Annotated in this window: 42 protein-coding genes, 1 tRNA gene and 1 pseudogene; 26 read left to right on the top strand and 18 right to left on the bottom strand. The window is 70.4% G+C overall.

Translation table 11 applies throughout. From position 1 onward, the window contains the following. Positions 1-151: 151 nt before the first annotated feature. Positions 152-2,899 carry a pyruvate dehydrogenase (acetyl-transferring), homodimeric type gene (gene aceE, locus ACFYR3_RS12725; protein ID WP_355857044.1) on the bottom strand — a complete coding sequence of 916 codons (2,748 nt, stop codon included), beginning with the start codon at positions 2,897-2,899 and terminating at the stop codon, positions 152-154. 466 nt (positions 2,900-3,365) lie between these two features. Between aceE and ACFYR3_RS12720 the strand changes: the two genes are divergently transcribed. The 6 genes from ACFYR3_RS12720 (at position 3,366) to ACFYR3_RS12695 (ending at position 7,979) form a co-directional block, all read left to right on the top strand. Next, positions 3,366-3,794, top strand: coding sequence for a DUF3052 domain-containing protein (locus ACFYR3_RS12720; protein WP_081217087.1), 429 nt, complete (start codon positions 3,366-3,368; stop codon positions 3,792-3,794). A gap of 239 nt (positions 3,795-4,033) precedes the next feature. Further along, positions 4,034-4,492: a peroxiredoxin gene (locus ACFYR3_RS12715; RefSeq protein ID WP_355857041.1), complete on the top strand. Its 459-nt coding sequence runs from the start codon at positions 4,034-4,036 to the stop codon at positions 4,490-4,492. Between the two features lie 114 nt (positions 4,493-4,606). Beyond that, positions 4,607-5,182, top strand: coding sequence for a TerD family protein (locus ACFYR3_RS12710; RefSeq protein ID WP_261702495.1), 576 nt, complete (start codon positions 4,607-4,609; stop codon positions 5,180-5,182). Between the two features lie 103 nt (positions 5,183-5,285). Continuing rightward, positions 5,286-5,861 (top strand): TerD family protein, encoded by a 576-nt coding sequence (locus ACFYR3_RS12705; protein WP_328555764.1) that lies wholly within the window; start codon positions 5,286-5,288, stop codon positions 5,859-5,861. Between the two features lie 135 nt (positions 5,862-5,996). After that, entirely contained in the window at positions 5,997-7,145 is a 1,149-nt protein-coding gene (locus ACFYR3_RS12700) for a DUF475 domain-containing protein (RefSeq protein ID WP_389282769.1), read from the top strand. Between the two features lie 96 nt (positions 7,146-7,241). Then, positions 7,242-7,979, top strand: coding sequence for a Tellurium resistance (locus ACFYR3_RS12695; protein ID WP_355857034.1), 738 nt, complete (start codon positions 7,242-7,244; stop codon positions 7,977-7,979). A 46-nt stretch (positions 7,980-8,025) separates the two neighbouring features. On the opposite strand, the gene ACFYR3_RS12690 is transcribed toward ACFYR3_RS12695, so the two are convergent. After that, positions 8,026-8,934 (bottom strand): TerD family protein, encoded by a 909-nt coding sequence (locus tag ACFYR3_RS12690; protein ID WP_389282767.1) that lies wholly within the window; start codon positions 8,932-8,934, stop codon positions 8,026-8,028. A 180-nt stretch (positions 8,935-9,114) separates the two neighbouring features. Between ACFYR3_RS12690 and ACFYR3_RS12685 the strand changes: the two genes are divergently transcribed. From ACFYR3_RS12685 to ACFYR3_RS12675, 3 genes are read left to right on the top strand one after another with little or no spacing between them, the layout of a single operon-like run. Next, a complete protein-coding gene (locus tag ACFYR3_RS12685) occupies positions 9,115-10,284 on the top strand; it encodes an HpcH/HpaI aldolase/citrate lyase family protein (RefSeq protein WP_355857028.1) in 1,170 nt (389 codons plus the stop codon). A gap of 44 nt (positions 10,285-10,328) precedes the next feature. Next, a complete protein-coding gene (locus ACFYR3_RS12680) occupies positions 10,329-12,830 on the top strand; it encodes a phosphoribosyltransferase (protein WP_355857025.1) in 2,502 nt (833 codons plus the stop codon). Beyond that, on the top strand, positions 12,830-13,657 hold the full coding sequence (locus ACFYR3_RS12675; protein ID WP_355857022.1) for an HAD family hydrolase: 828 nt from the start codon (positions 12,830-12,832) through the stop codon (positions 13,655-13,657). Before ACFYR3_RS12680 ends, ACFYR3_RS12675 begins: the two co-directional genes overlap by 1 nt. A gap of 381 nt (positions 13,658-14,038) precedes the next feature. Here ACFYR3_RS12675 and ACFYR3_RS12670 read toward each other — a convergent pair whose 3' ends face one another. Beyond that, on the bottom strand, positions 14,039-14,266 hold the full coding sequence (locus ACFYR3_RS12670) for a zinc ribbon domain-containing protein (protein WP_355857019.1): 228 nt from the start codon (positions 14,264-14,266) through the stop codon (positions 14,039-14,041). A 320-nt stretch (positions 14,267-14,586) separates the two neighbouring features. On the opposite strand from ACFYR3_RS12670, the gene ACFYR3_RS12665 reads away from it, so the two are divergent. The 3 genes from ACFYR3_RS12665 to ACFYR3_RS12655 all read left to right on the top strand — a co-directional run bounded on the left by ACFYR3_RS12665 (position 14,587) and on the right by ACFYR3_RS12655 (position 19,366). Then, complete coding sequence (locus ACFYR3_RS12665) at positions 14,587-16,668, top strand: transglycosylase domain-containing protein (protein ID WP_389282764.1); 2,082 nt, start codon at positions 14,587-14,589, stop codon at positions 16,666-16,668. Positions 16,669-16,761: 93 nt separating this feature from the next. Then, positions 16,762-18,060, top strand: a complete 1,299-nt coding sequence (locus ACFYR3_RS12660; RefSeq protein ID WP_389282762.1) for a hypothetical protein — start codon at positions 16,762-16,764, stop codon at positions 18,058-18,060. 172 nt (positions 18,061-18,232) lie between these two features. Next, positions 18,233-19,366, top strand: a complete 1,134-nt coding sequence (locus tag ACFYR3_RS12655) for an amidase domain-containing protein (protein WP_355857016.1) — start codon at positions 18,233-18,235, stop codon at positions 19,364-19,366. A gap of 252 nt (positions 19,367-19,618) precedes the next feature. Here the strand turns inward: ACFYR3_RS12655 and ACFYR3_RS12650 are convergent, their stop codons facing one another. Together ACFYR3_RS12650 and ACFYR3_RS12645 are read right to left on the bottom strand one after the other, a co-directional pair. Continuing rightward, the gene (locus tag ACFYR3_RS12650) at positions 19,619-21,061 is read right to left on the bottom strand and encodes a hypothetical protein (RefSeq protein ID WP_389282760.1); all 1,443 of its coding nucleotides are present in this window, start codon (positions 21,059-21,061) and stop codon (positions 19,619-19,621) included. Positions 21,062-21,136: 75 nt separating this feature from the next. Next, positions 21,137-21,961 carry a DUF4097 family beta strand repeat-containing protein gene (locus tag ACFYR3_RS12645; protein ID WP_389282758.1) on the bottom strand — a complete coding sequence of 275 codons (825 nt, stop codon included), beginning with the start codon at positions 21,959-21,961 and terminating at the stop codon, positions 21,137-21,139. Between the two features lie 264 nt (positions 21,962-22,225). Here ACFYR3_RS12645 and ACFYR3_RS12640 point away from each other — a divergent pair. Continuing rightward, positions 22,226-22,300, top strand: a tRNA-Val gene (locus tag ACFYR3_RS12640). 883 nt (positions 22,301-23,183) lie between these two features. Here ACFYR3_RS12640 and ACFYR3_RS12635 read toward each other — a convergent pair. Both ACFYR3_RS12635 and ACFYR3_RS12630 read right to left on the bottom strand, forming a co-directional pair. Continuing rightward, positions 23,184-23,600, bottom strand: coding sequence for a hypothetical protein (locus tag ACFYR3_RS12635; protein ID WP_355857008.1), 417 nt, complete (start codon positions 23,598-23,600; stop codon positions 23,184-23,186). Between the two features lie 555 nt (positions 23,601-24,155). After that, entirely contained in the window at positions 24,156-24,740 is a 585-nt protein-coding gene (locus ACFYR3_RS12630; RefSeq protein WP_389282756.1) for a TetR/AcrR family transcriptional regulator, read from the bottom strand. A gap of 103 nt (positions 24,741-24,843) precedes the next feature. On the opposite strand from ACFYR3_RS12630, the pseudogene ACFYR3_RS12625 reads away from it, so the two are divergent. Both ACFYR3_RS12625 and ACFYR3_RS12620 read left to right on the top strand, forming a co-directional pair. Continuing rightward, positions 24,844-25,286 (top strand): annotated as a pseudogene (locus tag ACFYR3_RS12625) (4-oxalocrotonate tautomerase family protein). 125 nt (positions 25,287-25,411) lie between these two features. Next, positions 25,412-26,083 carry an enoyl-CoA hydratase-related protein gene (locus tag ACFYR3_RS12620; protein WP_389282754.1) on the top strand — a complete coding sequence of 224 codons (672 nt, stop codon included), beginning with the start codon at positions 25,412-25,414 and terminating at the stop codon, positions 26,081-26,083. A 485-nt stretch (positions 26,084-26,568) separates the two neighbouring features. Here the strand turns inward: ACFYR3_RS12620 and ACFYR3_RS12615 are convergent, their stop codons facing one another. Then, positions 26,569-26,901 carry a hypothetical protein gene (locus ACFYR3_RS12615; RefSeq protein ID WP_355856997.1) on the bottom strand — a complete coding sequence of 111 codons (333 nt, stop codon included), beginning with the start codon at positions 26,899-26,901 and terminating at the stop codon, positions 26,569-26,571. 246 nt (positions 26,902-27,147) lie between these two features. Between ACFYR3_RS12615 and ACFYR3_RS12610 the strand changes: the two genes are divergently transcribed. From ACFYR3_RS12610 to ACFYR3_RS12595, 4 genes are read left to right on the top strand one after another with little or no spacing between them, the layout of a single operon-like run. Beyond that, positions 27,148-27,612 carry a MarR family transcriptional regulator gene (locus tag ACFYR3_RS12610; protein ID WP_355856994.1) on the top strand — a complete coding sequence of 155 codons (465 nt, stop codon included), beginning with the start codon at positions 27,148-27,150 and terminating at the stop codon, positions 27,610-27,612. Continuing rightward, positions 27,612-29,156 carry an MFS transporter gene (locus ACFYR3_RS12605; protein WP_389282994.1) on the top strand — a complete coding sequence of 515 codons (1,545 nt, stop codon included), beginning with the start codon at positions 27,612-27,614 and terminating at the stop codon, positions 29,154-29,156. Before ACFYR3_RS12610 ends, ACFYR3_RS12605 begins: the two co-directional genes overlap by 1 nt. Before the next feature lie 2 nt (positions 29,157-29,158). After that, a complete protein-coding gene (locus ACFYR3_RS12600) occupies positions 29,159-29,746 on the top strand; it encodes a hydrolase (protein ID WP_355856989.1) in 588 nt (195 codons plus the stop codon). Positions 29,747-29,784: 38 nt separating this feature from the next. Continuing rightward, positions 29,785-30,714, top strand: a complete 930-nt coding sequence (locus ACFYR3_RS12595) for a LysR family transcriptional regulator (RefSeq protein ID WP_389282751.1) — start codon at positions 29,785-29,787, stop codon at positions 30,712-30,714. Between the two features lie 202 nt (positions 30,715-30,916). Here the strand turns inward: ACFYR3_RS12595 and ACFYR3_RS12590 are convergent, their stop codons facing one another. Together ACFYR3_RS12590 and ACFYR3_RS12585 are read right to left on the bottom strand one after the other, a co-directional pair. Next, the gene (locus tag ACFYR3_RS12590; protein WP_389282749.1) at positions 30,917-31,831 is read right to left on the bottom strand and encodes a ketopantoate reductase family protein; all 915 of its coding nucleotides are present in this window, start codon (positions 31,829-31,831) and stop codon (positions 30,917-30,919) included. A 143-nt stretch (positions 31,832-31,974) separates the two neighbouring features. Then, a complete protein-coding gene (locus ACFYR3_RS12585) occupies positions 31,975-32,748 on the bottom strand; it encodes an MBL fold metallo-hydrolase (protein ID WP_389282747.1) in 774 nt (257 codons plus the stop codon). Positions 32,749-32,872: 124 nt separating this feature from the next. On the opposite strand from ACFYR3_RS12585, the gene ACFYR3_RS12580 reads away from it, so the two are divergent. Next, on the top strand, positions 32,873-33,103 hold the full coding sequence (locus ACFYR3_RS12580; protein WP_355856977.1) for a DUF2277 domain-containing protein: 231 nt from the start codon (positions 32,873-32,875) through the stop codon (positions 33,101-33,103). Positions 33,104-33,463: 360 nt separating this feature from the next. Here ACFYR3_RS12580 and ACFYR3_RS12575 read toward each other — a convergent pair whose 3' ends face one another. From ACFYR3_RS12575 to ACFYR3_RS12560, 4 genes are all read right to left on the bottom strand, one after another. Next, on the bottom strand, positions 33,464-34,096 hold the full coding sequence (locus ACFYR3_RS12575; RefSeq protein ID WP_355848426.1) for a VTT domain-containing protein: 633 nt from the start codon (positions 34,094-34,096) through the stop codon (positions 33,464-33,466). Between the two features lie 320 nt (positions 34,097-34,416). Continuing rightward, a complete protein-coding gene (locus ACFYR3_RS12570; RefSeq protein ID WP_355848429.1) occupies positions 34,417-34,872 on the bottom strand; it encodes a DoxX family protein in 456 nt (151 codons plus the stop codon). A gap of 352 nt (positions 34,873-35,224) precedes the next feature. Further along, on the bottom strand, positions 35,225-36,907 hold the full coding sequence (locus tag ACFYR3_RS12565) for an alkaline phosphatase D family protein (protein ID WP_355848432.1): 1,683 nt from the start codon (positions 36,905-36,907) through the stop codon (positions 35,225-35,227). Between the two features lie 144 nt (positions 36,908-37,051). After that, a complete protein-coding gene (locus ACFYR3_RS12560) occupies positions 37,052-37,696 on the bottom strand; it encodes an HNH endonuclease family protein (protein ID WP_355848435.1) in 645 nt (214 codons plus the stop codon). Positions 37,697-38,177: 481 nt separating this feature from the next. Here ACFYR3_RS12560 and ACFYR3_RS12555 point away from each other — a divergent pair, with 481 nt between their 5' ends. Both ACFYR3_RS12555 and ACFYR3_RS12550 read left to right on the top strand, forming a co-directional pair. Beyond that, positions 38,178-38,759 carry a TMEM165/GDT1 family protein gene (locus ACFYR3_RS12555; protein ID WP_355848438.1) on the top strand — a complete coding sequence of 194 codons (582 nt, stop codon included), beginning with the start codon at positions 38,178-38,180 and terminating at the stop codon, positions 38,757-38,759. Between the two features lie 417 nt (positions 38,760-39,176). Continuing rightward, the gene (locus ACFYR3_RS12550) at positions 39,177-39,845 is read left to right on the top strand and encodes an HAD-IA family hydrolase (protein ID WP_389282743.1); all 669 of its coding nucleotides are present in this window, start codon (positions 39,177-39,179) and stop codon (positions 39,843-39,845) included. Positions 39,846-39,963: 118 nt separating this feature from the next. Here the strand turns inward: ACFYR3_RS12550 and ACFYR3_RS12545 are convergent, their stop codons facing one another. Then, the gene (locus ACFYR3_RS12545) at positions 39,964-41,445 is read right to left on the bottom strand and encodes a peptidoglycan-binding domain-containing protein (protein WP_355848443.1); all 1,482 of its coding nucleotides are present in this window, start codon (positions 41,443-41,445) and stop codon (positions 39,964-39,966) included. 166 nt (positions 41,446-41,611) lie between these two features. On the opposite strand from ACFYR3_RS12545, the gene ACFYR3_RS12540 reads away from it, so the two are divergent. Further along, entirely contained in the window at positions 41,612-43,789 is a 2,178-nt protein-coding gene (locus ACFYR3_RS12540) for an MDR family MFS transporter (protein WP_389282741.1), read from the top strand. A gap of 3 nt (positions 43,790-43,792) precedes the next feature. Here the strand turns inward: ACFYR3_RS12540 and ACFYR3_RS12535 are convergent, their stop codons facing one another. Beyond that, a complete protein-coding gene (locus ACFYR3_RS12535; RefSeq protein ID WP_389282739.1) occupies positions 43,793-44,323 on the bottom strand; it encodes a GNAT family N-acetyltransferase in 531 nt (176 codons plus the stop codon). A 241-nt stretch (positions 44,324-44,564) separates the two neighbouring features. Between ACFYR3_RS12535 and ACFYR3_RS12530 the strand changes: the two genes are divergently transcribed. Then, entirely contained in the window at positions 44,565-45,395 is an 831-nt protein-coding gene (locus ACFYR3_RS12530) for a hypothetical protein (protein WP_389282737.1), read from the top strand. 77 nt (positions 45,396-45,472) lie between these two features. Further along, the gene (locus ACFYR3_RS12525; RefSeq protein ID WP_389282735.1) at positions 45,473-46,213 is read left to right on the top strand and encodes a hypothetical protein; all 741 of its coding nucleotides are present in this window, start codon (positions 45,473-45,475) and stop codon (positions 46,211-46,213) included. Between the two features lie 245 nt (positions 46,214-46,458). On the opposite strand, the gene ACFYR3_RS12520 is transcribed toward ACFYR3_RS12525, so the two are convergent. After that, entirely contained in the window at positions 46,459-46,887 is a 429-nt protein-coding gene (locus ACFYR3_RS12520) for a DUF1992 domain-containing protein (protein WP_389282733.1), read from the bottom strand. 119 nt (positions 46,888-47,006) lie between these two features. Between ACFYR3_RS12520 and ACFYR3_RS12515 the strand changes: the two genes are divergently transcribed. Beyond that, the gene (locus tag ACFYR3_RS12515; RefSeq protein ID WP_389282731.1) at positions 47,007-47,402 is read left to right on the top strand and encodes a hypothetical protein; all 396 of its coding nucleotides are present in this window, start codon (positions 47,007-47,009) and stop codon (positions 47,400-47,402) included. A 62-nt stretch (positions 47,403-47,464) separates the two neighbouring features. Here the strand turns inward: ACFYR3_RS12515 and ACFYR3_RS12510 are convergent, their stop codons facing one another. After that, positions 47,465-48,136 carry an O-methyltransferase gene (locus tag ACFYR3_RS12510; protein ID WP_389282729.1) on the bottom strand — a complete coding sequence of 224 codons (672 nt, stop codon included), beginning with the start codon at positions 48,134-48,136 and terminating at the stop codon, positions 47,465-47,467. Positions 48,137-48,338 lie beyond the last annotated feature (202 nt).

Genomic DNA, 48,338 nt, shown 5'->3' with positions numbered 1-48,338 from the left:
AACCGCCCCCGGGTGGCGGCGGGGGGGGGGGTGGTTGCCCCCCACCCCGGGGGGGTGCGCTTTTTTTTTTTTCGGGCGCTCATCGAAAAAATAAACCGGGGGGGGGGGGGGGCCCCCCCCCCCCCCCGCCCCTCATCCGTCGTACCAGTGGCTACGCGTCGCCACCCGCCGCGCCCGGGTCGGCCGCCGCCACGTCGAGCAGCTGATAGCGGTCGACCGCCTGCTTCAGCACCGACCGGTCGACCCTGCCCTCACGGGCCAGCTCGGTCAGCACGGCGACCACGATCGACTGCGCGTCGATGTGGAAGAAACGCCGGGCCGCGCCGCGCGTGTCCGCGAAGCCGAAGCCGTCCGCGCCGAGGGACTGGTAGGTGCCGGGCACCCAGCGGGCGATCTGGTCCGGAACCGATCGCATCCAGTCGGAGACGGCCACGAACGGACCCTGGGCGGCGGACAGCTTCCGCGTCACGTACGGGACGCGCTGCTCCTCCTCGGGGTGCAGCAGATTGTGCCGCTCCACGTCGACGGCCTCGCGCCGCAGCTCGTTCCAGGACGTCGCCGACCAGACGTCGGCCCTGACGTTCCACTCCTCGGCCAGGATCCGCTGCGCCTCCAGGGCCCACGGAACGGCGACACCGGAGGCCATGATCTGTGCGGGGATGGTGCCCGAGGTGCCCTCGCTGAAGCGGTGGAGGCCCTTCAGGATGCCTTCGGCGTCCACGTTCTCCGGCTCGGCCGGGTGCCGGAGCGGCTCGTTGTAGACGGTGAGGTAGTAGAAGACGTCCTCGCCGTGCGGGTGTTCCTCGGACGAGCCGTACATGCGGCGCAGACCGTCCTGGACGATGTGCGCGATCTCGAAGCCGAACGCCGGGTCGTAGGCGACGCAGCCCGGGTTCGTCGAGGCGAGCAGCTGAGAGTGGCCGTCCGCGTGCTGGAGGCCCTCACCGGTCAGCGTCGTACGTCCGGCGGTCGCGCCCAGGACGAAACCGCGCGCCAACTGGTCGGCCATCTGCCAGAACTGGTCACCCGTTCGCTGGAAACCGAACATCGAGTAGAAGACGTAGACCGGGATGAGCGGCTCGCCGTGGGTGGCGTACGCGGAGCCCGCCGCGATCAGCGAGGCCGTGCAGCCCGCCTCCGAGATGCCGTCGTGCAGCATCTGGCCGGTCGGCGACTCCTTGTAGGCGAGCAGCAGTTCGCGGTCCACCGACTCGTACTGCTGGCCGAGCGGGTTGTAGATCTTCGCACTCGGGAAGAACGAGTCCATGCCGAACGTGCGGTACTCGTCGGGCGCGATCAGTACGAAACGCCTGCCGATCTCCTTGTCCCGCATGAGGTCCTTGAGCAGCCGAACAAAGGCCATGGTCGTGGCGATGGACTGCTGACCCGAGCCCTTCTTCACGCTCGCGTACGTCTTGTCCTCGGGCAGGACCAGCGGCTTCGACCGCACGACACGCGTCGGGACGTACCCGCCGAGCCCCTTGCGGCGGTCGTGCATGTACTGGATCTCCTCCGAGTTCCGGCCCGGGTGGTAGTACGGCGGCGCGCCGTCCTCCAGCTCCCGGTCGGTGATCGGCAGGTGCAGCCGGTCGCGGAAGCCCTTGAGGTCGGCGACCGTCAGCTTCTTCATCTGGTGCGTGGCGTTGCGGCCCTCGAAGTTCGGGCCGAGCGTCCAGCCCTTGACCGTCTGCGCCAGGATCACCGTCGGCTGGCCCTTGTGCTCCTTGGCCGCCGAGAACGCCGCGAAGATCTTCTTGTGGTCGTGACCGCCGCGCCCGAGGTGCAGGATCTGGTCGTCGGTCATGCCATCGACCATCGCGCGCAGCCGGTGGTCGTCGCCGAAGAAGTGCTGGCGGATGTACGCGCCCGTCTCCGTGGCATACGTCTGGAACTGGCCGTCCGGCGTGGTGTTCAGCCGGTTGACCAGCACCCCGTCGCGGTCCTGCGCGAGCAGCGGGTCCCAGGTGCGGTCCCAGACCAGCTTGATGACGTTCCAGCCGGCGCCCCGGAACTGCGACTCCAGCTCTTGGATGATCTTGCCGTTGCCGCGCACCGGGCCGTCGAGGCGCTGGAGGTTGCAGTTCACGACGAAGGTCAGGTTGTCCAGGCCCTCGCGGGCGGCGATCGACAGCTGGCCGAGCGACTCCGGCTCGTCCATCTCGCCGTCGCCGAGGAACGCCCAGACGTGGGACTTGGAGGTGTCCGCGATCTCGCGCGCCTCCATGTAGCGGTTCATCCGCGCCTGGAAGATCGCGCCGAGCGGGCCGAGGCCCATCGACACGGTCGGGAACTCCCAGAAGTCCGGCATCAGCCGCGGGTGCGGGTACGAGGACAGCCCGTAGGGCGCCTTCGACTTCTCCTGGCGGAACGCGTCGAGCTGCTGCTCGGAGAGCCGGTCGAGGAGGAACGCGCGGGCGTAGATGCCCGGCGAGGCGTGCCCCTGGAAGAAGATCTGGTCGCCGCCGTCGCCCTCGTCCTTGCCGCGGAAGAAGTGGTTGAAGCCGACGTCGTAGAGCGAGGCGGAGGAGGCGAAGGTCGCGATGTGGCCGCCCACGCCGATGCCGGGGCGCTGCGCCCTGGAGACCATCACGGCGGCGTTCCAGCGGGTCGCGTTGAGGACCTTGCGCTCGATCTCCTCGTTGCCCGGGAAGAACGGCTCGTCCTTGGTGGCGATCGTGTTGACGTAGTCCGTGCTGCGCATCTCGGGCACGGCCACGCGCTTCTCGCGGGCCCGCTCGATCAGCCGCAGCATCAGATAGCGGGCCCGCTCGCGGCCGCGCTGGTCGACGGCGGCGTCAAGGGAGTCGAGCCACTCCTGAGTCTCCTCAGGGTCGAAGTCCGGGACCTGGCTGGGAAGGCCGCCAATGATGATCGGGTTGCGATCGGATCCGGAAGCCACGCTGTTCCTTCGCTGTCAGAGGGCTGTCTACGGTGGGTTTTCCCTGCATCTGCACCGATCACCATCGTGTACCTCGGGAACGCGTACGTCATCTCTACTAGGGGGTAACCGAGACGTCCGTGCAGACCGTTGGGACGGGCCCGACCAAAACGTAACGATACGCTCAGGGCGTGACGCGTTCCGCAAAGCCGTTCGGCTCTCGTACGCTCCAAGGGTTCCGAATGGAATAAATGGGGCAGAAGAGTGTGGTGCCCGTCACGTGGCGTCATGACGGCCCGCCGGGAGTTGCGTCGGCAGTGCCAGGATCGTCACCGTTTCGGCGGTCTCGACGGCCGGGTACTTGCGCGATCCGCTCCGCCCGTGTGGACTACGGCCAACGCTTCGCGCACGCGCGTGGCTGAGACTCCCCCGACTCTGGACGAGCAGGGGGAGACCCCAATCCCGAAACATGATCAGGAGGCAAGCCGTGAGCGCGACCGCGGACCACGCGGAGGAGCGGACCAACCCGGCCGCCAGGCTGGGGTTCGAGCCCGGACAGGTGGTCCAGGAGATCGGCTTCGACGACGACGTTGACCACGAGCTCCGTGAAGGCATCGAATCGCTGATCGGCCAGGATCTGGTCGACGAGGACTACGACGACGTCGCTGACGTGGTGCTGTTGTGGTTCCGGGACGAGGACGGCGATCTCACGGACGCACTGGTGGACGTCATCGGTCTCCTTGAGGACGGCGGCATGATCTGGCTGCTGACCCCGAAGACCGGCAGGGACGGTTACGTCGAGCCCAGCGACATCAGTGATGCCGCACAGACAGCCGGCCTCTCCCAGACGAAGAGCATCTCCGTCGGCAAGGAATGGTCGGGCACCCGCCTGGCCACTCCCAAGTCGAAGCGCTGAGCTGCAGCCCCGTCTGCAAGCAGAGCATCTGTGAGGCCCCCGCCGAGCCACCTCGGCGGGGGCCTCACGCATACCCCGGACCGGCCCGGCGGGGGCCTCACGCAGGCCTGTGAGCCGGCCCGGCGGGGCCTCACGCACACGCCCGGGCGACCCAGCGGGGGTCGCGCCGCGGCCGGGAGTCGATCACTGCGTACGCTGGTCGTCACCCGAACAGACCTTTGGAAGGGAAGCGAGTGAATATGGCCATCGAGGTCGGCACCAAGGCCCCGGACTTCGAGCTGAAGGACAACCACGGCGCCACCGTGAAACTGTCCGACTTCCGTGGCGAGAAGAACGTCGTACTGCTCTTCTACCCCTTCGCTTTCACCGGCGTGTGCACCGGCGAGCTGTGCTCCCTGCGCGACAACCTGCCGCAGTTCGCCGACCGCGACACCCAGCTCCTCGCGGTCTCCAACGACTCCATCCACACCCTGCGCGTCTTCGCCGAGCAGGAGGGCCTGGAGTACCCGCTTCTCTCCGACTTCTGGCCGCACGGCAACATTTCGCGCGCGTACGGCGTCTTCGACGAGGACAAGGGCTGCGCCGTGCGCGGCACGTTCATCATCGACAAGGAAGGCGTCGTCCGCTGGACGGTCGTCAACGCGCTGCCGGACGCGCGTGACCTGAACGAGTACGTCAAGGCGCTCGACACCCTGTGATTCTTCGGTTCCAAGCCCTGCAAGGCACGGGAACCCGTCACTAGGATCGAACCGTTGATCCGATACCAACGCACCTACGGGGCTCCCCGCCCCTGAACACCATTGGGAGGACTCGTGGGAGTCAGCCTCAGCAAGGGCGGCAACGTATCGCTGTCGAAGGAGGCCCCGGGACTGACCGCGGTCATCGTCGGTCTGGGATGGGACGCCCGTACCACCACCGGCGTGGACTTCGACCTCGACGCCAGCGCCATCCTCACGAACGCGGACGGCAAGGTCAGCTCCGACCAGAACTTCGTGTTCTTCAACAACCTGAAGAGCCCGGACGGCTCGGTCGAGCACACCGGCGACAACATCACCGGTGAGGGCGAGGGCGACGACGAGCAGATCAAGGTCAATCTCGCCACCGTTCCCGCCGACATCACGAAGATCGTGTTCCCGGTCTCCATCTACGAGGCCGAGAACCGCCAGCAGTCCTTCGGGCAGGTGCGCAACGCGTACATCCGCGTGGTGAACCAGGCCGGCGAGGCGGAGATCGCGCGCTACGACCTCTCCGAGGACGCCTCGACGGAGACCGCGATGGTCTTCGGCGAGCTCTACCGCAACGGCGCCGAGTGGAAGTTCCGTGCCATCGGCCAGGGCTACGCCTCGGGCCTGCGCGGCATCGCGCAGGACTTCGGCGTCAACGTCTGAGCCGACAGGGCCTCGGGCATCCCGGTCCGGTGCCGCACCACCTCGGTGCGGCACCGGATCCGCCGTACCAAGTGAAGATCGAACCTCGGGGAGGACCAGCATCATGGGCGTCACGCTCGCCAAGGGGGGCAATGTCTCCCTCTCGAAGGCCGCACCGAACCTCACACAGGTGATGATCGGGCTCGGCTGGGACGCGCGCTCCACCACCGGAGCCGACTTCGACCTCGACGCCAGCGCCCTGCTGTGCAGCGGCGGCCGGGTGCTCGGGGACGAGTGGTTCATCTTCTACAACCAGCTCAAGAGCCCGGACGGCTCGGTCGAGCACACCGGTGACAACCTCACGGGTGAGGGCGAGGGCGACGACGAGTCGATCCTGATCGATCTCGCCAAGGTTCCGGCCAATGTCGACAAGATCGTTTTCCCGGTCTCCATCCATGACGCGGACAACCGCGGCCAGACCTTCGGCCAGGTCAGCAACGCCTTCATCCGGGTCGTCAACCAGGCCGACGGCCAGGAGCTCGCCCGCTACGACCTCTCCGAGGACGCCTCCACGGAAACGGCGATGATCTTCGGCGAGGTCTACCGCTACAACAGCGAGTGGAAGTTCCGAGCGGTCGGCCAGGGGTACGCGTCGGGACTGCGGGGCATCGCGCTCGACTTCGGCGTCAACGTTTCCTAGGCCCACCTGCGTCAGCCGAAGGCGGCCCCTTAGACTTCGTGGTCAACAGTAGGTAAAGCCGAGTACGGCGCGGGGGCGACCCTCCCCCAAGCTAACGCTTGGGGGTGCCCCCACCACACGATGATTGGGTAGCCAGTGCTTCTGAAAACCTTCGGCTGGTCGTTCGCGATTACCGCGCTCGGCCTGGTCGCAGCGGCCGTCTACGGGGGGTGGACCGCCTTCGGCATCGTGGCGATCCTGGCCGTCCTGGAGATCTCGCTGTCCTTCGACAACGCGGTGGTCAACGCCGGAATCCTGAAGAAGATGAGTGCCTTCTGGCAGAAGATCTTCCTCACCGTCGGTGTGCTGATCGCCGTCTTCGGCATGCGCCTGGTCTTCCCCGTCGTGATCGTCGCCATCAGCGCCAAGATCGGCCCGATCGACGCGGTCGATCTCGCGCTGAACGACAAGGACAAGTACCAGCAGCTGGTGACCGACGCCCACCCGTCGATCGCGGCCTTCGGTGGCATGTTCCTGCTGATGATCTTCCTCGACTTCATCTTCGAGGACCGGGACATCCAGTGGCTGCGCTGGATCGAGCGCCCGCTGGCCAAGCTCGGCAAGGTCGACATGCTGTCTGTCTGCATCGCCCTGATCGTCCTGCTGATCAGCTCCATGACCTTCGCGGTCCACGCCCACCAGCACGGCGGGGCACACGTCGACAAGGCGCAGACGGTGCTGGTCTCCGGCATCGCGGGCCTGATCACGTACATGGTCGTCGGCGGACTCTCCGGCTACTTCGAGGACAGGCTCGAAGAGGACGAGGAGCGCGAACACGAGGAAGAGGAGGAGGCCGAGCGGAGCGGCAAGAAGAAGCCGGCCGTCGTCCTCGCCGGCCAGGCCGCGTTCTTCATGTTCCTCTACCTGGAAGTGCTGGACGCCTCGTTCTCCTTCGACGGTGTCATCGGCGCCTTCGCCATCACCAACGACATCGTGCTGATGGCGCTCGGCCTCGGCATCGGCGCCATGTACGTCCGGTCGCTCACGGTCTACCTGGTCCGCCAGGGCACCCTCGACGACTACGTCTACCTGGAGCACGGCGCGCACTACGCGATCGGTGCCCTCGCCATGATCCTCCTCGTGACCATCCAGTACGAGATCAACGAGGTCATCACCGGCCTCGTCGGCGTCGTCCTGATCGGCTGGTCCTTCTGGTCGTCGGTGCGCCGCAACAAGGCGCTCGCCGAGGCCGAGGGAAAAGGCCCGACCTCGGACGAGAAGGCTGAGGTCTCGTCCGGGGTGTGACACCCCTTTGGCTGAGGAACGCTCTGAGCGGGGCGGTCGTCGAGGACAAGTCCTCTGCGGCCGCCCCGCCGCATACCGAGAAACGTGGGGGGCGGAATGGGCATCTGGCAGGACCTGTGGCGCGGGCGCTCGGCGGACTTCGACTCCGGCAGCGCGGCTTCCAACTCCATCGAAATGACCAAGCGCAACCACACGGTCTCGCTCACCAAACAGGGCGCGGCCACCGGCAACCTCCGCATCAACCTGTCCTGGCGGATGCGTACCTCCGACTTCGGCGGGCCGCAGCGCGGCAGCCTGCTGCGCCACCCCTTTCGCACCTTCAAGCCGGAAGTGGTCCAGGGGCACACCCAGAGCATGGTCAACGTCGACCTCGACCTCGGCGTCATGTACGAGCTGACGGACGGTACCAAGGGCGTCGTCCAGCCGCTCGGCAGCTTCCTCGGCGAACTCAACGCCCCGCCGTTCGTCAAGCTCAGCGGCGACGACCGCTTCGGTTCCGCCTCGGGCGAGACGGCCTACGTCAACCTCGACCACCGCGACGACATCAAACGGCTGCTGGTCTTCGTCTACATCTACGACCAGACTCCGGCCTTCGACCGTACGCACGCCGTCATCACGCTCTATCCGAGCAACGGCCCGCGCATCGAGATCGGCCTCGACGAACGCCATCCGCAGGCCCGCTCCTGCGCCGTCGTCATGATCGAGTTCAACAAGGGCGAGGTGACCGTCCGCCGCGAGGTGAGGTTCGTGTACGGCTTCCAGGCCGAACTGGACCGCCTCTACGGCTGGGGGCTCCAGTGGGGTCGCGGATACAAGTCGAAGGCCGACCGTTAGCGGGCGGCCGGGCTCGGCGACCGGCCGACGCTCATGCCTATCGGCCTCAGCGGCCGATGAACTGCGGCCCCTGCGGCGGCAGCCTGAAGTCCGGGTCCGGCCCCGCACCCACCGCCTGCGGGAAGCCGTACGCGGGCTGTGTGGCCGGCGCGACCTGGGGCTGCGGATAGCCGTAGGCGGACGGGTCCGCCTGCTGGCCGACCGGCTGGGGGTAGCCGTACGCCGGTCCGGTCGCGGCCGCGGCGGGCTGCGGATAGCCGTACCCGGGCTGCCGCGGGACCGGGGCCGGCTGCGGCTGAACCGGGGCGGAGTGCTCCGGCGGCAGCGGCAGCGAGGTCTCGGGAGCCGTGGCGGGCGCGGCCCAGGCAGTCGGTTCCGGCGCGGACCCGGCCGCGGGCGTCGCGGCGGCCTCGGACTCGTCCACCGAGATCCCGAAGTCGGTCGCGAGCCCCACCAGACCGTTCGAGTAGCCCTCGCCGAGCGCCCGGAACTTCCATCCCTCGCCGCGCCGGTACAGCTCGCCGCAGATCAGTGCGGTCTCCGCACCGGTCTCCGGCTTGATGTCGAAGTACGCCAGCGGTTCACCGTCCGCGAGGGCCGCGTCGTACAGCAGAATGCGCAGATCACGTACGCGATCGAAGGTGACGTCATCCGCCGATGCGACCAGGAGAATCTGTCCGACACCGGGCTCGACACCCGTCAGATCCGTCTGGATGGTGTCGGTGAGGCCCTCGGCGCCCCGCTTCTTGCCGAGCCGCCACACCTTGCCCGACGGATGGCGGGGCTGGTTGTAGAAGACGAAGTCCTCGTCGGATCGCACACGACTGTCGGGGCCGAGGAGCAGCGCCGAGGCATCGACATCGGGGACACCCTGACCGGGCGTCCAGCGCAGGACGGCGCGCACCGCTGTGGCGTCCAGCGGGACGTTCGACCCTTTCAGCATCGCGTGCGTCATGCGGTCATCCTGCCCTGTCGGTCCTGGTCACGACAATGTGGGGTCGTCGCGGAACCGGTCGGTGTTGGACATGGCGGAGTTACCTGAACTTCATGCCCGGTGGGAATCTGTGACATGGATCCGTACGTACTATTACCGGCCACATCACATTTGGCCATCTAGCCGCCGCGGGGGAGTCCCATGCGTCATTTCGGTCACGTCACCCCGGAAGAGCGGCAACGTCTCTTCCACCAGGAGCCCGGCGTCTTCACGTCCGACTCTCCGGCCAGAGTCCTGGCAGCGGCCCTCGGGGCGACGCTGTACAGCCCGGCGACCCGGCCGACCCTGGCCGACGACATCGTCAAGCAGACTACGCGCGGCGTGGTCTCGATGGTGCTGTGTCTGGAGGACTCGATCGACGACTCCGAGGTCGTGGGCGCCGAGGAGAACCTGGTCCGCCAGTTCACCGACCTCGCGGCCCGCCCGGACGCCGGTGAGCCGCCGCTGCTGTTCATCCGGGTCCGTTCCCCCGAGCAGATCCCCGACCTCGTGCGGCGCCTCGGCCCGGCCGTCCGGCTGCTGTCCGGATTCGTGATGCCGAAGTTCACCGAGGAACGCGGCACCCCCTTCCTGGAGGCCCTCGCCACCGCCGAGACGGCGAGCGGCAGGCGGCTCTTCGCCATGCCCGTCCTGGAGTCGCCGGAGCTGCTCTACCGCGAATCGCGTGTGGAGACCCTGGAGGGCATCTCCCGCGCCGTCGACAAGTACCGCGACCGGGTGCTCGCGCTGCGCCTCGGCGTGACGGACTTCTGCTCCTCGTACGCGCTGCGCCGGGCCCCCGACATGACGGCGTACGACGTCCAGGTGGTCGCCTCGGTGATCGCCGACGTGGTCAACATGCTGGGGCGGGCCGACGGCACCGGCTTCACCGTCACCGGGCCGGTGTGGGAGTACTTCCGCGTCCAGGAACGCATGTTCAAGCCGCAGCTGCGCCGCAGCCCCTTCCTGGAGGGCCAGGCGGAGGAACTGCGCGAGACGCTGATCGAGCACGCCATGGACGGGCTGCTGCGCGAGATCACCCTCGACCAGGCCAACGGCCTGATGGGCAAGACCTGCATCCACCCCTCGCACGTGCTGCCCGTGCACGCACTGTCCGTGGTCAGCCACGAGGAATTCAGTGACGCCCAGGACATCCTCAGGCCCGAGCGCGGCGGCGGGGGTGTACTGAGATCGGCATACACGAACAAAATGAACGAGGTGAAGCCGCATCGCGCCTGGGCCGAGCGCACCCTGCTGCGCGCCGAGGTCTTCGGGGTCGCCCACGAGGACATCGGCTTCGTCGAGCTGCTCACCGCCGGACTCCCGGCGTGAGCCGGCCCGGCCGAGCGAAGCGCAACCCCGACAGCAAGGAACCGATGAACACCCCAGCGCACGACCCGAACCACTCCGACGACGCGTACGGCCCGGACGACGCTGACGACGGCGTGTGGACCGGGACCTGGGTCGCCGAGCGGCTCGGCGTCGAGCTCGTCGGCGACGAAGGGCTGAACGGCCTGCTGGGGCTCGCGCTGCGGCGCAACCCCAAGCGCGCCCACCTGCTCGTCTCGAACGTCCTGGGCAAGCACGTGCCGCAGTCGCCGGCCGTCGTCCACGAGTACGGCGTCGCGCTCGGGCGGCGGGTGCGTGAGCTGCTGGGCACCGAGGACGCCCGCGCGGCCGTGGTCCTCGGATACGCCGAGACGGCCACCGGGCTCGGCCACTCGGTCGCGGACGGGGTGGGCGTCGCGCCCTACCTCCACTCCACCCGCCGCCCGGTCCGCGGGGTCCGGCCGGCGGGCGGCTTCGAGGAGTCCCACTCGCACGCCACCTCGCATCTCCTCCTGCCCGAGGACCCGGGTCTGCTGGCGGGCTCCGGCCCGCTGGTCCTCGTCGACGACGAGTTCTCCACCGGCAACACCGTCCTCAACACCATCCGCGACCTGCACCGGCGCTACCCGCGCGAGCGGTACGTCGTCGTGGCGCTGGTCGACATGCGGTCGGAGGCCGACCACCTGCGCTTCGAGAAGTTCGCCGGGGACATCGGCGCCCGCGTGGACCTGGTCGCGGCCGCGTCGGGCACGGTGCGCCTGCCCGAGGACGTCCTGGCGAAGGGGACGGCCCTGGTCGCCCGGTACGAACCGGCGGCGCCCGACAGCCCCGCCCCCGCCTCCGAGGGTGCGGGCCGGGCCGTCCGCGTCGAGCTCGGCTGGCCGCACGGCCTCCCCGACGGCGGACGGCACGGATTCACGCCCGGACACCGAATACGCCTGGACGGTGCCCTGCCCGCCATGGCGGCACGGCTCGCCGCCGCCCTGCCCGAGGGCGCGCGCCGCGTCCTGGTGCTCGGCTTCGAGGAGCTGATGTACGCGCCGCTCCGACTGGCCCACGAGCTGGAGAAGCTGGTTCCCGCCGAGGTGCGTTTCTCCACCACGACCCGGTCCCCGGTGCTCGCCCTCGACGATCCCGGCTACGCCATCCGCAGCCGTATCGCCTTCCCGGCCCACGACAACCCGGACGACGGTCCCGGTGAGCGCTACGCCTACAACGTCGCGGGCGCCGGCTTCGACGCCGTCGTGGCGGTCGTCGACTCCACCGCCGACACACCCGAACTGCATGCGCCCGACGGCCTGTTGGACCGGCTGGCGGCGCACACCCCGGGTGTCCTGCTCGCCGTCGTCCCGTCGTACGTCCCCGCACGGCCGTCCATCGAAAGGCCCTTCATGCTGCCCGAGCCCCTCCGCGGCCCCGCCTTCTCCTCGTACGCCCCCGACGAGGTCGGCTGGCTGCTGCAGGACCTGTCGGACGTGACGCTGGAGGCGCCGACCGAGGAGCGCGAGGAGGCGATCCAGAGCGGCGGCGCCCACTACGCCGAGTCGCTGCCGGTCGAGTACCAGCCGAGCGCCGAGTACCAGGAGCTCTTCCGCGCGGCCCTCGCCACCTCGGCCGCCCGGATCGCCGAGGCCGTCGGCGCCGTCACCGAACTCGTCCTGGCCGACCGCTCGCCGCGTCCCGTCCTGGTGTCCCTGGCCCGGGCCGGCACCCCGGTCGGCGTCCTGATGCGGCGCTGGGCCCAGCACCAGCACGGTCTGGACCTGCCGCACTACGCCGTCTCCATCGTCCGTGGCCGCGGCATCGACGCCAACGCGCTGCGCTGGCTCGCCGCCCACCACGACCCGGCCGACGTCGTCTTCGTCGACGGGTGGACCGGCAAGGGCGCCATCACCCGCGAACTCACGGACGCCATCGAGGAGTTCGAGGAAGCCGAGGGCATCACCGGCTTCGACCCGGAGATAGCGGTGCTCGCCGACCCGGGCTCGTGTGTGCGCACGTACGGTACCCGCGAGGACTTCCTCATCCCTTCCGCCTGCCTCAACTCCACTGTCTCCGGGCTGATTTCGCGCACGGTCCTGCGCTCCGACCTGGTCGGCGAACACGACTTCCACGGCGCGAAGTTCTACCGCGAGCTCGCCGGCTCCGATGTCTCCGTCGAGTTCCTGGACGCCGTCGAAGCGCACTTCCCCGCTGTCGCCGAATCGGCCCGCGACCGGGCGAAGGAACTCCTCGCCGCCGACCGCACCCCCACCTGGGAGGGCTGGGCGGCCGTCGAGCGGATCAGCGAGGAGTACGGGATCCACGACGTGAACCTCGTCAAGCCGGGCGTCGGCGAGACCACCCGGGTGCTGCTGCGCCGGGTCCCCTGGAAGATCCTCGCGCGCGCCGGAGCGGGCGCCGACCTCGACCACGTCAGGCTGCTCGCCGGGCAGCGCGGGGTACCCGTCGAGGAGGTCGAGGAACTCCCGTACACCTGCGTGGGGTTGATCCACCCGAAGTACACGCGTGGCGCGACCGGTGCCGACGGCAAGGCGGTGACGCTCTGATGTCCGCGCCCAAGGTGCTCGTCGCCAGCGACCTCGACCGTACGCTCATCTACTCCTCGGCCGCGCTCGCGCTGACCATGCCGGACGCACGCGCGCCCCGGCTGCTCTGCGTCGAGGTGCACGAGAACAAGCCGCTGTCCTACATGACGGAGACGGCCGCGGGCCTGCTGACCGAACTCGGCGACCTCGCGCACTTCGTGCCCACCACGACCCGCACCCGCAAGCAGTACCAGCGCATCAACCTGCCCGGCCCGGCCCCGAAGTACGCGATCTGCGCCAACGGCGGGCATCTTCTCGTCGACGGGGTCTCCGACCTCGACTGGCACACGGTCGTGAAGGAGCGGCTGGCCTCCGAGTGCGCGCCGCTCGACGAGGTGCGCGAGCACCTGGCGGCCGCCGCGGACCCGCACTGGATGCGCAAACACCGGGTCGCCGAGGACCTGTTCGTCTATCTGGTGGTGGAGCGGGAACTGCTCCCGGAGCAGTGGGTGAAGGACCTGGCCGTGTGGGCGGAGAACCGCGGCTGGACGGTCTCGTTGCAGGGCCGCAAGATCTACGCCGTGCCGAAGCCGCTCACCAAGAGCGCGGCCGTGCGCGAGGTCGCCCGCCGTACCGGAGCCGTCCTCACCCTCGCCGCCGGGGACTCGCTGCTCGACGCCGACCTGCTGCTCGCCGCCGACCGCGGCTGGCGTCCGGGCCACGGCGAACTCGACGAGGCCGACTGGACGGCACCGGCGATCACCGCGCTGCCGGAGCGGGGTGTCGCGGCGGGGGAGCGGATCCTGCGCGAGTTCGTGGGCGCCTGCGCCGGCTGGGGACCCGCCTGAGGGACACGCGCAACTCGGTTCCGGTCCCGTAGCGGTGGGTGTGTCCGGGGGCGTTCCGCCCCTGGCGCGCCCGGCCCGGGACCGGTCCGAGCCGTGTCCCGAACGCGCCTTCGACCCTGTCGTGCCGGGGCGTGTGGGTGCTCGGCCCGCGGCGTGCCGGCTTCCCGGACCGGGTGGGCGGTATGCCGAACTCGGTTCCGCCCCGGTCGTGTTGAGCGGCTATGGGCCGCTCCGGCCGTGATGCGCCCGACTCGGGACAGCCTGAGGGATATGTGGAACTTGGTCCCGGCTGCGGCCTGTTGGGCGGCCGGGGCCGTTCCGCCGCGACACGCCGGAGCGGATTCGGGTGTGACTGAAGAGTTGGTAAGAAATCCCCCGGAATCAGCCGCAGCAGCCGCCGCCGCAGCACCCGCCTCCGCCGCCACTCGAACGCGGTGCGGGCGTAGGCGCGGACGCCGAACCACCCCTGGCGACAGCGACCGTCGACAGCAGTTTGACGGTGTCGTCGTGCCCGGCCGGACAGGCCGCGGGAGCGGCGGATTCGGCCATGGGGCGGCTCAGTTCAAAGGTGTCGCCGCAGGTCCGGCAGCGGTACTCGTAGCGAGGCATGCGCACAGGTTAGCCGGAACGTGCCGCCGTCCGTAGGGCTCCGGGGCCTTCGTCGGGCGTGGCGGATCGAGCTTCCCGGGGCGCGAGTGAGGGCTGGTCGAAGGGGTGAACCGGTGAACTCCGGTGCCCCTTGAGCTTTTTTGTCTCGTTGCCGATCGAAGGGATCGCATTGGTCGCTGATAATTTAATAGGGCCGCGACGAGCCGCAAGGTCGGGGAGGGGGGCTCGCAGCCGCGAAAGCGGCCGCTGCAACTACCCGCGCGCGCAATTCCGAAGTGCGGAGGGAGACGCAGTCGTGACCAGGACATGGCATCGCAACGATGCTCCGAATCCCCTGTCTTTGGGCCGTCCGGGCGCAGGAGCGCGCCGTGGCTAGCCCAACCGGATCGCAGCGCGGTCGCGGCAGCCGCCGCAAGCCCTCGCAGCCCACCCCGCTGTCCGGACTCGCCGCACGCCTCGTGCCGCTCGCCCGTCGCCTCAGACCCGCCTACCCGCGCCCCGGGCGGGCCGGTTGGCGACGCTGGCTGCCCTCCTGGCGGCAGTGGCTCGGCGGCATCGCGCTGTCCATCGGCCTGAGCGGCTCGCTGCTCGTCATCGCTTACGCCGCAACGGACATACCCCAGAACCTGAACACATATGCCACCCAGCAGGACAATGTCTACTTCTGGTCGGACGGCACACCGATGGCCCGTACCGGCTGGGTGCGTCGCCAGGCCATGCCCCTGAAGGACATACCCGAGGACGTGCGCTCGGCGGTCCTCGCGGCGGAGAACGAGAGCTTCTACACCGACCCCGGAATCTCCGCCAAGGGCCTGGCCCGCGCCCTGGTGCGCACGGTCGGCCAGGGAGACACCCAGGGCGGCTCCACCATCACCCAGCAGTACGTCAAGAACGTCTACTTGACCCAGAACCGTTCGGTGACCCGCAAGTTCACCGAGGCCATGATCGCCCTCAAGCTCGACAACAAGATGAGCAAGGACAAGATCCTCGAGGGCTATCTCAACACCAGCTGGTTCGGGCGCGGCACCTATGGCCTCCAGCGGGCCTCGCAGGCCTACTACGGCAAGGACGTGAGCCGCCTCAACGCCAGCGAGGGGGCCTTCCTCGCCGCACTCCTCAAGGGCGCGGGCCTCTACGACCCCACCTTGAGCAAGGCCAACCACCAGCGGGCCGTGGAGCGTTGGTCCTGGATCCTCGACCGCATGGTCGAGTACGGCAAACTGTCGCAGGCCGAGCGGGACACGTACACGAAGTTCCCCGAGCCGATCAAGCAGACCGGGAGCTACGACACCGGAAAGCAGAGCGACTACCTGGTCGAACTGGCGACCCAGTACGCCAAGAAGGCCGGGCACATCTCGGACCGGGACTTCGACCTCGGCGGCTACCAGATCTACACGACCTTCGACCGCAAGCGGGAGACCGCGCTCACCGACGTCGTGGCCAAGGCCCGCAAGCAGGCGAAGAAGGACCACCCGGACGACGCGAAGAGCGCTCACTACGGTGCCGCCTCGATCGCCACCGACGGACGGGTCCTCGCCGTCTACGGCGGTCCCGACCACCGTGAACAGGGCTACAACGAGTCCAACGCCACGACCGTTCCGGCCGGTTCGGCCTTCCTGCCGTTCGTCTACGCCGCCGCCCTGGAGAACGGCGTCCGCAAGACCCGCGAAGGCGCTGCCACACCGGTCACCCCCAACTCCCTCTACAACGGCGACGACGGCGTCCCGGTCAGCACGCCCGAGGGCCCCTACTGGGACCGCGGCGGCAAGAAGGTCGCCGCCCACAACGAGGGTAAGAGGAACTACGGCCAGATCACGCTGCGTTCGGCGCTCGCCGCGAACGTGAACACCCCGTTCATGCAGCTCGGCATGGACGCCGGTCTGGACAAGGTGCGCGGGACCGCCGAGGCGTCGGGTCTGCTGTCCTCCAGCATCGGACCGCAGGTGCCCGGTCTGTCCCTCGGCACCTCCACGCCCAGCGCGATCCGCATGGCCAGTTCGTACGCCACCTTCGCCGCAGGCGGAACGCACTTCGAGCCGTACTCCGTGCGCCGCATCACCCGCAACGGTGCCCACGTCCGACTGGACATGCCCGCACCCCATCGCGCCATGCGCGCGGAGGTGGCCCGCCAGGTCACCGAGGCGCTCTCGGACTCCTTCCGCACCGGTCACCCCGGCGCGGCCCCCCTCGCGGCGCAGGTGGCCGGCAAACGGGGCGCCACTCTGGACGACAAGGCGGCCTGGTACGTGGGCTCGAACCGTTCCGTGTCGACGGCGGTGGTCCTGTACCGCATCGACCTGACCAAGAGCCTCGAACCGCTTCCGCTCAAGGGGATCGCCGGTGCACCCGTCGCCGACGTGCCGTACGGCATCTGGTCCGGTGCCATGAGCCCGCTTCGCTGACCCCGTCGGCCGACCGTCCGGCTCGGCCCCCGCCGACGGCCACCCGATGGCCGCGCCACGCTCCTTCCAGCCCCCTCGCAGAATGTGCCCCGTATGAACTCGAAGCACAGCCGGCGCCGTCGCCGTGAGCCCGATCCCGGTTCTGCCGCCGCCTCCGCACGCCAGGGCTTCGCGGCCATGACGGCCTTCCTCGTCGTCACGTCCTTGACCGCCACCTACCTCGCCCTGAACGAGGACCACACCACACCGGCCGCGTCCGCCCGCGCGCACGGTTCCGACGCGTCCAAGGTGAAGAAGGAACCGGTGTGGGACGGGAAGACCCATGTGCTGGGCGACGGCTCCACGTCCTACACCGGCCCGCAGAAGGGCGAGTTGAAGGCCGTACCGCTCAAGCCCGGTGAGAAGCCGCCCCAGTTCGTCGTCTTCTCCTGGGACGGCGCCCTCCAGGGCGACGACCAGCTCTTCTCGCACTACCGGGAGCTGGCCCAGCAGTACAACGCCCACATGACGTTCTTCCTGACCGGCATCTACCTGCTGCCCAAGGACAAGAAGACGCTCTACGAACCGCCTATGCACTCGCCGGGCTCGGCGGCCATCAGCTACGCCACCGACGAGCACCTGCGCGCCACGCTGGAGGAACTCGGCAAGGCGTGGAAGCAGGGCAACGAGATCGGCACCCACTTCAACGGCCACTTCTGCGGCGACAAGGGCGGCGGGGACTGGAGCGTGACGGAGTGGGAGAGCGAGATCAACCAGTTCTTCTCCTTCGTCGAGAAGTGGAAGACCAACACCGGCTACACCGACCTTGCGCCCCTGCCCTTCGACCCGGCCCGTGCCATCAGCGGCGGGCGCGCGCCCTGCCTCGAAGGCCAGAAGAACCTGCTCAAGGCCATGAAGGCCACGGCCAAGAAGTACAACTGGCGCTACGACGCCAGCTCCGCGGGCGACTTCCAGATATGGCCCAAGAAGAAGGAGGGCGTATGGGACTTCCCGCTCCAGATGCTCCCCTACGAGAACGGCAAGTACCAAGGCCTGTCCATGGACTTCAACTTCCTCTACAACCAGTCCGACGGTGAGACCGAGGGAGACCCGGCCAAGTACCCGGAGTGGGAACAGGAGACCGTCAAGTCCTACGACGCCGGTTTCAACCGCGTCTACTACGGCAGCCGGGCACCGCTGTTCATCGGCAACCACTTCGAGGACTGGAACGGCGGCATCTACATGAAAGCCATCGACCAGGTCATCAAGAACGTGTGCACGAAGAAGGGCGTTCGCTGTGTGTCCTTCCAAGAGCTGACCAACTGGCTCGACGTGCAGAAGCCAGAGACCCTGGAACGCCTGCGCAGCCTGGACCCCGCCCAGTCGCCGGACTGGTCGACCGTGGTGAAGTAGGCCTCGCCATGGGGCCGGTGGCCCAGCGGCAACGCCTTGAGATTCAACTTACCTCCGACATAAGGGACTTGGTTGTAGCCGACGCGAACTCCCCCCGGATTCAGCACAGTTGAGTGGGACATGTAAAGATTCCCTTCCCTGGAGTCCGACCGGGGATCAAGGAGAATCATCAGTGATAGCGAAGAATCTGAGCCGCAGTTGCTCGACCGTGGGGGCGATCACCCTCTCCGCCCTCCTGCTGCCCCTGTCCGCCGCCCACGCGGCGGCCCCCGCTCCCCGGGTGACCGCGTCGACGGCCGACGCCTTCGGCCGCGTGGCCGACGCCGTGTTCACCGACCGCACGGCCGCCCTGCTGGACCGGGCCCCGACGGCCCGTACGGCTCTGAAGGCGACCACGGCGGGCATAAGGGTGTCCGACACCCTCGCGCACACCGAGAACACCGCGGTCTCCTCGCTGCACGGCACCCGGTCCCGCCTCGCGGCCCTCGGCGAGGCCTACAGCGCCGCCGACACCCGGGTCGCCGTGAACAGAACCCGGGTGACGGGACAGCGGGCCACCGCCTGGGTCACCGAGACCACTACTCTCACCTACCAAAGGATCCGCGGCGACGAGCCCGCCACCACGGGCTTTCGCGCACACCACGTACTGACCTTCGCCGCCCAGTCGGACGGCACCTGGAAGCTGACGGGCGAGCGCTCGACGGACAAGGGTCCCCGGCAGGTCAACGAACCCGTCACGACGACGCCCCGCAGGACCACGATGGCCGCTGTCGACGCCCCCCGGGCAGCGACCACGTACCCCGCGCCCGCCAACGCCAAGACGCTCACCGGCGGCCCGTACGACTACGCGGCCATGGCGACGTACGCCGAGACGTACTGGAAGAACTACAACCCCGCCTACCGCAGCTTCAACTCCGTCGGCGGCGACTGCACCAACTACGTCAGCCAGTCCCTGAAGGCGGGCGGCTGGGCGCCGGTCACCAGCTCCGACGAGGACTACGGCACCTGGAACTACAGCGCGACCACACAGACCGACACCTGGGTCGGCGTCAACGAGTTGTCCTGGTTCACCCAGACCGCCCGGCGCTCCACGCCCCTGGCGAACGTCTACCAGATGGACGTCGGTGACGTGATGCAGATGGACTTCGACAAGGACGGGTCCAAGGACCACTCCATGATCACGTCGTACCGGAGCAGCGGCGGGGTGCCGTACCTGACCTACCACGACACCGACACCTATCGCCGGTCGGTGTCGAGCCTCCTCGCGTCGTACCCGAACTCGGCGTACTACGCGTACCGCACCTGATCAGTGCCCCGGCACGGCCCTGTGACGCGACGAACGGGTGCGTCGCGGGGCCGTGCCGGGGTCCGCGACGGCCGCTAGGGCATACCTGCCGCCCGCCGCTAGGGCATGCCTGCCGCCCGCCGCTAGGACATACCTGCCGCCTGCCGCCTGCCGCCTGCCGCCTGCCGCCTGCCGCCTGCCGCTAGGGCATACCTGCCGCTTGCCGCGGGGACGCAGCCTTCCTCGCCCGGGGGCTGGGCTTCCCCGCCCTTCTCAGACGCCGCCGCGCTCCTCGCGGATCTGCGCGACCACCCGCGCCACCGTCTGGCGCACCGCCTCCGTCTCGGTCAGGAAGTGCCAGTAGTCGGGGTGCCGGCCCTCCAGCGTGGCGACGGCCCGGTCGAGCCGGGCGACGGAGTCGTCGAGCGGACCGGCCTGCCGGGGGTCGGGGGTGGTGCGGCCGGCCATGGCCAGCCGCTGCGCGTCCCGGATCGCGAACCGGGTGCGGTCGATCTCCTGCTGGGGATCCTTCTGCACGGCGTTCAGCCGCCGCAGCCGGTCACCGGCCGCCGACACGGCCTCGTCGGTGCTGTTCAGCAGCGCGCGCACGGTCGCCAGCAGCGACGCCGCGTCCGGCCAGCGCTGCGCCTCGCGCGCGGTCCGCGCCTCCTTCAGCTTCGCCTCGGCCTGCCGTACGTTCTCCGCGGCCTGCTCCGGCACATGCTGGAGGTCCTGCCAGCACTCCGCCGTGAACCGCCGCCGCAGCTCGCTCAGCACGGGCTCCACCTGCCCCGAGCGGGTCGTCAGCGCCTGCGCGCGGGTCCGCAGCGAAACGAGCCGGTGGTCGATCTCGGCGGCTCGCTCCGGCAGCCGCTCCGCCTCCGAGCGGACCGCCGCGGCCTCCCGCGACACCCGCTCGGCACGCTCCAGCGTCTCCGGCACGCCGTGCTGCCCGGCGCCCCGATTGAGCTTGGTCAGCTCGGGTCCGAGAGCGGCGAGCCGGGCGGCGAGATCGTCGGCCTTCAGCCCCGACTGCCGTACGGAATCGAGGGCGTTCGAGGCGGCGAGCAGCGCCTGCCGGGCGCGCTCGACGGCCGGGGCCAGCCGGGCGAGCTGGGTCTCGGCCTTGCCGAGCAGCGGCCCGAGACTCTGCTCGAACCGGTCCAGGTCGGCCTTCACACGGCCCAGTTCGTCCTTCGCGGCGACGAGTTCGCCGCGGGCCCGCGCCGCGACCGACGCCTCCAGCTCGTCCCGGTCCAGATCATGGGCGTCGACGGCGGTGATGTACTTCTGGCTGGCCTCGTCGATCCGCCGCCCCAGCGCCTCGAAGTCGGAGACCACGCGCCGGGCGGCCGGGGAGTCGTCCACGGCCGTGATGGTCTCGATCGAGATCCGCAGGTCGCGCTGGGCGGTGTCGAGTTCGTAGAACGCCGCCGCGGCGGCGTCCTTGGCGGCCTGCGCCTCGGCCCGCTGGCCCTCGGACCGCCCGCCGAACCAGCGCCGCGTGCCGCCTCCCGCGAAGGCCGCGGGCAGCACGAGGGCGGCGAACAAGGGCAGGGCGACGAGCGTGAGCACGTCACGGCCGGCGGACGGACGAGGACGACGCACCGGCCGCTCCGGTCGCTTCGGCGATGGGCCCCGCCGGGCGGCAAGAGGGTGTGCAGGCCGCGCGGCTCCCGCGAACGGCGAATACGGCTGCGAAGGTGTCGCCGTCACATCCCTCTCCCGTGCTGTCATCCGCCTTGCCCGGCTGTCATTCTCCCACCGGTTGAAGACGAACACACGGGCCGGTCAGTTCGCTGTTCGTACCGTGATCTTTCCGTCGCCGGTGTGCGCGGAGACCCGGTGGGAGCTGGAGTCGTCGCGGGGCACGTCCACCTGGACCGAGCCGTCACCGCTTCCGGCCGTCACCCGGTAGGTGGCCCGGGGCAGCACGATCGAGACGGAGCCGTCGCCGCTGCGGGAGTCCACCAGGTCCGGCACGGAGCCGAGTTCGAGGCGTACCGAGCCGTCCTCGGTACGGGCGCGCACGCTGCGGGCGTCCACGCCGACCGCCCGGATCGAGCCGTCGCCGCTGCGCAGATCCAGCGCGCCCGAGGAGTCGCTGACCCGCACCGAACCGTCCGCCGTACGGATGCTCAGCGCTTCCTCGAAGCCCTGCGCGCTCACACTTCCGTCTCCGTCCTCGACCTTGACGGCCACCCCGCGCGGCACCACGATCCGGTGCCGGGCGGAGCAGTCGGCGACGACTCCCGAGCACTTCATCCGCAGCACCAGCCGGTCGCCGTCCTCCATCGCCCAGGTGACCCTGGGGTCCCCGCCGAGCGTGACATGCCCCTGGAACCACCGGGTGACCTGGACCTCGCCGGCCTTCGCGGAGTCCGACACCACCAGATCGAGCGCGGAGTCGTCCGAGTCGACGGTCAGGGTCCGCCCGTGCAGCCCGAAGGACCGCTGCTCGGGATGCTTGTCGTCCCCGGCCGCCGCACCGCACGCGGTTGCGCCCACGACGACCGCGAGCACGACACCGCTGACGGCGGCGGCACGGGTGCGGGTGGCGCGTACGGCGCTGTGGGTGCGGTTCCGGGTGGCGCTGCTGGTACGCGTGCGGGTCATGGCTGATCTCCCCCTGAGACGGTCTGCGAGACGCTTCGACCTTCGACCGGAGCCGGTCCGCGAAGCCTCTCCGACGGTAGCCACCCACGGAGCCCGGTACGATCCGGCCCGCTCCCGGATATGGGGTGGGGAAAACCCCCGGGGCAGCGCCGGCCAGGCCTCGCCCCGCCCTCCGCCTCGCCCCGCTCTCCGCCGAGCCACTCACTCGCCGGATACGGGTTTGCGGGGCACACCCCCGGGCAATGTAGGCTGTCGACTCGTCCTGGGCGCGTAGCTCAGCGGTAGAGCGCCGCCCTTACAAGGCGGATGTCGGCGGTTCGAAACCGTCCGCGCCCACCAGGCCAAAGACCCCCAGCCGATCATGGCTGAGGGTCTTTGACATCGCTGGGAGCTCTGCCTGGCCGGACTTGCTCCGACGATCACCCGCAAGGACACCACGGCCGGCTGGGCGAAAGCATGCACGTCGAACGGATGATCCTTCGGCCACCGGCAGCTTCGCCGGCAATGCCGCGGCCACCGCCAGCTGTCCCGCCGGGGAAACGCTCACGGGTGGCGGAGCCAACGTGACATCCGGTAACGCCTACACCCAGAACTACAAGCTCGTCTCCAGCTTCCCGAATGGCAACCAGCAGTGATGGGCCTACGCCACCAACATGGACCCCAACACCCCAGGCAAGCTCAGGGCGTACGCCATCTGCGCCAAGGTCGCCAACGTGGACGTGGTCACCGCCCCGTAAGTGAGCGCACCCAATTGCCGCTCGGGCCCGTCAACGTCAGCGTTGGCGGGCTTCATCGGAGCCATACAGGGATCACGGCGACGCCGAATCAGGCAGACAGGAGCGAGCCCTCGAGGCCGTGCCGCTCGTGCCAGAACGGGCGGGGACTCACGGGTAATCAGGGTTCGAGGCGGGCACACGACGGGACTCCGCTCAGGGCAGGTAATCCCAGGTCATGCCCGAGATCGCCCAACCTCGCTCCTAAAGCGGTTCTCACAGGTTCGAATCCTGCCGGCGGCACCAACGCGACGGCCCCGGACCGACCTTGGTCCGGGGCAAAACGTATTGCCGCCCGTGATCCACAATGGGCGCCGACAGCCCAGGGTCCTGAGGGCACACGTGCGCGCGGAGTGTCCGATCGTGCAGGCACGAGCGGGGAACACCGGGGAACTTCGAATCGCCAGTGGCGGCAGCGTCGGGTTTGCCACCGGGTTCGCAGGTCGGTCCTACTCGCCAGTCTTGCTGAACACGGCCTTGACCAGACTGGCGTCTCCGGTGTAAACCCTCATGCGCTGCACGTTCCCGTCGGCAAGCGTGAGATCGAATCCGGCAGTGCCCATGAAGAGGTGCTTGTCCGCGGGGGCGATAGTGGTGGTGGCAAGCGGGATCGTCAGCGCATCCTTGCCGACCCTGGCTTCCCATATGGCGTCCGCGGAGTTCGACAGGCGCAACTCGCCCCACTGCGCCTTGACCCTGCTGTCCGGCATGACGAACAGTGCACGTGCCCGGAGTTCAACGCCCTGTTGGAAGTCGGCCACGTCCTTCGCCGAGCTGACCGGGGTCCTACGGATGGCGGCCACCCAGCGGAAGAACGGAGGCGTACTGCCAAAGGATGATCTAGAGGAGATTGTCACGGGCTGCATGCTCGCACTCCACATACCTGCTCTACAAGGTGCGTCAGACCGCCCCTGTCGAAGCGACCACACACACGACAGCCGTCCGGGGACTCACTGACCAGACTCCCTTGCCTGTGGGCCGCCTCGGGTTCGTCGCATCGAGTTCTGTGATCCGGACGACAATCCCGCCCATGGTGATAAGCCCAGGTGGCAGCTGCGTGGTGCTGTGCATCCAACGGCTTGACGCCTGGAGGTGGGTGCCGGACAAGACGCGGAGGCCGCATACGACCTTTCCGGCCTTGGCCAGCCGCTCGCCTCGCCTCTTGATGACCCGGTCTCCGGCCAGACCTCCTAGCAGCCCACCGAGTGGATCTCCCAACAGCCCAGCATCGCTCCCCCTTCCAGGCGGTTGTAACGGATCAGAAGCGCCGTGCCCCAGTTGTGCTCGATCGAGCGGGAAACCACGGCGAACCGCGGGCGCTCCCGGGCAGCAGGCAGCGCAACGGCCGCTGACCGATTTACCTGGTCAGGGGCCGTTACGTGTTCGCTCTGCGTCATGGCGCTTTCCAGGGATCGTGACTTTCAGCTGTCGATCGCTTGGCGGACGAGTGCGTGGAGCTGCTCGGCTACGTGGTCGAGGGGCTGGGCGCTTCGTTTGGCGCGGCACATCACGATGGAGCCCTCGACCGACGCGACAACGAGGGCGGCGAGCTGTGGCGCCTGCTCAGGGTCCGCGCCATGCTCGCGCAAGGAGTTGGCGAGGAGAGTTTCCCAGCCGTCGAAGGCCTCGGCCGCCGCGGCGAGAGTGGCGGGGACCTCATCGACCTGGGGCTCCTCGATGGACACCGCGAGCACCGGGCAGCCCGCCCGAAAGTCGCTTGCGACGACGATGTCGCGCCACAGGGCGAGGAACGCCTGTAGTCCGGCGACGGGGCCGGCCTGGAGTTCCTTGCGCAGCATGCGGGCGACCGTCTCGCCGGCGTAGCGGACGGCTTCGGTGGCCAGTTGCTCCTTGCCGTCGGGGAAGTAGTGATACGTGGACCCGAGCGGAGCCTTGGCGTGCTTGGCCAGCTCACGCACGCTGGTGGCGTTCAGCCCACGTCTGCTGATCATGTCTGCCGCACCGGCGACGATCCGGTCGCGAGCCTGCGGGCTGGGCTTGGTCATCCACATCCCCCTCTGGATATAACGACCGTCATAGTCTAGCGTGCACCTTCGATATAACGACTGTCATAAACCTTGTGATGGTCGATGCCGAGGAGGACCCGCCATGCCGATGATCCAGCTCACCGCTCCCCGCGGATCCCTCACGCCCGAAGGCCGTGAAAGCGTTCAGGGCGCCCTGGCCGGCGTACTGCTGCGGTGGGAGGGTGCGCCGGACACGCCGTTCTTCAGGGCTCAGGAGTGGAGCTATCTGAACGAGCTGCCCGAGGGCGCGCAGACCACCGCCGAGGACGACGCTCCGCGCTTCCTCGTGAACGTGACCGTGCCGCAGGGTGCTCTCTCCGGGCGTCGCAAATCCGGGATGGTCACCGAGGTCACCTCTGTGGTCCTCGAGGCCGCCGGGCTGTCCGAAGCGGACGCCCTGCGGGTATGGGTGCTCATCCACGAGCAGGCCGACGGCACCTGGGGGGGGCCGGGGGATCCGTCATCCGCTTCGCCGACCTGGTCGCTCTCGCCCAGGACGCAAAGTCACCGAAGGCCGATGCTTGAGCTGACGCATGTCGGCCGGCACACAGCTGAGGGCGCGCTACGCCACCGGCCCGGAATCGGTACGGCGCCATCTCCGAGACCTGCACCTCAACCAACCCCCGCTCGCCCACTTTGAAGGAGCCGCCATGCCCACGCTCGACCGTCAGGACAACGTCTTCGTCCTCGATCTCGGAGACGGAGAGAACCGCTTCCACCCCGACTGGATCGCCTCTGCCAACGCCGCGCTGGACGAAGTGGACAAGGCGGAAGGCCCCCGGGCACTGGTGACGGCGGCCACGGGGAAGTTCTACTCCAACGGCCTGGACCTGGACTGGCTGTTCACCCACGCTGACCAGCACGACACCTACGTCGTCTCCGTCCACGAACTCTTCGCGCGGGTGCTGTCCCTGCCGGTCATCACCGTGGCCGCCCTGCAAGGACATACCTTCGCGGCCGGCGCCATGTTCTCCCTGGCACACGACTTCCGCGTGATGCGCGCCGACCGCGGCTTCTGGTGCCTGCCCGAAGCCGACATCAACATCCCCTTCACCCGGGGCATGTCCGCCCTCATCCAGTCCCGGCTCACACCGCAGACCGCACACGAGGCCATGCTCACCGCCCGCCGCTACCCGGGCACCGACGCGCTGGCCTCCGGCGTCGTCGACGCCGCCGTGGCCGAGGACGCCGTCCGCTCCACCGCCATCGAGATCGCCCAGAGGCAGGCCACCAAGGCTGGCGACACCCTCGGCACCATCAAGGCCCGTATGTACGCCCAGGCCCTGACCACCCTCCGGGACACCGCCAAGCCGCTCGGCTAGGGCTCTCCCAGGCACTCATCTGCTCGAGCGTGCCGAAGACGCGCCCCAGAAGCCTTAGAAGCTGAGGGGTACACCGCGACACCCCCGCTCGGGCCGTCCCCGGGCCGTGCGAGGGTGCTCAACAGCGACCAACGCTGACAACCACTGACAGCTAAGTCGCAGGTCGCAGCGTTGGTCGATTACACGGCCGCAGGTCAAAGAACCGGGGCGTGACTTCTTCGGCTTCTGGTCAGAGCCGAACCCGCTGTTCACGGCTCTTCCTGAAGCTCGCGCTACTCAGGCGGTGCTGCTCTGAGCTACCTGTCATGTGCGTAGTGAACACCAGGCCGGACGGTAAGGCAGAGCCGGTCAACTGCCCAGTGAACCCGTGCGCTCGGGCCTCACGGCAGTGCTGAGCAGTCCCCCCCCCGGGGGATCACCTACTCGGAGCGCTGGGGATCACCGGGCCAGGCCCGGGCCATCCTTCAGCTCGACGCGCGCGCCCCCTATAACGGCGTGTCACGCGTGTGCTTCAGCCGCATCCGGGCGTCGACCTTGTCCGGAGGAGCGACGTCCGACCAGAAGCGGTGGCCCGAGACGAACACGGTGAGTTCGCGCTCGCGTTGGCGGAGCTTCTCGACCTCTGCCTGTTCGTCGGCGGTCCAGCCGGGGGAGGCGGGGCGCTCCACCTTGCGCCAGCCGCCGGTGTCACTGAAGCCGTCCAGTGGCTCCACCGACCAGGGGAGCCGCTTCAGCAGGGCCAGTAGCTCGGCCCGGACCTGATGCAGCTCCTCCTGACCGGCGAGGAGGTCACTCGGAAAGTCATAGGTCGCAGCCACGCGGCAATGCTACGCCTGTTCGATTTTGTGATGCGAGTTCCTTCCGGGACTTCACGCGAACGGGTGTTCCGAACAGGTGTTCCGATGGCGTGTGACCTGGGGGAATGCTTCGCCGGCCGGGGTGTGCGCCGTGGTGAACCCGGGCCGGTCGGGCCGGTCGCGACTCGGTGCGCCCGGAGGGGTTGTCCAGGCAAAACTGAACAGTCTCAACTGGACAGTTTGGGCTGGGCGATTTACGGTGACGGTATGGATCACAGTGGCGTTCGGCCGGGCGACGCGGGCGTCTCGGATTCCGCGGCGCGTGCCGCGCAGGATCTGCGGGTCGCGTTCAGCCTGCTCCGGCGGCGGATCCGCGAGGTCTCCGAGAAGCAGGACCTCACGCCCTCCCAGATCTCCGCGCTCACCCTGGTGAGCAAGAGCGGGGCCGCCACAGCGAGTGCGCTGGCGGCGACCGAGGGAGTGCGCCCGCAGTCGATGGCCGCCACGCTCGCGGCCCTCGACCAGTACGGACTCATTCAGCGCAATCCGGACCCCGGGGACGGTCGGCGTCAGCTGGTCACGCTCACGGACGCCGGGCGTGAGCGCGTCGAAGGCACCCGGCAGGCCCGTTCGGAGTGGCTCGCCCGAGCCTTCCAGGACCGGTGTACCGAGGACGAGCGGCAGACGGTCATCGAGGCGATGGCCCTGCTGGAACGGCTCACCCGGCCGTGATACCCGCACTCCGGGACTGGCTCCAGCTCCGCCTCACCCCCGCGCGTCACCGCCCGCCCGACCGTTTCGACCGCCGACTGATCGCCCCTATGGTGCTCGGTTCCGTGCTGAACCCGGTCAACTCCTCCATGATCGCGGTGGCGTTGGTGCCGATCGGCAGAGCGCTCGGGGCGTCGCCGGCGGAGACCGCGTGGCTGGTCTCCGGGCTCTATCTCGCCACCGCCGTGGGGCAGCCCGTCATCGGACGGCTCGTCGATCTGTACGGCCCCCGCCGCCTCTACCTCGTCGGTACGGCCATGGTGGGCATCGCCGGCCTTCTCGGCGCCCTCTCCCCGAACCTCGGTGCGCTGGTCGCCGCCCGGGTACTGCTCGGATTCGGCACCTCGGCCGCGTACCCCGCCGCTATGCACCTCACCCGCAGTGAGGCCGAACGCACCGGGCAGGGCAGCCCGGCCGGAGTGCTGACCGCGCTCGCCGTCTCCGCCCAGACCGTCGCCGTGGTCGGGCCCACTCTGGGCGGCCTGCTCATCGGCTTGGGCGGCTGGCGCACCATCTTCCTCGTCAACGTGCCACTGTCGCTGGCCTGTCTGATCCTCGGAGCGTTGCGGCTGCCGAAGATGCGGCCGTCAGAGGTACGGCCGTCCAAGGTACGGCTGTCGAAGGTTCCGGCGCCGACTCCGCACCCGAACGCGAGCGCCCCGGACCGCACGTACGCCCCGAAGCCCACGACTGCGCGGGACGAGCCCCACCAGCCCCCCGAGCCCCGCGTACCCGCCGCGCGTGGGGTCGACCTCATCGGCATGGTCCTCTTCGCCGCCCTGCTCGTCTCACTGATGCTGTTCCTGATGAAGCCGCGGGCCGCCGACTGGTATCTGCCGGTGCTCGCGCTCGTCGCCGGAGGCGCCTTCGCGCGGCGGGAACTCCGGGTCCCGGAGCCGTTCATCGACCTGCGGGTGCTCGGCGGCAACGGACCCATGCTGGCCACCTTCCTGCGCCAGTTCCTCAGCTACACCACCGCGTACGCCTTCCTCTACGGGTTCACACAGTGGATGGAGGAGGGGTACGGGCTGCACGCGGCCGGCGCCGGGCTCGTTCTGCTGCCGCTGTCGCTGAGTGGACTTGTCGTCTCCGGCGTCACGGGGCGGCGGGAGGCCGTCCGCGGCAAGCTGGTGGTCGGGAGTCTCGTCCAGATCGCCGGGTGCGCGGCGCTGCTGACCATGAACTCCGCCAGCGCGATCTGGCTGCTGGCCGGCGTAGGCGTCCTCATGGGTGTTCCGCAGGGTCTCAATGGCCTGGCCAACCAGAACGCCCTGTACCGGCAGGCCGACCCCGCCCGGATGGGCTCCGCGGCCGGACTGCTGCGCACCTTCACCTACCTCGGTGCGATGGCCGCCTCCGCCGCCGACGCCGCCTTCTTCACGCACGGCGCCGACACCGGCGGCCTGCACCATCTGGCCCTCTTCATGCTCGCCGGGGCAGTGCTGCTCCTGGCGGTGACCCTCATCGACCGATCCCTGCGCGATCTCATCCCCCGAAAGGCCTGACCATGGCAGTCACCACGCTCGACCCCCGCACCGCGCTCGTCCTCATCGACCTCCAGCACGGCATCGTCGGCAACCCGGGCCTCGCCCCGCACGCCGCCGCCGACGTCGTGGAGCGATCCGTCCGGCTCGCGGACGCCTTCCGCGGCCACGACCTCCCGGTCGTCATCGTCCGGGTCACTGCCGCCGCCGACGGCGCGGACGCCGTACCCGGCCGCATCGACGGCCCGAGCCGCGGCCGCTCGTTCCCGGAGGGCTGGGACGTCATCGTCGAGGAACTGGCCGGGCACCCCGGGGACATCAACGTGACCAAGCGGAACTGGGGCGCTTTCTACGGCACCGACCTCGACCTGCAGCTGCGCCGTCGCGGGATCACCCAGATCGTGCTGGCCGGCATCGCCACCAGCATCGGTGTGGAGTCCTCCGCCCGCGCCGCCCACGAACACGGCTACCACGTCACCCTCGCCACCGACGCCATGTCCGACCTCGACCCCGAGACGCACCGCAACAGCGTCGAGCGGATCTTCCCCCGCCTCGGAGAGAGCGGGACGACCGAGGAGATCGTCGAGCTGCTCGACAAGACCCGGGCCTGAGCGGCCAACTCCGCTGGGCCGCAGCTACCTTGGGGTCCATGACCCTGGATGATCTTCGTGTGTTCGTCGCCGTCTGCCGGGCCGGGAGCCTGAGCGCCGTGGCCCGGGAGCTGGGCTGTACGCAGTCGGCGGTGAGCCAGCACGTACGCCGGCTGGAACGGGAGGTCGGGGTCGGCCTCGTCGAGCGGCAGGCCCGGGGCGTGGTGCCCACCCGCGCCGGGCGGGTCCTCGAACGGGCCGCCGCCGACGGGATGGCCGGCCTCGACCTCGCGCTGCGCCGGCTCGACGAGCTGGCGCGCGGGGGCGCCGGGACGGTACGGATCGCCACCGGCGGTACCACCGTGCGGCACTTCATGTCCGGGGCCGTGGTCGAATTCCGCCGGCGGTACCCCAAGGTGAGCCTGGAGTTCCAGACCGAGAACTCCAGCCGCGGCTGCTTCGACGCGCTCGCCCGCCACGGCCTCGACCTCGCCTGGATCACCCTCGGTCCGCCCGTACGCGGGGTCGAGCAGCGGGCCGTCGCCGAACTCCCCTGGGTGCTCGCCGTACGCGCCGACGACGAACTCGCCCTGCGGGAGCGGATCGAGGCGGAGGAACTGGCCGGACTGCGGATCGTCGGTCTGCCCGAGAACTCCACCTCACGGGCCCATCTCGACGCCGTCTACCGGGAGTTGGGGATACCGGCGAGCGCCTCCGACACCAGCGTCGCCGACTGGGACACCGCGATCCTGCTCGCCGAACTCGGCCTCGGCCACGCCGTCGTCCCCGACCTGCCCGGTCTGCGCGGCCCCGGACACCCCGGCCTTCGCTTCCTCCCCGTACCGGCCCTGCCGCCCCTCACGGTCGGCTGGGCCGTACGTCAGTGGGACGCCCTGTCACCCGTGGCACACGAGTTCGCCGACACGGTGGTCCGGCACTGTGCGGGTGCGGGTGCGGGTGCGGGCGATGGGACGGTGGCGGGGGACTGACGCCGACACCGGTCCCGTAAGCCCCCGGACGTCGTCGGGTGGGGCCGCTCGGTCTCGTAGGACCCGGACGGCATCGGGCGCCGCCCGGTTCTCGCCGGCCCAAGCCGCTGCCGGGCGCCGCCCCGGTCCCGTAGCCCGGATGTCGTCGACCGCCGCCCCGGTCCCTGAGCCACCCCGGACGTCATCGGGCCTCGCCCCGCCGTCAGTTGCCCGCGTCGGCGGTGGGCGTCAGGGCCCGGACCAGCCCGCTCGCCACCGGTACCGGCACCCCGGTCCGCTCCGCCGCCCGCAGCAACGCACCGCCGATCGCGTCGAGTTCGAGTGTTCGGCCCGCCTCGGCGTCGCGCTGCATGGAGGACTTGGTGGCCGCCGGGAACGCGTCGTAGCGGGCGAGGGCGGCCGCAGGATCGACGGGCGCTCCGCAAGCGCGGCCGACCGCCGCCGTCTCCTCGACGAGGGCTGCCAGCTCCCCACGGTGCAGGGTGCGTACGTCGCCCACCGGCACCCCGTACCGCGTCGTCAGCAGTGCGAACGGCGCGAGGAACGACATCTTCGCCCAGAGCGTCGCCGCCTCGTCGTCCTGGACCCGGACGCGCACCCCGGCCCACTCCAGGGCCCCGGCGAGTGTCTCGACCCGCGCTCGGGGTGCCGTGTCGGCGGTCAGGTCGACCTCGGCGAAGGGGCTGCCGTGCTCGATCACTCCCGGCGCGATCCGCGTCGACTCCACGCGGATCACCGCGGGGGCCACCTGCTCGGGGCGGTAGCGCTCGCGCAGCGGCGCCGGATGCTCGACGCCGTTCAGGAGCGGGACGATCAGGCCCTCCTCGCCCAGGGCCTTCGCCGGCAGGCGCTCCAGCGCGGCGTCCAGGGCCGTCGCCTTGACCGCGATCAGACACGCGTCGGCCGGCTCGCGCAGTTCGGTGTCCGCCGCGACCCGCGCCGTGAAGTCGCCGAAGTGGCCGCTGCGCACCTTGATACCGTCCGCGGCCAGTGTCCGCGCGGTCTGGTCCCCGGCGAGGCAGATCACCCGGTGGCCGGCGCGGGAGAGAAGCGCCGCGAGCAGTCCGCCGACCCCGCCCGGACCCAGCACCGCCACCGTCAGCCTGTCGTTCGCCATATGTCCTCGCTCCTCTCCGCGCGACCCCGGACGGGGCCCCGGCGATGATCACAAGCGGCGGTCACCCGAGTCAATCCTCGGAGAAGCTTGCCAAAGTCCAAGGATTCACTGGGGTGTTGCGGCGGACGGGACCACGGACACCGCTACGGCACCTGTATCGAAGCCCCGGGCTCCAGCAGCCGCAGCCGGTCCGTGAGACCGGCGTCCGCGAAGGCCTTCGTCAGGGTCGAGCCGTCCTGCGTGAAGTGGCCCCAGTGCTCGAAGTGCAGCGGGACGACCCGGGCGGCGCCGAGGATCTCCGCCGCCCGCGCCGCGTCCTCGCTGGTCAGTGTCAGCGGAGCGGCCGGCACCAGCGGGGTCCGCGCCGCGCCGGCGAACAGCACGGCCACGTCGAAGGGGCCCTCCCGGCCCGCGATCTCCCGAACGACGTCCAGGGACGCGTTGTCTCCGCTCACGTACACCTTCGGCAGCCCCTCCCCGGACAGTACGAAGCCGGTCACCTCGCCCACGAGAGGCAGCGAGCCGTCGGGTCCGTGCTGCGCCGGAACGGCCGTCACGCGCAGCACTCCGCCGTCCGGACGCGCCAGTTCGACGGACTCCCAGGGGCGCAGGGCCCGTACGGGCGCGCCGATCCGTTCGTACGCCGAAGCCGTCGACAGGGTCACCGGGGCGTCCTGGAGATACTCGCGCCCGGACGCGTCCAGGTTGTCCGGGTGCTGGTCGTGGGAGAGCAGGACGGCGTCCACCGGGCCGAGCTTCCCGGCCGGCAGCGCGGGCCCGGTGGTCTTCACCAGTTTCCGTGCGCCGACGGGGCACTCGCCGGGAGCGTCGAAGGTCGGATCGGTGAGGAGCCGCAGGCCGCCGATCGCGATGACGGCGGTGGGGCCGCCGACGTAAGTGATCTCCAATGAGGTCATGCTCTGCTCAATCCACGGAACCGGCGGCCGTATTCCCGGCCGTGGCGGCCCTCTTGCGGGGCCGTGGCTGCCCCTCTTGCGCGACCGGTGACCAGGACGGCGCCGGACGCGCGAGACTGGAGTCATGTGCCGCAGCATCAAGACACTTCGCCCGCCCGCGATCCCCGAGGAAGCGACCGAGGAGGAGATCCGCGCCGCCGCTCTGCAGTACGTCCGCAAGGTCTCCGGGTTCCGCGCCCCGGCCGCCCACAACCGTGAGGTCTTCGACCGCGCCGTCGCGGCGGTCGCGGCGGCCACGGCCGAGTTGCTGGACGACCTGGAGGTGCGCGGAGCGGCGACCCAGCGCGCCGGATAGCACTCCGGCGGCCCCGCAGGACAGCCGCGGGCTACGGGGCCGTCAGCCCGCAAGCGCCTGCTCCGTGTCCGCAGCCCCGCACGGCCTCCGCAGGACTGTTAGGTCCCGCAGCCCGCAGCCCGCAGCCCGCAGCCCGCAGCCCGCAGCCCGCAGCCTGTGCTCCGGGGCTCGCGGCGCGCAGCCCGGCAGCCCGCAGCCCGCCGCGGCTCGCGGCCGGTAGCTCGTGGCCGTAGCCGGTCGCCGGTGGCTCGTGGACGCAGTTTGTGGCCGGTACACGTGGTCGGTAGCCGGTAGCCGGTAGCCGGTAGCCGGTAGCCGGTAGCAGGCGGCCGGTGGCTCGCGGCGCCGGTAACCCGGGGCTCAGGCGCCGGTGCTCTGCTCCCGTACCGCGGGCCGGCGCACGAGGTAGGCCGCGCCCGCTCCCGCGGCGAACAGAGCCCCGAACGAGACGCCCGTCGCGAGCCAGGTGGCGCCCAGCCACTGGCCGCCGAAATAGCCGAGGGCCACGCTGTAACCGGCCCAGGCCAGTCCCGCGAGGACCGACCAGGGCAGGAACTCGCGGACCCGGCGGTGCGCGGCGCCCGCGCCGAGCGAGACGACCGAGCGGCCGGCCGGCGCGAAACGGGCGACGACGACGAGCACGCCGCGGGCCCCGCCGCCGCGCGCCAGGACCTCGCCGAGACGTTCCTGCGCGCTGGTCAGGCGGCGGGATCGGGCGATGGCGCGATCCAGGCGGTCGCCGCCGCGCCAGGCGAGGCGGTACGCCATCAGGTCGCCGAAGACCGAGGCCGTGGCCGCGCAGAGGGTGAGCACCAGGATGTCGGGCACGGCGTGCGGAACGGCGCCGGTGGCGGAACCCGCCGCGGCCGTCGCCGCCGTGATGACCAGGACACCGCTCGGCAGAACCGGCAGAAACACATCAAGAACGATGGACACCGCGACCACCGCGTAGATCCATGGGCTGCCCGTCAGCGACCCCACACTCTCCAGCACCGAAACTCTCCCCCGACTCCCCCGTAAGCACGACCGCGCCGCGACTCACGGGGGAGTGGCGGAGCGGCCTGTGACAGCCATACAGCGTACGCCGCGGATGTGACAGAAGGTCCTCTGGGGGCGCATGTGTCGGTCACGTCACGTTCACACGCCCGCACGTTCCGGTACGACGTACGGCGCCGATGTCCGTCATGGGTGTGGATGGGGCCCGGGTGAGCGGCTCCGCCGACGAGCCGGGCGGGCCTTGTCGGCGGGGCCCGACGGCTCGGACACGACGGCGCCCGCCTCCGTGAACCGGGGCGGGCGCTTTCGTGCGGCGGTCAGGCGGTGACGGGCTCCGCCGCCCGCTCGTCCTCGGCGGCCGAGGAGGTGCGGGCGGCGAGCAGCCGGTCGAGGCCGAGCGCGCCGGAGCCGGTGAAGACGAGCAGCAGCATGGTCCAGCAGAACAGCGCGGAGAGCTCGCCGCCGTTCTGGATCGGCCACAGCGCCGCCGACTGGTGGACGTCGAAGTAGGCATACGCCATCGAGCCCGAGGCGATGAACGCGGCGGCGCGGGTGCCGAGGCCGAGGAGCACGAGCGCCCCGGCGACGAGCTGGATGACGGCCGCGTACCAGCCGGGCCAGGTGCCCGCGTCGATGGTGCCGCCGTCGGTGCCCATCGCACCGCCGAGCACGCCGAAGAGCGAGGCGGCGCCGTGCGCGGAGAAGAGCAGGCCGACGACGATGCGGAACAGGGAAATGGCGTACGGCTGGGCGCTGTTGAGGCGTCCGGTCATGTGGGGGAACTCCTTCGGTCTGATTCGGTCCGGGAGGCCGGACCGTGGGACGGAACCGAGTGAGTCACCAAGGTTAGGTGGACCTAATCTGTGCTTGCAAGTTCAACATTCGGCCATGGCCGGACTTCCGTTTGTGGTTCCGCTTCGGTCGTCGTCGCACGTAGGGCCGCCCATGCCACGGCATCGGCATCCGAAAGGGTGACCGAATCCGCTCCGGGTCCGGCGCTCGTCGCGGTCGCCCGGCGCCCGCCCCGCGTCGGCACCCCGAGCGCGAACCGCCGTGCCCGTGAGCTGCCCTGACGCCTTCACATCCGGTTCCGGAAGCCGCGCCCACGGAAGCGGATGGACCGCCTCATCGTGCCGTCGAGTGCGGGGCGATCACGGACTCCTGCACGGTCGTCAGCCGGGCGCCCCGCGCCGTGCTGTCGGCGCCGCCGCCCCGTGCCTCCCGTGCCTGTTCGAGGCGCAGGGATGCCGAACGGCCGTGCAGGGTCAGGGTCATCAGCTGATTACCGAACCAAGGGCCGCCGGACTTGCGCCAGTCGACCGGTAGGTGCCCGCAACGGCCGTGCCGGGCGAGGAGGTTGCCGAGCAGTCGGGCCGGACGGCTCCAGCCGAAGCGGAAGCCGAGCCGTATGGAGAGCGGGATGGAGTTGTGGATGGGGGAGCAGGTCAGCTGGAGAACCCGGGCGGTGGGCTGCCGGGCGGGGTCGGCCCAGACCGGATCGGCGACATAGGCGTGGTGCACGTCTCCCGACAGCACGCACACCGTCGCCGGCGCGTCCTCGCCCGAACCGGCCTCGGCGATCAGCTCCGCCAGTTCCTCGAACGACTCCGGGAACGCCGCCCAGTGCTCCAGATCGGCCGCGCGGCGCAGCCGCTCGCCGAACCGAGCCCATCGCGCGCCCCGCTCACCCCGGCACAGTGCGGCGTCCCACGTCTCCGCCTGGTGGATCAGCGGGGGCAGCAGCCAGGGCAGGGACGTGCCGATCAGGAGATGGTCGCGGGAGGCCGGCGCCTCCAGTACCTGCTCGCGCAGCCAGGCCGCTTCCCCGGCATCGAGCATCGAGCGGTGCTTCTCGTCCAGGACGCGGGCCGCGCGGGTGTCGAGCATCAGGACGCGGGTCCGGCCGAAGTCGCGGCGGTAGCTCCAGCGCACCGAGGCCGGGTCGGCGTCGGCCTGAGCGGCGAAGGCACGCAGCACGTCCGTGCCGTCCGGGGTCTCGCGTACGGCCGCGTACAGCAGGTCCGCGGCGAGCTCGTCGGGGGAGAGGTTGCCGAGGTGCTGGTGGACCCAGTACGACATCAGACCGCTCAGTACCCGCTCGCGCCACCACGGGGTCGCCCGGATCTCCGCGAGCCAGGCCGCGCTGGTGTTCCAGTCGTCGATGACGTCGTGGTCGTCGAAGATCATGCAGCTCGGTACCGTGGACAGCAGCCAGCGGATCTCCGGGTCGAGCCAGGATTCGTAGTAGAGGCGCGTGTACTCCTCGTAGTCCGCGACCTGATGGCCCGGGGGGTCCGCGAGACCCCTTCGCGCGGCGATCCACGCGCGGGTCGCCTTCGAGACCTCGTCCGCGTACACCTGGTCGCCCAACAGCAGGAGCACGTCCGGGCGTTCGCCGTCCGGGGCCGCGGCGATCCGGGCGGCGAGGGTGTCCAGGGCGTCGGGCCCGACCGGGTCCTTCTCGTCCGCGGGCGGCGCCGCCCAGCGGCAGGAACCGAAGGTCACGCGGACGGCGGCTTCGTCGCCCTCGGGGGTGCGGACGGCCGAGGGGGGAAAGGGCGAGTCGGGCAGCGGCCAGACGGTCGCCTCGTCCAGCAGGATCTCGTACGCGGTGACCGTGCCCGGCGTCAGTCCGCTCACCGGCACCAGCGCGTAGTGGTGGCCCGCGATCTGGAACGTACGGGCCTTTCCGCCGGTGCCGTCCGCGCAGCGCACCTCGGCGGTGCACGGACGGCTCGCCTCGACCCAGAAGGTCGCGGACGAGCCGTCGACGTACCTCAGCAGCGGCCCCAGGCGCAGTTCAGCCATGATGATCCCCCTCCTCCGTCGCCCCGTACGGTACGGAACGACGGAGGCCTGTGGGGAGGTTCCGGAAACCGTGGGAACACCGTGGGGGGAACGATGTCCGGAACCCGGGCGACCTGGGCCGCCGGTCTGTGACGCGGGTGCGGGTCAGCAGCCGCTCAGGACCGAACTCAGCTTCGTCTTCTCCGCGGAGTCGACCTTGAGGTTGTAGTAGTACTTCACCTGGACCCAGGCGCGGACGTAGGTGCAGGCGTACGAGCTGAGCGAGGGCATCCACTCGGCCGGGTCCTTGTCGCCCTTGGACTGGTTCACGTTGTCCGTGACGGCGAGCAGCTGCGGGCGCGTCACGTCATTGGCGAAGGCCTGGCGCTGGGCCGTGGTCCAGGCGCTGGCGCCGGAGTCCCAGGCCTCGGCGAGCGGCACGAGGTGGTCGATGTCGACGTCGGAGGCGGCGGTCCAGGTGGCGCCGTCGTAGACGGAGTACCAGCTGCCGCTGGTGGCCGCGCACGCGGAGTCGGTGACGACGTTCGAGCCGTCGCGCTTGAGTATGTACTCACGGGTGTTGCAGGTGCCGCTGATCGTGATCCAGGTGGGGAACAGATCGCGGGCGTAGCCGGTGCGGTTCTCCGTCGCGACGGTGAGGGACGCCAGGTAGGTGCGGGCGGTGGCCGCGCTGACCGGGGTGGGGAGGGCGGCGGAGGCGGTCGGGCCGTTGAAAACACTGGCCATGGCTATGAGGCCCGTGATGGCTGCGAGTATGCTCAGCCGTCGACGCGCGTAGACCTTTGGCATGCGAACTCCCTTGGGGTGTGGGGGCGTTGGAGTGCGAGCGAACGAATGCTCGCGGCGTCGTATTGCCGGGAGGTAAGTACGCGGTTAGAAGCTAGTGACGCGTACATGACATGACAAGGTTTATGACAGAACTTTCGGCGCGGAGAAAACTCCCGGCCGCGGGACTTTCGGCCCTGTGGGGCCGCTTCGCGGGTCGCGTACTATGGACGACGCAGAAGGGGAGTAGCTCTTCGCCGGACCGTCGACATACTGCTCAGCTCGTCTGAGCCGGCGCCCGGAGGCAGACCTCGTTCACGAGGACGGCCAGCGAGACCTTCGGCAAGCAGTGCACTTGCCCGTGCCGGGACCTTCCGGCGTGGGTGCTTCTGCCCGCACCTCCCGGTGCTGGTGTCGCTGTGTGCTGCCGTGCCGAGGTGTCGCGCAGTCACAGCACGCGCAGTCGCAACACTCTCGGCGGGGCAGCCCGACCGATTGAGGAATTTTGATCAGCTTCAGCGTGATGGCGCTCGTCTTCGGTGTCGTCTTCCTTGCCGAACTGCCGGACAAGACGGCCCTCGCCGGCCTCGTCCTCGGCACGCGCTACCGCGCCTCCTACGTCTTCGCCGGTGTCGCCGCCGCGTTCGCCGTCCATGTGACGCTCGCCGTCGCGGCGGGCAGCGTGCTGACGCTGCTGCCGCAGCAGATCGTGCACGCGGTCACCGGTGTGCTGTTCCTCGGCGGTGCCGCGGTGCTGCTGATGAAGAAGGGCGGGGACGAGGAGGAGATCCGCAAGCCGGAGAACCAGACCTTCTGGAAGGTCTCCGGGGCGGGCTTCATGCTCATCCTCGTCGCCGAGTTCGGCGACCTCACGCAGATCATGACGGCGAACCTCGCCGCGCGGTACGACGATCCGCTGTCGGTTGGGCTCGGCGCGGTGCTGGCGCTGTGGGCCGTCGCGGGGCTCGGGATCGTCGGCGGCAAGGCGCTGATGAAGCGGGTGCCGTTGGAGCTGATCACCAAGGTGGCGGCGGTGCTGATGCTGGGGCTGGGGGTCTGGAGCCTGTACGAGGCCGTGGCGGCCTGAGTACCGTCCGGCCGGGCGCTCGCCCCACTCGCCCCAGGAGGCGCGCTCTTCGCGGGGCTCCGTGTGGTGCCGGGGTGGGCCTCGGCGGGCGCCCCGGCGCCCGGCCTCTGTGGTGCGCCGGGGGCTGGGCTCGGTCACTTCCCCGCACGAGCGGGTGCGGCCGCCTTCCCGGTAGGGGGCCGGCTGTGCGCGGATGCCGGTGGGGGCTGTCGGTGTCCGGAGGGTGTCTCGAGGGCGTCCTGGGGGTTGCGCTTGCGGTCCGGGGGGACAAGGGGCAGGTCAGGGGCGGTGGCGCCGAGGGGGCTAGTTTTGTATCTTGTAGGAACAAAGTGGTTCCCGTCCGCACCTCCCTGACCGGCGGGCGGGGCCGCCTTGTTTCCCGGGGGTGTGTTGCCCCCCATATCTGCGTTTTGGAGCATGCCGATGACGACGGCCACCACCGTTCTGACCGCCCGCGCCCTCCTGCTCGACATGGACGGCACCCTCGTCAATTCGGACGTCGTCGTCGAACGCTGCTGGCGCGGCTGGGCCGACCGGCACGGGCTGGACGGGGACGAGGTCATGAAGGTCGTCCACGGCAGGCAGGGCTACGCCTCGATGGCGGTGCTGCTGCCGGACCGGCCCATGGAGCAGAACCACGCGGACAACACGCTGATGCTGGCCGAGGAGACCGCCGACATGGACGGCGTCGTCGCGATTCCGGGAGCGGCGGAGTTCCTCGCCTCCCTCGCGGAGGTGCCGCACGCGCTCGTCACCTCGGCGGATGTGGCGCTGTCCGGCGGGCGGATGGCCGCCGCCGGGCTCGGACTTCCCGACGTGCGGGTCACCGCCGAGTCCGTCGGCGCCAGCAAGCCCGATCCCGAAGGCTTCCTGAAGGGCGCGGCCGAGCTGGGGATCGCGCCCGAGGACTGTGTCGTCTTCGAGGACTCCGGAGCGGGAATCGCCGCGGGGCGGGCCGCCGGAATGCGGGTCGTCGGGGTCGGTCCCCGGGCGGGATTCCACGGGCCGGACGTGCTCGTACGTGATCTGACCGAGGTACGGGTCGAGGTCGTCGGGGACGGGACGGTTCGCCTTCACATCGGCTGAGGGCCGGGGGGAGGTTCTTGCCCCCTCCGCCCCTTCGCTTCCCGTACCCGGGGCTCCGCCCCGGACCCCGCTCCTCGGACGCCGGAGGGGCTGAATCCTGCGGTACCCGGACAGGCGGCTACGGCTCCGCCGTCTCCGCCTCCAGGCTCGCCCGCGTCGCCGGGCCGTACACCCCCGGCTCGTCCCCCGTGATGCCCCGCGCCCACTGGTACCACCGCACGGCGTCTTCGAGGTGATGCTCGAACTGGCCGTCGGCTTTCCGCATGTACATCCTGAGCTGGCTCAGCCGGAGCTGGAGCTCGGTCACCTCGGGCCCGCTGTCGCCACGGCGCAGGGTGGGACCGGCCGCCACGTTCGCACCGCCGCCGCCCGTGGAGGCCGCGGATCCCGGCGCGGTCGCCGTCTGGCTCGGCCGCGCGGACGTCGCCGACGCCGTGGCCGACGAGGACGGTGTCGCCGACGTGTCCGACGCGGACGCCGACGGCGACGGGCTCGCGCTCGCCGAGGCGGACGGGGACGACGACGCCGAGGCCGTCGAGGACGCGCTCGCCGACGGCACCGCGGAAGCCGTGTCGGACAGGACGTCCGGCGCGGTCGTCCGGACGCCCTTCGGCTGGGCCTCGTCCCGCGAGGGCGGGTCGGAGGAGAGCAGTCCGCTCACGACCCCCGCCGCGGCCACGACAGTCACCACGACTCCGGTGACGGCGAGGACCCCGGTACGTCGGCGACGCCTGGGCCGGCCGGTGGCCGAGACCTCCTGGCCGGGCTTCGGACCGCGCGAGCCGCCGTGGGAAAGGCGGACGTCGGTGGCGCGCGCGTCCGAGGGGAGCGCCTTCAGCTGCATGGTGGCGTCGGCCGGCATCGCCGCCGACGGCGTGGTGACCTCCGGCGGCAGCGGAGCCGATCGCGGGGCCGCGTCCGCGGGCACGAGGGCCGGTCGCATGGTCGCGTCCGCCGGGATCGCGGCCAGCTGCATGGTGGAAGCGGTCGCGTCCTCGCCGTTCGCGGGCGGCATCGGCACTCCGCCGACCGGCGGAGTGCCGTACACGGAGCCCGTCGGCTCGACGCCGTCGGCGGGCATGCCGCCGTGGAACCGAGGGTCGGTGCCGTGCACCTGCATGGCGTGGGCTTCCCCGGAGCCCCCCATGGTCCCGGCGCCGCCGACGGGCATGCCGCCGCTCGCGGGTGCTCCGTGAGAGCCCACGTGCGCCGAGGCGCCCTCCGGCGCCCAGACACCCGTTTCGGCCGGGGCCCAGACACCCGTTTCGGCCGCCGCCCAGGCACCCGCTTCGGCGGCCGCCCACGGCTCTCCGGCGGTCGGGGCGGCATGCCAGGGCCCCGGGGCCGTTCCGGCCAGGCCGCCAGGGCCACCGGTGCCCTCGGCCGGTCCCCGGTCTCCTCCGGTGCGCCCGGAGTTCTCCGTACCCAGTTCTACGTAAGGCCGTATGCGCAGCGGGTTGAAGTCTTCCGCTGCGGCCTGCGCCGCGCGCTTGTCGCGCAGCGCGTCGGACGCCGTGCGGGCACAGCCGCAGAACGGGGTGCCGTCCTGCGCCCGGTGTGCGGCGCACTCGGGGCAGACATGCCCGGTCGGTTCAGTCACGAGTGGGTCCCTCCCCCTGAAAACTCCAGTGATTATGCGGACGACCTTCATACAACCTTCAAGCAGCCCCCCGGAATCACGGATTCCGGTCAGCTCGACAGGCCATAACCGGACACACCGATCAGGATGGAGGGTGACCGGGACCCTCGGGGCTCAGGGAGGCCGCATGACCGGGGACGCGCACGGTTCGGACACGCCGTCCGGCCGGGGGCCGGAGGGGGCGGACGCGCCGACCGGCGGCGGCATGGGCGGGCCGCCCGGACCGCGCGACTCGGTCGAGGTGAGCGAGTCGGCGGTGCGCCGCCGCAGCGCGGCGGCCACCGACGCCCGGGACACGGTGCACGGCAGCGGCGTCTTCGTGTCCATCGGCGCCCTGCTGCTCGGCATGCTGCTCGCCGCGCTGGACCAGACGATCGTGTCCACCGCGCTGCCGACCATCGTCAGCGACCTCGGCGGTCTGGAGCATCTGTCCTGGGTGGTCACGGCGTACCTGCTCGCGTCGACGGCGGCGACCCCGCTGTGGGGCAAGCTCGGCGACCAGTACGGCCGCAAGAAGCTCTTCCAGACGGCGATCGTGATCTTCCTGGTCGGATCGGCACTGTGCGGCATGTCGCAGAACATGGGCGAGCTGATCGGCTTCCGGGCCTTGCAGGGCCTCGGCGGCGGCGGGCTGATGGTCCTGTCGATGGCGATCGTCGGCGACCTCGTCCCGCCGCGTGAACGGGGCAAGTACCAGGGCCTGTTCGGTGCGGTCTTCGGCGCGACGAGCGTGCTGGGGCCGCTGCTCGGCGGCCTGTTCACGGAACACCTCAGCTGGCGCTGGGTCTTCTACATCAACCTCCCCGTCGGCGTCGTCGCGCTCGTGGTGATCGCGGCGGTCCTGCACATCCCGAAGAAGTCGGCCCGGCACGTCATCGACTATTTCGGTACGTTCCTGATCGCCGCGGTCGCCACCTGCCTGGTCCTGGTGGCCTCGCTGGGCGGTACCACCTGGGACTGGGGCTCGCCGCAGATCATCGGTCTCGTGATCGTCGGCGTGGTCCTCGGCGTCGCCTTCGTCGTCGTGGAGCGGCGCGCGGCCGAACCCGTCCTGCCGCTCAAGCTCTTCCGCGTCCACACCTTCACGCTGTCCGCGATCATCAGCTTCATCGTCGGCTTCGCGATGTTCGGCGCGATGACCTATCTGCCGACGTTCCTCCAGGTCGTGCAGGGTGTGTCGCCCACGATGTCCGGTGTGCACATGCTGCCGATGGTGTTCGGGCTGCTGCTGTCGTCCACGGTCTCCGGGCAGATCGTCAGCCGTACCGGCCGCTGGAAGGTGTTCCCGGTCGCGGGCACCGGGATCACCGCCATCGGTCTGCTCCTGCTGCACCAGCTGGACGAGAACAGCAGCACGTGGGAGATGAGCGCGTACTTCTTCGTCTTCGGCCTGGGCCTCGGCCTGGTCATGCAGGTCCTGGTCCTGATCGTGCAGAACGCGGTGTCGTACGAGGATCTGGGCGTCGCCACGTCCGGGGCGACCTTCTTCCGGTCCATCGGCGCCTCGTTCGGTGTCGCGATCTTCGGCACGGTCTTCGCGAGCCGCCTCGGCGACAACCTGACGAAGGCGCTGGGCGGGCAGCAACTGCCACCCGGGATCACCACGGACTCCCTGAAAGCCGACCCGAAGGGGATCGCCCAGCTGCCGGCCGATCTCCAGCCGCCCGTCCTGCACGCGTTCGCGACGTCGATCACGGATGTCTTCCTGTACGCCGCCCCGGTCGCCCTGCTCGGTTTCGTACTGGCCTGGTTCCTGCGCGAGGACAATCTGCGCGGCTCCGTCACGGCCCCCGACGTCACGGAGACCCTCGCCAGCAACCCGGTCGAGCGGTCGTCGTACGACGAGGTGTGCCGCGCGCTGTCCGTGCTCGGCACCCGGGAGGGCCGCCGCGAGATCTACGAGAAGATCACCGCGAGCGCCGGCTACGACCTGCTGCCCGCGGCGAGCTGGTTGCTGCTGCGGATCAAGAAGTACGGGTGGGCGGAGCCCGCACTCCTGGCCGAGCGCCATGCCGTCCCCCTGAAGGTCCTCCTGGCCGCCGCCCGCCAGCTCGAGGAACGTCGGCTCGTCCGCCGCGAGGGCCTGGACCTGGTCCTGACCGACGCGGGCGGCGAGGCCGCCGGGAATCTGTCCAGGGCCCGCGAGGAGTCCTTCTCCGACCTCCTCGGCGACTGGTGGACACCGGACCGCCCGACGGACCTCACCCAGCTGGTCGAGGAGCTGAACGAAGAGATGTGCGGCTCCGACGCGGAGCGGCCCCACGAGCGCACGCTGCTCGGCCGGCCGGAGGGAGAAATGGGCTGAGCGTCAGCCGGTCAGGTCCTTCCGGAACCAGTGCTCGGCGTAGGTCTCGTCGTTGTGCGCCGGGGTCTCCTCGTAACCGTGCCGGGCGTACAGCGCCCGTGCCTCGACGAGGTCGCCGCGGGTGTCGAGGACCAGCCGCCGGGCGCCCAGGCCGCGAGCCGCCGCCTCGGCCGCCGCCAGCAGGAGGGGCGCGCCGCCCTTGCCGCGCAGGTCCTCGCGGACGAAGACGCGGCTCAGTTCGCCCGTCGTGGCGTCGAGCATCCGCACCCCCGCGGTGCCGCCGGGCTCACCGTCGTGGCGCGCGACCAGCAACAGACCCGTCGGGGGCGTGAACTCGCTGCCCGTCCGCGCTGCGACCTCCCGCTCCAGCTCGTCGGGATCCGTCGTGCGTCCTTCGTGCAGCAGGTACCACCGGTCGCTGACCTCCGTGTAGTACGCCCTCCAAAGTGCGGCGGCGACAGGGGAGTCGAAGGGTTCGGGGGCCACGCTCCAGGAAGCCGGCGGGCCAAAAGGCGATCGGGTCATACCGGCCATTGTCTTCGGGTACCACCCCAGGCTCGCAACCGGATAGCGGTGTCGGACCGAACAGCCCGACGAGGAACGGGTGTTGTCGGTCACCGTGGCGCGCGCCTGACGGGCCGTCGGCGGGTGGCCGGCGGGTGGCCGGTTCCGGGGTCTGGGCGGTCGCGCCGCGAGGGGGGCCGTTTGAGGAGCGGCTTCCGGGCAACCCGGTCCAGGAACCGGCCCGTTGGGTCGAGAACCCCGGAAGGCACCCATGTCCACAGGCGTGATCATCGCTCTGATCGTGATCGTGGCGGCCGTTGCCGTTGTCGCGGCCGCCCTGACCCTCCTCGCCCGAAGGCCGCCGGGCGGGCGCACTCTGCGGCGGCGCTTCGGACCGGAGTACGACCGAACCGTCGCCCGGCACGACGGCGACACCCAGGCCGCCGAACGCGACCTCACCGAGCGCGTGAAGCGGCACGGCGCGCTGCGCGAGCAGTCCCTCGAACCCGCGGCCCGGGAACGGTACGCGGCCGGCTGGACGGCCGCCCAGGAACGCTTCGTCGACTCGCCCCAGGAGGCGGTGGCCGAGGCCGACCGGCTGCTCGGTGAGCTGGCCGGAGCACGCGGGTTCCCCGAGGGGGACCGTTACGAGGAGCAGGTCTCCGCGCTCTCCGTTCACCACGGACACCACGTCCACGGGTACCGCCGCGTGCACCGTGCGGCGCTGGCCCGCACCGGCGCGGGCCAGAACGGCGGCGTCGACACCGAGCAGATGCGCGAGGCCATGCTGGAGGCCCGCGACCTCTTCGACGACCTGCTGACCCCGACCCGCCAGGACACCTCCCCCGGCCGTGTGCGTGACACGGACGACGTGAGCGAGTCATCGGCCGCCCGCCCGGAGCGCACCGGGCGGTTCAGCATGGCCAAGGACACCCGGCGCACCGAGCCGGCGCGGACGACGCAGAGCGCCGAGCGCACGGAGCGCGCCGAAAGTGCTGAGCGCGCCGAGAGCACCGAGACCTCCAGCCCCGAGACCTCCACCCCCGACACTCGCTCCCACCTGCCCTGGTCCTTCACCAGGCGTCAGGCGAAGGGGAGTTGAAGAAGGTGAGCGCCATGAAGCCAGACCAGGATTCCGAGCGGACCCCGTCCCGTGATGGGGCTGTCGTGAAAGGCCGCGTGACCCCCGTACCCGCCGAACGCTCCCCGGACGACAGGGAGAGCGAGAACCGTCAGGAGACCGAGGAAGTGTCGCGCCGCGAGGCACTGAAGGGCCAGGTGGATCCCGCTTCCGCCGAACCCGCCCCCGGCGACCGGGCCAGGAACGCCGACCGGGCCAGGAACGGCGACGACGCGGCAGCCCGGCCTACCGGGCCGACCGGGATCGGCACAACGGCCCGCGGGGCGACGGGTGTTGACGTCGGCGAGCGGGAGGCCCGGCGCGGCGACCGTACGGGGCGTACGGGCTCCGGCGACGCATCCCGCGCGTCCGACGGTCCCGGGCCGAGTCCTGTGCCCGGTGACGCCGGGGAAGCGCTCCCCAGGGGCGGCACGGCGGACACCAAGAGCCGTACGGGTACGGGTACGGGTACGGGTACGGAAGATCGTGCCGGGCGTGACGAGCGGATGCTGCCGCTGGACGAGTACGACAAGTTCTCGCTGCGGATGCGGCACGCGGTCGGCGGGTTCGTCGACGGGCCGCAGGCTTCCGTCGAGGAGGCCGACCATGTGCTGGAAGAGCTCGCGGGCCGGCTCACGGAAGCCGTGACCCGGCGGCGGCGCGCTCTGCGTACGTCCTGGCAGTCCGGCGGCGAGGGCGAGGGCAAGGGCGAGGGCAAGGGGACGGCCTCCGACACGGAGCAGCTCCGGCTCGCCCTGCGGGACTACCGCGAGATGACCGAACGACTTCTGCGGCTCTGAGCCCGCTCGGACACCTCCCCGGTGAGGTGAGGCCGCGTCCCGGACCATGCCCCGGGACGCGGCCTCACGCCATTCGCGCGGCCTCACGCCATTCGCGCGGCCTCACGGCGTTCGCGCGGGCCGTCGAGTCCGTGTGCGGCCGCGCGGTGCACCGTGCCGCGGGTCCTCGCCGGGCTCCCGCGGGTATCCCTCCGGTATCCCCGCGGTTCTCCGCGGCCTCACGATGCTCCGCTGTTTCCCCGCCCCTAGGACTGCCTGCTGCCCGGGGCCGGGTCCTCGCGGGCCGCGCGCCACTCCCGCACGATCTTCTCCACGTCGTACGGCTTGAGCCCGAGCGGAGGTCCCGGCGGTGGCTTGAACATGACCTCGCGGATCTTGGCGTTGATGTCCTCGACGATCCGTCGCACCACCCGCTCCGAAGGAGCCGCGGAGGCCGCCACGAGGGCGTCCTCCGCCTCCTTGCGCAGGGCCAGTGTGGGCGGCAGGACCGACAGCCCCTCACGGGCCATCTTCCGCTTGATCCACCAGAGTTCGTCGTACGGGGTGTCGGTGATCTCCGGCAGCGGCTTGCCCGCGCCGGGAAGTTCCGTGAACTCGCCGCGGGCCTCCGCCTCGCGGATCTGTTTGTCCACCCAGGACTCGAAGCTGACACCGGGTGGCTTGCGCTCGGTCATGAGTCCATTGTGCCGGAGGTCACACGGCGACGGGAAAGGTCGAATTATCATGCGGCGGCGACGGGGCAACCACGTTCCGCCCCAGGACAATTGGACCAGCACCTCACGAAGGAGCGCGCGTGCTCGAACTCACCATGGCCTCGGTGTCCGCAGCGGACGCCGGTGCGACGGCCGGGATGCAGATGGCCGACGCACCGAGCGACCCCGGGGCCATGCTGCGGGTGGGCAGGGACCGGGCCGTGTGCCGTCTCGCGACCCCCGACGACTGGCTGTTCGTGTCCCGGGTCCACCTGGAGTTCCTGTGCGGCCCGGACGGCTCCTGGCAGGTCACCTGGCTCCGGGGTTCCCACGCGGAACCGTCCTCCGAGGTCCTGCTGATCCTGGCGGGGCTGCCGTCCCAGCCGCTTCCGTACGGCGGGACGGCCAGACTCCCGGCGGGCGGCTCCGGCGAACTCGTCATCCAGGACCGCACCGGCCCCCACACCGTGAACGTGGGCTTCTACCACGAGGCCTAGAACCGAAGGACGGCCCCAGGCTGCGGCGGCGCGGTGTGGAGGGCGGGCGGGACCGGGTGCGATCAGGCCCGTACGCGGGCCAGCGCGAACCCGTCGTACCCCTTGCTGCCCACCGTCTGCACCGCCGTGCCGTTCAACTTCGGGTGGGAGGCGATCAGTTCGAGCGCGGCCCGGGTGCCCAGCACACTCGGGTCGGTGCTCGCCCCGTCGGTGACCGCTCCGCCGCGGACGACGTTGTCGAGGACGATCACGCTGCCGGGCCGGGTGAGCCGGGCCGCCCACTCGATGTAGTGGGGGTTGTTCACCTTGTCCGCGTCGATGAACACGAAGTCGAACGGCTCCGGGTTCTCGTCCGCCAGCTTCGGCAGGGACTCCAGGGCGGGGCCCACCCGCACCTCGGCGATCTTGTCGAGGCCGGCCCGCATGAGGTTGGCGCGCGCGACCTCGGCGTGCCGGGGGTCGTACTCGAGGGTGATCAGCTGCCCGTCGGCGGGCAGGGCGCGGCCCAGCCAGATCGTGCTGTAGCCGCCGAGCGTGCCGATCTCCAGGATGCGGCGGGCGCCCTGGATCTCGGCGAGCAGCTGGAGCAGCTTCCCCTGGTTCGGCGCGACGTTGATGGGCGGCAGTCCGGCCGCGTCGCTGTCGCGCAGCGCGGCGGTCAGGATCTCGTCGGCGGGGGCCAGGAGGGTGGTGAAGTGGTCGTCGACATCGTTCCAGAGCTGCGACTCGCTCATGCACCGGACCTTTCATCTGACTAGTTAGATGCGCTAAGGACTTCCGGGGATGAACCTAGCCGCCGACGCCCGCGCGTGCCAGTGGGATTCGCGCCCCGCGGGGTCCCCCCCCGTTACCTTTTCCGTGGCCCCGCAATGGGGCGCCTGGCCCCCGGGTCCGGTATGGCTGTGTGCCCCCTGTCGTACGGATGACCTGGGGGGT

The organism is Streptomyces sp. NPDC005784, from assembly GCF_042871525.1.
In the GTDB taxonomy this organism is placed as follows: Bacteria; Actinomycetota; Actinomycetes; order Streptomycetales; family Streptomycetaceae; genus Streptomyces.
Note: the sequence above shows the minus strand (reverse complement) of the source record. Positions and strands in the feature narration are given on the sequence as shown.

Excerpts from the sequence above, each read along its gene's own strand:
- ACFYR3_RS12520 (WP_389282733.1), bottom strand. The coding sequence starts at position 46,887 with ATGACCGAGCGCAAGCCACCCGGTGTCAGCTTCGAGTCCTGGGTGGAC.
- ACFYR3_RS12690 (WP_389282767.1), bottom strand. The coding sequence starts at position 8,934 with ATGACGCACGCGATGCTGAAAGGGTCGAACGTCCCGCTGGACGCCACA.
- ACFYR3_RS12670 (WP_355857019.1), bottom strand. The coding sequence starts at position 14,266 with ATGCCTCGCTACGAGTACCGCTGCCGGACCTGCGGCGACACCTTTGAA.
- ACFYR3_RS12560 (WP_355848435.1), bottom strand. The coding sequence starts at position 37,696 with ATGCCAAAGGTCTACGCGCGTCGACGGCTGAGCATACTCGCAGCCATC.
- ACFYR3_RS12675 (WP_355857022.1), top strand. The coding sequence starts at position 12,830 with ATGTCCGCGCCCAAGGTGCTCGTCGCCAGCGACCTCGACCGTACGCTC.
- ACFYR3_RS12665 (WP_389282764.1), top strand. The coding sequence starts at position 14,587 with ATGCTCCGAATCCCCTGTCTTTGGGCCGTCCGGGCGCAGGAGCGCGCC.
- ACFYR3_RS12550 (WP_389282743.1), top strand. The coding sequence starts at position 39,177 with ATGCCGATGACGACGGCCACCACCGTTCTGACCGCCCGCGCCCTCCTG.
- ACFYR3_RS12570 (WP_355848429.1), bottom strand. The coding sequence starts at position 34,872 with ATGACCGGACGCCTCAACAGCGCCCAGCCGTACGCCATTTCCCTGTTC.
- ACFYR3_RS12510 (WP_389282729.1), bottom strand. The coding sequence starts at position 48,136 with ATGAGCGAGTCGCAGCTCTGGAACGATGTCGACGACCACTTCACCACC.
- ACFYR3_RS12635 (WP_355857008.1), bottom strand. The coding sequence starts at position 23,600 with ATGCAGCCCGTGACAATCTCCTCTAGATCATCCTTTGGCAGTACGCCT.
- ACFYR3_RS12530 (WP_389282737.1), top strand. The coding sequence starts at position 44,565 with ATGTCCACAGGCGTGATCATCGCTCTGATCGTGATCGTGGCGGCCGTT.
- ACFYR3_RS12685 (WP_355857028.1), top strand. The coding sequence starts at position 9,115 with ATGCGTCATTTCGGTCACGTCACCCCGGAAGAGCGGCAACGTCTCTTC.
- ACFYR3_RS12660 (WP_389282762.1), top strand. The coding sequence starts at position 16,762 with ATGAACTCGAAGCACAGCCGGCGCCGTCGCCGTGAGCCCGATCCCGGT.
- ACFYR3_RS12680 (WP_355857025.1), top strand. The coding sequence starts at position 10,329 with ATGAACACCCCAGCGCACGACCCGAACCACTCCGACGACGCGTACGGC.
- ACFYR3_RS12535 (WP_389282739.1), bottom strand. The coding sequence starts at position 44,323 with ATGGCCGGTATGACCCGATCGCCTTTTGGCCCGCCGGCTTCCTGGAGC.
- ACFYR3_RS12600 (WP_355856989.1), top strand. The coding sequence starts at position 29,159 with ATGGCAGTCACCACGCTCGACCCCCGCACCGCGCTCGTCCTCATCGAC.
- ACFYR3_RS12580 (WP_355856977.1), top strand. The coding sequence starts at position 32,873 with ATGTGCCGCAGCATCAAGACACTTCGCCCGCCCGCGATCCCCGAGGAA.
- ACFYR3_RS12630 (WP_389282756.1), bottom strand. The coding sequence starts at position 24,740 with ATGACCAAGCCCAGCCCGCAGGCTCGCGACCGGATCGTCGCCGGTGCG.
- ACFYR3_RS12645 (WP_389282758.1), bottom strand. The coding sequence starts at position 21,961 with ATGACCCGCACGCGTACCAGCAGCGCCACCCGGAACCGCACCCACAGC.
- ACFYR3_RS12585 (WP_389282747.1), bottom strand. The coding sequence starts at position 32,748 with ATGACCTCATTGGAGATCACTTACGTCGGCGGCCCCACCGCCGTCATC.
- ACFYR3_RS12610 (WP_355856994.1), top strand. The coding sequence starts at position 27,148 with ATGGATCACAGTGGCGTTCGGCCGGGCGACGCGGGCGTCTCGGATTCC.
- ACFYR3_RS12705 (WP_328555764.1), top strand. The coding sequence starts at position 5,286 with ATGGGCGTCACGCTCGCCAAGGGGGGCAATGTCTCCCTCTCGAAGGCC.
- ACFYR3_RS12695 (WP_355857034.1), top strand. The coding sequence starts at position 7,242 with ATGGGCATCTGGCAGGACCTGTGGCGCGGGCGCTCGGCGGACTTCGAC.
- ACFYR3_RS12590 (WP_389282749.1), bottom strand. The coding sequence starts at position 31,831 with ATGGCGAACGACAGGCTGACGGTGGCGGTGCTGGGTCCGGGCGGGGTC.
- ACFYR3_RS12540 (WP_389282741.1), top strand. The coding sequence starts at position 41,612 with ATGACCGGGGACGCGCACGGTTCGGACACGCCGTCCGGCCGGGGGCCG.
- ACFYR3_RS12595 (WP_389282751.1), top strand. The coding sequence starts at position 29,785 with ATGACCCTGGATGATCTTCGTGTGTTCGTCGCCGTCTGCCGGGCCGGG.
- ACFYR3_RS12620 (WP_389282754.1), top strand. The coding sequence starts at position 25,412 with ATGCCCACGCTCGACCGTCAGGACAACGTCTTCGTCCTCGATCTCGGA.
- ACFYR3_RS12565 (WP_355848432.1), bottom strand. The coding sequence starts at position 36,907 with ATGGCTGAACTGCGCCTGGGGCCGCTGCTGAGGTACGTCGACGGCTCG.
- ACFYR3_RS12715 (WP_355857041.1), top strand. The coding sequence starts at position 4,034 with ATGGCCATCGAGGTCGGCACCAAGGCCCCGGACTTCGAGCTGAAGGAC.